Origin of the sequence: Pseudomonas sp. SIMBA_068, from assembly GCF_046534705.1 — a bacterium.
Classification (GTDB): domain Bacteria; phylum Pseudomonadota; class Gammaproteobacteria; order Pseudomonadales; family Pseudomonadaceae; genus Aquipseudomonas; species Aquipseudomonas putida.
Genome location: NZ_JAWRYI010000011.1, coordinates 1 through 56181 on the forward strand (window position 1 = coordinate 1; position 56181 = coordinate 56181).

Here is a 56181-nt window from a genome sequence, read left to right on the forward strand (position 1 = left end):
AGAAGACTCGAACTTCCACGACCTTGCGGTCACTGATACCTGAAACCAGCGCGTCTACCAATTCCGCCACCTGGGCACACATTCGAGATTAAAAGATGCTTTACAGCGCCGTTCATCTCTACTACAACGTCGGGGTTGTCCGTCGTTGTGGTGCGCACTATACGGACGCTCCCCAAGGCTGTAAACCCCCCAATCAAAAAAAATTTCAAAAAATTCAACTTGTTGATTCCACAGGCCTATTACCGTTCTGGATGCACAGCAGTGGGGGCTGTCCAAGGCAGACATTTCCGGTTTCAATAGGCCTATGCCAGAATTCATATCTATATACCCCAAGGTGAACCCCTTCTGATGGCCGATTGGCAATCCCTCGATCCCGAGGCCGCTCGCGAAGCGGAAAAATACGACAACCCCATTCCCAGCCGTGAGCTGATCCTGCAGCGCCTTGCCGACCGCGGCGAGCCCGCCGCGCGCGAGGAGCTGGCGAAAGAGTTTGGTCTGTATGAAGAAGACCAGATCGAAGCCCTGCGCCGCCGCCTGCGTGCCATGGAGCGCGACGGCCAGCTTATCTATACCCGGCGCGGCACTTATGCCCCGGTGGACAAGCTCGACCTGATCTGCGGCCGTATCTCCGGCCACCGCGATGGGTTTGGTTTCCTCATTCCCGATGATGGCAGCGATGACCTGTTCCTCAGCCCGTCGCAGATGCGCCTGGCCTTCGACGGCGACCGCGCGCTGGCGCGTGTTTCCGGTACTGACCGCCGTGGGCGCCGTGAAGGCGTGATCGTCGAGGTCATCTCCCGTGCCCACGAAAGCGTGGTCGGCCGCTACTTTGAAGAAGGCGGCATCGGCTACGTAACCCCGGACAACCCGAAGATCCAGCAGGAAGTGCTGGTGACTGCCGGGCGTAACGGTGGTGCCAAGATCGGCCAGTTCGTCGAGATCAAGATCACTCACTGGCCAACGCCGCGCTTCCAGCCACAAGGCGACGTGGTAGAAGTCATCGGCAACTACATGGCGCCGGGCATGGAAATCGACGTTGCCCTGCGCAGCTACGACATCCCGCACGTCTGGCCCGAAGATGTGGTCAAGGAAGCGCGCAAGTTCCGCTCCGAAGTCGAAGACAAAGACAAAGAGAAGCGCGTCGACCTGCGTCATTTGCCGTTCGTCACTATCGACGGTGAAGACGCCCGCGACTTCGATGACGCTGTCTATTGCGAACCGCTGGGCAAGCTGCGCCTGTTCTCCGGTGGCTGGCGCCTGTATGTGGCCATCGCCGACGTGTCCAGCTACGTGCGCCTTGGCTCGGCCCTGGACGTCGAGGCCCAGCAGCGCGGTAACTCGGTGTACTTCCCCGAGCGTGTGGTGCCGATGCTCCCCGAAGAGCTGTCCAACGGCCTGTGCTCGCTGAACCCGCACGTCGACCGCTTGGCCATGGTCTGTGAAATGACCATGAACAAAGCCGGCCAGATGGTCGACTACCAGTTCTACGAAGGTGTCATCCACTCCCACGCCCGCCTGACCTACAACAAGGTCAGCAGCATGCTCGAGCACGCCCGCACCCGTGAGGGCAAGGCGCTGCGCGAGGAGTACAAGGCGGTCGTGCCTGACCTGAAGAACCTGTACAACCTGTACAAGGTGCTGTTGGATGCCCGCCACACCCGCGGTGCCATCGACTTCGAGACCCAGGAAACTCGCATCATCTTCGGCGATGAGCGCAAGATCGCGGAAATTCGCCCGACCGTGCGCAACGAAGCCCACAAGCTGATCGAGGAATGCATGCTGGCGGCCAACGTGGCCACCGCCGAGTTCCTGCAGAAGCACGGCGTGCCGGCACTGTACCGCGTGCACGACGGCCCGCCGCCGGAGCGCCTGGAAAAACTGCGTGCCTTCCTGGGCGAGCTGGGCCTGAGCCTGCACAAGGGCAAAGACCCGTCGCCGAAGGATTACCAGGCCCTGCTGGCGAGCATCGCCGGGCGCCCGGATTTCCACCTGATCCAGACCGTAATGCTGCGCTCGCTGAGCCAGGCGGTGTACAGCACCGAAAACAACGGCCACTTCGGCTTGAATTACGAGGCGTACACCCACTTCACCTCGCCGATCCGCCGTTACCCGGACCTGCTGGTGCACCGCGCCATCCGCAGCATCATCCGTTCCAAGGTCGACACCCCGCACGTCAAGCGTGCCGGCGCCATGAGCATCCCCAAGGCGCGCATTTACCCGTACGACGAAAACACCCTCGAGCAGCTTGGCGAGCAGTGCTCGATGACCGAGCGCCGGGCTGATGAAGCCACCCGTGACGTGGTCAACTGGCTCAAGTGCGAGTACATGAAGGACCGCGTGGGCGAAACCTTCCCAGGCGTGATCACCGCGGTGACCGGCTTCGGCCTGTTCGTCGAGCTGACCGATATCTATGTAGAAGGCCTGGTGCACGTCAGTGCGCTGCCGGGCGACTACTACCACTTCGACCCGGTCCACCACCGCCTGTCCGGTGAGCGCACCGGGCGCAGCTTCCGCCTGGGCGACACGATTGAAGTCAAGGTCATGCGTGTTGACCTGGACGAGCGCAAGATCGACTTCGAAGTGGCCGACAAGACGCTTGCTGCGCCGATTGGCCGCAAGCAGCGCGGCGCCGCGCCGGCTGCCGACAAAGCCGACAAACCCGAGCCAGCACCGGTCGAGGCCCGGGCCACGCCGAAGCCGCGCAGCCGCAAGAGCGAAACCTCCGAGGCGTATTTCCCGAAAGACGCCGTGCAGCGTAACGCCGAAGTGCGCAAAAGCCGTGAAATGAAAAAGGCGCTGATGAGCGATGCCCGCACCGGCGGCTCGTCCAGCAGCAAGTCGGACAAAGGTGGCAAGGCCGCCGGCAAGCCGACCAAGCACCGTAAAGGCCCGCCGAAGTCCGGCGCGCCACGCAAGAGCAAGAGCAAGTCATGAGTCAGCTGGAAAAGATCTACGGCGTGCACGCCGTGCAGGCGTTGCTGCAGCACCATCCGAAGCGGGTCAAACAGATCTGGCTGTCGGAAGGGCGCAGCGAGCCACGCCTGCAGACCCTGCTGGCGCTGGCTGCAGAAAACCGTGTGCAGGTTGGCCAGGCCGAGCGCCGTGAGATGGACGCCTGGGTTGAAGGCGTGCACCAGGGCGTTGTCGCCGAGGTGAGCCCAAGCCAGGTGTGGGGCGAATTGATGCTCGAAGAGTTGCTCGAGCGCACCGAAACGCCGCCGCTGATCCTGGTGCTGGACGGTGTTACCGACCCGCACAACCTCGGCGCATGCCTGCGCACGGCCGATGCGGCCGGTGCCACGGCGGTGCTGGTGCCCAAGGACAAGTCGGCGACCCTGACGCCTGTGGTGCGCAAGGTGGCGTGCGGCGCGGCAGAGGTGATTCCGCTGGTGGCCGTGACCAACCTGGCGCGCACGCTCGAGAAACTGCAGCAGCGTGGCCTGTGGGTGGTGGGTACCGCCGGCGAGGCCGAGCAGGAGATCTACCAGCAGGACCTGACCGGGCCTCTGGTGATGATCATGGGCGCAGAAGGCAAAGGCATGCGCCGGCTAACCCGTGAACATTGCGACTTCCTGGTGAAGTTGCCGATGGGCGGTAGCGTCAGCAGCCTGAACGTTTCGGTGGCCACCGGGGTTTGCCTGTTCGAAGCCGTGCGTCAACGCCAGGCCAAGCGCTGATCTTCAGCCTGTTCCGGCCCATTCGCGGGCGCGCTCGCTCCCACAGGTTTTTCACTGGCTTTCAAGCAGTGAAGTCCCTGTGAGAGTGGGTTTACCCGCGAAAGGGCCGGTAGCCTGTGAATATGTATCAGGCTGTTCAAATATTCGCCAATTGCCTTGCTTGTGCGCCACGCCTTCTCTACAATTGCGCCCCTTGCCGAGCTGGCAGGCGCTCATGTGCCTCCCCTCCGTGCAAGACATACAGTGTCATTCACTCCTTGTCTGACCAGATACGCTGGCAGACTACTAACCCGTAAGGAGCATTCATGCGTCATTACGAAATCATCTTCCTGGTTCACCCGGACCAGAGCGAGCAAGTCGGCGGCATGGTTGAGCGTTACACCAAGCTGATCGAAGAAGACGGTGGCAAAATCCACCGCCTGGAAGACTGGGGCCGTCGTCAACTGGCCTACGCAATCAACAATGTTCACAAGGCTCACTACGTGATGCTGAACGTTGAGTGCACCGGCAAGGCCCTGGCCGAGCTGGAAGACAACTTCCGCTACAACGATGCCGTTATCCGTAACCTGGTCATCCGTCGCGACGAAGCCGTTACCGGCCAGTCCGAGATGCTGAAGGCTGAAGAAAACCGCAGCGAGCGCCGTGAGCGTCGTGAGCGTCCTGAGCATGCTGACTCCGCCGAAGGCGACGACAGCAATGACAGCGACTCCAGCGATAACGCTGACGAGTAATCCACGGACCTTTAGAGGAGCCTATTAAATGGCACGTTTCTTCCGTCGTCGTAAATTCTGCCGCTTCACTGCTGAAGACGTGAAAGAGATCGACTTCAAAGATCTCAACACCCTGAAAGCTTACGTATCCGAAACCGGCAAGATCGTTCCAAGCCGCATCACCGGTACCAAAGCTCGTTATCAGCGTCAGCTGGCTACCGCTATCAAGCGCGCCCGCTTCCTGGCCCTGCTGCCCTACACCGACAGCCACGGCCGCTGAGACCGGGTCGTCGACAAGCAGTAAGGGATTAGCATGCGAGCGTTAGCAAGTTTCATCATGCGCGGTCGTGTGCAGGCCACCCTCGTGGTGGTCATCAGCGCGGTACTGCCGCTGCTGTTCTGGTTGAGTGCCGCTGCATGCAGCTTTGTGCTGCTGCGGCGTGGTTTCAAGGATGCTACAACGGTCATCGCCGGCGGCCTGCTGGCCGGGTTGGCTGTGTGGGTCATGGGCGATCCCATCACCTTTCTGGTGATTGCAGGAGCCCTGAGCCTGGCCGCCCTGTTGCGAGCCGAGCATCCCTGGAGCCGGGTGTTGGTGGTCAGTGCCGTGTTCGCCGTGGCTTTCAGCCTCGTGCTCGATCTGGCGCTGGCGCAAACCTTCGATGTGCTGGCCAAGGCGTTTGCCGAAGCCATGCCGAAAATCGAGGGGCAACCCGTGCTCTCCGGTGAGCTGATCCGCCCTGTGCTGGTCGCTTCCACAGCAGTGACGGTGCAATTGTTCAGTGTGCTGGCCTTGGTGCTGGCGCGCTACTGGCAGGCAGCGTTGTACAACCCTGGAGGCTTCGGTCGCGAGTTTCGCGCCCTGAAGTTGCCAAAACAGACCATGGCGGTCTTGGTGGCAGTGATGGTGGTGGCTCCGTTTATCGGGCCGCAGTTCATCATCCTGGCATCGGCTTCGAGCCTGGTACTGGTACTGGCCGGCATCGCTTTGATGCACGGGCTGGTGGCACAGGGCCGACTGGCCGGTTTCTGGCTGGTGGGCATGTACGTGACGCTACCGCTGATCATGCAGCTGATTTATCCGTTGCTGGTGGTTTTGGCCATTGTCGACAGCCTGATTGATTTTCGCGGTCGCAAGTCCCCCAAGGGGAATGACTCCGCGAACGGTGAAGGTTAAAAGTTAAGAGGTTTTACCAAATGGAACTGATCCTGCTGGAAAAAGTCGCTAACCTGGGCAACCTGGGCGACAAAGTAAAAGTTAAGGCTGGTTACGGCCGTAACTTCCTGCTGCCATTCGGCAAGGCCACCGTTGCCAACGCCGCCAACCTGGCTGCGTTCGAAGAGCGTCGCGCCGAGCTGGAAAAAGCAGCTGCTGACCGTAAATCGTCGGCTGAAAGCCGCGCTGCCCAACTGGCCGAGCTGGAAGTGACCATCACTGCCACCGCTGGCGACGAAGGCAAGCTGTTCGGTTCGATCGGCACCCACGACATCGCTGACGCCCTGACCGCCTCCGGCGTTGAAGTGGCCAAAGCTGAAGTTCGTCTGCCGAACGGCACCATCCGTCAGGTTGGCGAATACGACGTAGCCGTGCACCTGCACAGCGACGTTGAAGCCACCGTACGCGTGGTTGTCGTAGCTGCCTAAGCTGCGCTAACTGGCTGGCTCCTTGCGGGTCAGGCGGTTAACATCGGGCACGGTCCTGTTTTATGCAGGCCGTGCCCTTTGTCTTTTTCATCCTCCAGAATTCTTTCGTGGCCATGAACGAGATCACCACCTCCGAACAGCTTGACCTGCAAACCGCCGCCCTGAAGGTGCCGCCGCATTCCATCGAGGCCGAACAGGCCGTGCTCGGTGGCCTGATGCTGGACAACGACGCCTGGGAGCGAGTGCTGGACCAGGTGTCGGACGGCGATTTCTACCGGCATGACCACCGGCTGATCTTCCGCGCCGTGCACAAGTTGGCTGATGCCAACCAGCCATTTGACGTGGTGACCCTGCACGAGCAGCTGGACAAGGAAGGCCTGTCCTCGCAGGTAGGCGGCTTGGCGTACCTGGCCGAACTGGCCAAGAACACCCCGTCGGTGGCCAACATCAAGGCCTACGCCGCGATCATTCGCGAACGGGCCACACTGCGCCAGCTGATCAGCATCAGCACCGATATTGCCGACAACGCGTTCAACCCGCAGGGGCGCAACGCTGCAGAGATTCTGGACGATGCCGAGCGGCAGATCTTCCAGATCGCCGAGGCACGGCCAAAGACCGGCGGCCCGGTAGGCGTCAACGAGCTGTTGACCATGGCCATCGACCGTATCGATACGCTGTTCAACTCCGACAGTGATATCACCGGTATTTCTACCGGCTACACCGACCTGGACGAGAAAACCAGCGGCCTGCAGGCAGCCGACTTGATCATCGTCGCCGGCCGTCCGTCGATGGGTAAAACCACCTTCGCTATGAACCTGGTGGAAAACGCCGTGCTGCGCAGCGAAAAGGCGGTGCTGGTGTTTTCCCTCGAGATGCCAGGTGAATCGCTGATCATGCGTATGCTGTCGTCCCTGGGCCGTATCGACCAGACCAAGGTGCGTTCCGGCCAGCTGGACGACGACGACTGGCCGCGGCTTACCTCCGCAGTCAACCTGCTCAACGACCGCAAGCTGTTCATCGACGATACCGCTGGCATCAGCCCGTCGGAAATGCGTGCGCGCACGCGTCGTCTGGCGCGTGAGCACGGTGAAATCGGCATGATCATGGTCGACTACCTGCAGCTGATGCAGATCCCGGGCTCTTCCGGTGACAACCGCACCAACGAAATTTCTGAAATCTCCCGCTCGCTCAAGGCCCTGGCCAAGGAGTTCAACTGCCCGGTCATCGCCCTGTCGCAGCTGAACCGCTCCCTGGAACAGCGCCCCAACAAACGCCCGGTGAACTCCGACTTGCGTGAATCGGGTGCAATCGAGCAGGACGCCGACGTGATCATGTTCGTGTACCGGGACGAGGTTTATCACCCCGAGACCGAGCACAAGGGGATTGCGGAAATCATCATCGGTAAACAGCGTAACGGCCCCATCGGTTTCGTACGCCTGGCATTTATTGGCAAGTACACCCGCTTCGAGAACCTGGCGCCGGGGATGTACAACTTCGATGACGACGAATAAGCCTGACTAAGTATCGCGACACCTTTCGCTCGCCTCGACGGTGACCAAGAACAACTGCCCTATGATTGTTCTTTCGAGACTTAAAAGCCCCTGCGGCGGTGTCCCAAATAGCGGCCGGTCAACTCCGGCCGCAGAAGGGGCAAGGCTCGGTGTAGTTTATTTGGGATCCCTGATCGTACCGATCGTGACTTTGGTTGAAGTGAAGCCGGGTAATAGCTTGAAATGTTTGTATGCGATAAATTCATCGCCGTTCCTAGCTCTGGTTACTGACACACGGGTTGCATAACCGGAGGAAGCTGCTCCAGTCAATTTGCTCATATCCTCGATGAGTGACGTACCGGACTGCGGGGCAGGCGCGCTGGAGTGACAGCTCAGAAAATGAGTTGGCCGACCCGACATATCAATATCACGATCCAGCTGTCGGTAAAGACGCGCAGCGTTGTACCCGTCCTTGCTACTGCCGATCACCGAACCTGGTGCGCCATGGGCGCTGATATACAAGGTCGATGGCCTGTACCCGTTTGGTTGTTGCTCCATAAAGGCGACGACTCCATCGAATTCAACGAAAACCCTCCCACGATAAGCCTTCTGCGATAGCGTTCTGCCTAGTAGGGTGCCAAATTCTGGAGCCTTTCCTGTAGGGTCGCTGCCATTGATCGGGTCATTGAGGGCAAACGCATAGCAGTTCAATCCTCCTGTTTCAAAAGGGCTTTCCCTGTCCGGGCAGGTGAATCGCATCAGGCCAGGGCTGTAGCTACGATAGCCATTACCCAATAGGTACTGATCAGTAAAAGGCTCCTGATATTCGCCTTTGAAACCTATGGCGGTATTGGCTCTGACGCTGCAGCCGTAAGCGCTGAAAGCTCGTTGCGTCAGTCTCGGTGGCGCGGCGGTCAGGCAAGAGGTGGTAGGCGAGATTTTCATGTCCGAGCCTTTGATGATGCCGATGCAGTTGCAATGCTAGCGTTGCCCTGAGCCGGACGAAACTGTCAAATCTGGCAGGTGCAAAGGCTACAGGTAAAACATCCGACCACCATCGTCGGATTTGGTCAAAATTTGTGCTATATTCCGCGCCCGCGATTTCCCTGCACACCAGAACCGGTCACTGACATGCAAGCAGCCAAACCACTCTACGACTATCCCAAGTACTGGGCCGAATGCTTCGGGCCAGCACCTTTCCTGCCAATGAGCAGGCAGGAGATGGATCTGCTCGGCTGGGATTCCTGCGACATCATCATCGTGACCGGTGATGCCTACGTCGACCATCCGTCGTTCGGCATGGCCATCATCGGCCGCCTGCTGGAAGCCCAGGGCTTCCGCGTGGGCATCATCGCCCAGCCGAACTGGCAGTCGAAAGACGACTTCATGAAGCTTGGCGAGCCGAACCTGTTCTTCGGCGTGGCCGCGGGCAACATGGATTCGATGATCAACCGCTACACCGCAGACAAGAAGATCCGTTCCGACGACGCCTACACCCCAGGTGGCCTGGCCGGCAGCCGTCCGGACCGCGCCAGCCTGGTGTACAGCCAGCGCTGCAAGGAAGCCTACAAGCATGTGCCGATCGTACTCGGTGGCATCGAGGCTTCCCTGCGCCGCATCGCCCACTACGACTACTGGCAGGACAAGGTGCGTCACTCGATCCTGATCGACGCCAGCGCCGACATCCTGCTGTTCGGCAACGCCGAGCGTGCGGTGGTCGAGGTGGCCCAGCGCCTGGCCAGTGGCGAGACGATCGAGAGCATCACTGACATCCGCGGCACCGCGTTCGTGCGCCGTGATACCCCGCAGGGCTGGTACGAGATCGACTCCACGCGCATCGACCGCCCGGGCCGCGTCGACAAGATCATCAACCCGTACGTGAACACCCAGGACACCCAGGCCTGCGCCATCGAGCAGGCCAAGGGCGACCAGGAAGACCCGAACGAAGCCAAGGTCGTGCAGATTCTCGACAGCCCGAGCGTGACCCGGGAAAAGTCGGTAATCCGCCTGCCGTCGTTCGAAAAAGTACGTAACGACCCGGTGCTTTATGCCCACGCCAACCGCGTGCTGCACCTGGAGACCAACCCGGGTAACGCCCGCGCCCTGGTGCAGAAGCATGGCGAAGTGGATGTGTGGTTCAACCCGCCACCCATCCCCATGACCACCGAAGAAATGGACTACGTGTTCGGCATGCCCTACGCCCGTGTGCCACACCCGGCCTATGGCAAGGAGCGCATCCCGGCCTACGAGATGATCCGTTTCTCGGTGAACATCATGCGTGGCTGCTTCGGTGGCTGCACCTTCTGCTCGATCACCGAGCACGAAGGCCGCATCATCCAGAACCGCTCGCACGAGTCGATCCTGCACGAGATCGAAGAGATGCGCGACAAGGTGCCGGGCTTCACCGGCGTGGTCTCCGACCTTGGCGGGCCGACCGCCAACATGTACCGCATCGCCTGCAAGAGCCATGAAATCGAGAAGCACTGCCGCAAGCCGTCGTGCGTGTTCCCGGGTATCTGCGAAAACCTCAACACCGACCACAGCTCGCTGATCGAGCTGTACCGCAAGGCCCGTGCCCTGCCAGGTGTGAAGAAGATCCTGATCGCCTCGGGCCTGCGCTACGACCTGGCCGTGGAGTCGCCGGAGTACGTCAAGGAGCTGGTTACCCACCACGTGGGCGGCTACCTGAAGATTGCCCCGGAGCACACCGAGCGTGGCCCGCTGGACAAGATGATGAAGCCGGGTATCGGCTCGTACGATCGCTTCAAGCGTATGTTCGAGAAGTATTCGAAAGAGGCGGGCAAGGAGCAGTACCTGATCCCGTACTTCATCGCCGCGCACCCGGGCACCACCGACGAAGACATGATGAACCTGGCCCTGTGGCTGAAGGGCAACGGCTTCCGCGCTGATCAGGTGCAGGCGTTCTACCCGTCGCCGATGGCCTCGGCCACGGCCATGTACCACTCGGGCAAGAACCCCCTGCGTAAAGTGACCTACAAGAGTGAAGGGGTGGAGATCGTCAAGAGCGACGAGCAACGCCGCCTGCACAAGGCGTTCTTGCGCTACCACGACCCGAAGGGCTGGCCGATGCTGCGTGAAGCGCTGGAGCGTATGGGCCGCGCCGACCTGATCGGGCCGGGCAAGCACCAGCTGATCCCGCTGCACCAGCCGCAGTCCGACACGTACCAGAGCGCGCGCCGCAAGAACTCGACCCCAGCGGGCAGCCACAAGGTGGGCAAGGACCAGAAGATCCTCACCCAGCACACCGGCCTGCCGCCGCGTGGTAGCGATGGCAGCAAGCCGTGGGACAAGCGTGAGAAGGCCAAGGCCGAGGCGTTTGCGCGTAACCAGCAGGCGGCCAAGGAGCGCAAGGAAGCAGCCAAGGGCGGCAAGGGCAACAAGAAGCCGCGTCAGCCCGTTATTCCGCGCTGATTGATCTATTTGGGGCTGCTTTGCAGCCCTTTCGCGGCACAAGGCCGCTCCTACAAGAAACCGCGATTCCCTGTAGGAGCGGCCTTGTGCCGCGAAAGGACCGCAAAACGGTCCCAAAAATCTCAGCTTTAGTCAGGCTGCTTGTCGACCCACTTCGGCACCACCGGCGCCACAAAGCTGTCCATCCCGTCCAGCAGCGCGTCCGGCTGCTGCCCCAGCAGCAACATCGCCCGATGTTGCGGCCGCACAAAGCCTTCTTCGACGATATGGTCCAGGAACCCGCCCAGTTTCGTGTAGAAGCCGTTCACATCCAGCAGCCCCAACGGCTTGGCGTGATAGCCCAGTTGCCCCCAGGTCCATACCTCGAACAATTCTTCCAGCGTACCCAGCCCACCCGGCAGTGCGATGAAGGCATCGCTAAGCTCGGCCATGCGTGCCTTGCGCGCATGCATGCCGTCGACCACTTCCAGGCGGCTGAGGCCCTTGTGGCCGATTTCGGCGTTCATCAGGCTTTCGGGAATGATTCCGATCACTTCGCCACCGGCCGCCATGGCCGCGTCGGCAACGGTGCCCATCAGGCCGACCGCGCCACCGCCATAGACGAGGGTCAGGCCGCGGCGCGCAATGGCCTGGCCAAGTGCGATGGCTGCTTCACGGTAGGCAGGGTTGGCGCCGATGCTGGCGCCGCAGAACACACAAACGGAACGTACGGGCATTGCTCATCTCCTGTCACTCAGGTGGTCAGGGTACGGCGCATGCCCGTCGCTTCCAAGGCCACGTTCATTCCGGGCGGGAGAATTCGCAGATGGCGCCCGTTGCCCCGTGGGCATAGGCGGCGAGCAGGCTGTTGATAAATGCAGAGATGGGCATTTGGTATTGCTCCTAAATGAGAGGTTGTCCCATCGTCTATTAAAAGGGCATGATGTGCTCTTAGATTGGTTGTATACAATCCATTGAACAATTCTACTGGCTGGCCTGTTGACACCCCCTTGACCCATATCAGCAAGGGGCTGAACGGTTTCAGGCAGTCTCGCAATTGATAAAACCCTGCCAAGGAGATTCATGATGTTTGCGAAAGCTGTAGCGGTATCCCTGCTGACCCTCGCCAGCGCCTCTGTCTTTGCAGCCGAATGCTCGGTGACTGTCGAATCGACGGACCAGATGTCCTACACCACCAAAGAATTCACCGTCGACAAGAGCTGCAAGGAATTCACCGTCAAACTGACCCACTCCGGCAACCTGCCGAAGAACGTCATGGGCCACAACCTGGTGATCAGCAAGACTGCCGACATGCAGGGCATTGCCACTGAAGGTATGACCCAGGGCATCGATAAGGGCTACCTGAAGGAAGATAACGCCAACATCATCGCCCACACCGCGATGATCGGTGCACCGGAAAAAGAGACCGAAGTGAAGTTCGACACTTCCAAGCTGGAAGCCGGTGGTGACTACAGCTTCTTCTGCACCTTCCCGGGCCACATCTCGATGATGAAAGGCAAGGTCGTCGTCAAGTAAAGACAGCTGTGTAGGCCTCTCGGGCCTATTCGCGGGCACGCCCGCTCCCACAGGTTAATCACTGTTTTCAAGGGCAGTGAAAATCCTGTGGGAGCGGGCGTGCCCGCGAAGCTTTTACGGGGCGAACGGCAATTCGCGCTTGTGCTGGGTCTTGCGGTAGGTGGCGACGATGATATCGAACGCAGCCTGATCAACCGGCAACCCATGCAGGAAGGCGTCGATCTGCTGGTAGGTCACGCCATGGGATGCTTCGTCCGGCTTGCCCGGCTCCAGGTCTTCAAGGTCCGCCGTCGGCACCTTCTCCACCAGTGACTCCGGTGCGCCAAAGCTGCGCGCAATGGCCCGTACCTGGTTCTTCACCAGCCCGCTCAGGGGCGCCAGGTCGCAGGCACCATCACCAAACTTGGTAAAGAAGCCCATTACCGCCTCGGCGGCGTGGTCGGTACCGATCACCAGGCCCGCGCGGGCCCCGGCGATGGTGTACTGGGCAACCATGCGGGTACGTGCCTTGACGTTGCCCACCACGAAGTCCACCAGCGTCGGCGAGCCGTTCTTCAATTCCACCACTTCAGCGGCCAATGCCCGCACCGCCGGGGCGATATCCACGGTGTGCACTTCATCGGCCTTGATCACGTCCAGGCAGGCCTGGGCGTCATGCTCGTCATGTTGCACCTGGTAGGGCAGGCGCACGGCAATGAAGGTGTATGCCTTGTCGCCGGTTTCGGCCCGCAGTTCATTCACGGCGCGCTGGGCGAGCAAGGCGGCAGTCAGCGAGTCGACACCGCCGCTGATGCCCAGCACCAGGGTCTTGAGCCGGGCGTTGGCCAGGCAATCCTTGATGAACGCCACACGCCGGGCGACTTCGGCCTCGAGCGCTGCAGCGTCGGCGAACGGCGGCTGTACCTTCAGCGCCTGGGCAATCTCTTGCTGAACCGCTTGCATGGGTTACTCCTTGCTGGGGACTTTGAATACGTGGCGCATGTAGGCGACGAAGTTCTCGTCACGGCATTGGGTCTTGGCAGCTTCATCCGAGATCTTGGCCACTGGCGCGCCGTTGCAGTCGGTCATTTTAAGCACGATGTTCATCGGCGCCACACCCGGTATGTCGCAGGTCAGGTTGGTGCCGATGCCAAAGCTGACGTTGATGCGACCGCGCAGGGCACGGAAGATCTCCAGTGAGCGGGTCAGGTTGAGGCCGTCGGAAAACACCAGGGTCTTGGTCATCGGGTCGATACCCAGTTTCTGGTAATGGGCAATGGCCTTCTCCGCCCAGGCCACCGGCTCGCCCGAGTCGTGGCGCAGGCCGTCGAACAGCTTGGCGAAGTACAGGTCGAAATCGCCAAGGAAGGCATCCATGGTGATGCAGTCGGTCAGGGCGATGCCGAGCAGGCCGCGGTACTCGCGCACCCAGCAGTCCAGCGCGGCGATCTGGCTGTCGATCAGGCGCGGGCCGAGTTGCTGGTGGGCCATGATCCACTCATGGGCCATGGTGCCCAGCGGCTTGATATCCAGTTTCCATGCCAGGTCGACGTTGCTGGTGCCGACGAAGCGGGCCGGGAAGTCGTCGCGCAGCACCCGCACCACGTCTTCCTGCACACGGCTGGAAAAGCGCCGGCGGGTGCCGAAGTCGGCTACCTGCAGGTTGGCCAGTTCGTCATCGCTGGCATGCGCGCGCAGCCAGTCGAACTTGCGGTAAAGCTGGTCGCGGGCCTCGGCCAGGCGCATGTGCGGGTGCAGATGGCGGTTGCGCACTTCGCTGATGATGGCCAGCAGTGGCACTTCGAACAGGATCACATGCAGCCACGGGCCTTTCAGGCGTAGGAACAGCTGGTCGTTTTCAATGCCGATACGCACGTAGCGAAGGTTGAAGCGGAACAGGCGCAGAAAGCGCAGGAAGTCGGGCTTGAGGAAGCTGATGCGTTCGAGGAAGGCCAGCTGGCCATCATCCAGGGTGAGGTCGCTGAGCAGGTCGAGCTGGTGGCGGATCTCGCCCAGGTAGGGGCGCAGGTCCTCGCCGTTACGGCAGCGGAATTCCCATTCGACGTCGGCGTCCGGGTAGTTGTGCAACACGCCCTGCATCATCGTGAGTTTGTAGAAGTCGGTGTCGAGCAGGTTGTGCACGATGCGCTCGGCGAATGCGCTCTCGCTCATCAAGGGGGCTCCGGAAGCGGCGAATGGCCGACATTGTGCCAGCCTTTTGGGCCTTGTTGTGTCTGGGCTGGCCTCTTCGCGGGTGAACGCGCTCCCACAGGGCTGCGTATGTGCCAAAACAGAGGTGTTTTTCCGTGCACCGGCTAGCCTTCAAACGGTGCCGCCTGTAGCAGTCGCGCACCAGCGGTGTGCACTTCGGTGACGTCCGCTGTTACAGGGCGGTTGCACGTAAACACTTGCCAGGGTTGCAATGATGGCACATGGCGGTTGCTCCTTGTCTGTACGTGTGGTGGCGCCCGCCGCGCGGCAGACGGTTGCACGCTCAATAAAGAAAAGGCCGTCGGTCGCCTGCAGTGCACCTGCGCAGTGTGTTTTCCCGGAAGACAAAACCTATGGCACGGCCCTTGCTCTGAGCACAGGGTTGAGAAGTTGTAGTGCCAACCAAAAAAAACTCTAGGAGCACCACCTCATGTCGCAGACGTTTTACAAGAAAGGTTTCCTGGCACTGGCCGTCGCTACGGCCCTGGGTGTTTCTTCGTATGTTCAGGCCGACGTCAAGATCGGTGTAGCGGGCCCGATGACCGGGGCTAACGCGGCGTTTGGCGAGCAGTACATGAAAGGTGCGCAGGCAGCGGCCGACAAGATCAACGCCGCCGGTGGCGTGAACGGCGAGAAAATCGTCCTGGTCAAAGGCGATGACGCCTGCGAACCGAAGCAGGCCGTGGCCGTGGCCAACCGCCTGGCCGACCAGGACAAAGTGATCGGCGTAGTGGGCCACTTCTGTTCTTCCAACACCATTCCGGCGTCCGAGGTGTATGACGAAGCGGGCATCATCGCCATTACCCCGGGCTCGACCAACCCACAAGTAACCGAGCGCGGCCTCAGCGCCATGTTCCGCATGTGCGGCCGTGACGACCAGCAGGGCATCGTGGCCGGTGACTACATCGTCGACGTGCTCAAGGGCAAGAAAGTCGCGGTGCTGCACGACAAGGACACCTATGGCCAGGGCCTGGCCGATGCGACCAAGGCGCAGCTTGAGAAGCGCGGCGTCAAGCCGGTGCTGTATGAAGGCCTGACCCGGGGCGAGAAAGACTTCAGCGCCGTGGTTACCAAGATCCGTTCCACCGGTGCCGACGTGGTGTACTTCGGCGGCCTGCACCCAGAGGCCGGCCCGCTGGTCCGCCAGCTGCGCGAGCAGGGCCTGAAGGACGTCAAGTTCATGTCCGATGACGGCATCGTCACCGACGAACTGGTGTCCACCGCCGGCGGCAAGCAGTACGTCGATGGTGTGTACATGACCTTCGGCGCCGACCCACGCCTGTTGCCAGACAGCAAGGCCGTGGTGGAAGAGTTCCGCAAAGGCGGTACCGAGCCCGAAGGCTACACCCTGTATGCCTACGCTTCGGTACAAGCGCTGGCCGCAGCCTTCAATGGCTCCAAATCCAACAAGGGCGAAGACGCCGCCAAGTGGCTCAAGGCCAACCCGGTGCAGACCGTGATGGGCGAGAAGAAGTGGGACAGCAAGGGTGACCTGACCGTGTCCGACTACGTGGTCTACCAGTGGGACAAAGACGGTAAATACCACCAGCTGGAAAAACAAAAATAATAACGGCCCACGGCCCGGGCTGATGCCCGGGCCCAAGCCCCTGCGGTACCTGTCTTTATTCGGAGATCTGCACGGTTCTGCACTGCGGGGGCCGCTTTATCCGTGGCCTGCCGTGGTCGGCGCTCGTGCAATCTCAATCAGGTGAGATTGCGTTATGGATGGTATTTTCCTGCAGCAACTGGTCAACGGCCTGACCCTCGGGTCGGTCTATGGCCTGATCGCCATCGGCTACACAATGGTCTATGGCATCATCGGCATGATCAACTTCGCGCACGGCGAGGTGTATATGATTTCCGCGTACCTCGCGGCAATCAGCCTGGCATTGCTGGCCTATTTCGGCGTCGAGTCGTTCCCGCTACTGATGTTGGGCACGCTGTTGTTCACCGTCGTCGTCACGGGCGTCTATGGGTTCACCATCGAACGCATCGCCTACAAACCCCTGCGTAACTCCACCCGCCTGGCGCCGCTGATCAGTGCCATCGGCATCTCGCTGATCCTGCAGAACTACGCACAGATCAGCCAGGGCGCCCGCCAGCAAGGCGTGCCCACCCTGCTTGAAGGGGCCTTGCGTGTCGAAGTCGGCACCGGCTTCGTGCAACTGACCTACACCAAGATCTTCATCCTGATCGCCGCCTTCGTGGGCATGGGCCTGCTCACCTACGTGATCAAGTACACCAAGCTCGGCCGCATGTGCCGTGCCACACAGCAAGACCGCAAGATGGCCTCGATCCTGGGCATCAACACCGACCGGGTGATTTCGTACGTGTTTGTCATCGGTGCGGTAATGGCCGCCTTGGCCGGTGTGCTGATCACCATGAACTACGGCACCTTCGACTTCTATGCCGGCTTCATCATCGGCATCAAGGCGTTCACCGCCGCAGTGCTCGGTGGTATCGGGTCGCTGCCTGGCGCCATGCTTGGCGGCATCATCCTGGGGATTTCCGAGTCGCTGTTCTCTGGCCTGATCAACTCCGACTACAAGGACGTGTTCAGCTTCTCGCTGCTGGTGATGATCCTTATCTTCCGCCCACAAGGCCTGCTGGGTCGCCCGCTCGTGGCTAAGGTGTGAACATGTCCGTTGCCAAAACTGCCTCTGCTTCCGAAACCAAGGGTTTCGACCTTAAACGCAGCCTGCTGGAGACCCTCGTCGCCGGCCTGCTCGCACTCATTGTGTTTGGCCCGGTCGTCGGCGTGGTGCTCGACGGCTACACCTTCAATGCCGAGCCGCGCCGCGTAGCCTGGCTGGTCGGCGGGGTGATGGTGGGGCGCTTCCTGCTCAGCCTGTACCTGCAGACCGCCGCTGGCGTGCGCATGCTCCAGGGCTTCGATAACGGTGGCTCTGGCGTGCATGTGAACGCGCCGGACTACAAGTCGCGCTTGCGCTACATCATCCCGGCGCTGGTGGTGATTGCCATCGTCTTCCCGATCTTCGCCAACAAGTACCTGCTGACCGTGGTCATCCTCGGGCTGATCTACGTGTTGCTGGGGCTTGGCCTTAACATCGTGGTCGGCCTGGCCGGCCTGCTCGACCTGGGCTACGTGGCGTTCTACGCCATTGGCGCCTACGGCCTGGCACTGGGTTACCAGTACCTCGGCCTGGGTTTCTGGAGCGTGCTGCCCCTGGCGGCCATCGCCGCCGCGTTGGCGGGGTGCATACTGGGCTTTCCGGTGCTACGAATGCACGGTGACTACCTGGCTATCGTGACCCTGGGCTTTGGCGAGATCATCCGCCTGGTGCTGAACAACTGGCTGTCGTTCACCGGAGGCCCCAACGGCATGCCGGCGCCTTCGCCAACCTTCTTCGGCCTGGAATTCGGCCGCCGGGCCAAAGATGGCGGGGTACCGATCCACGAGTTCTTCGGCTTCGATTACAACGCCAACCTCAAGTTCGTGTTCATCTACGCGGTGCTGTTCCTGGTGGTGTTGGCCGTGCTGTACATCAAGCACCGCCTGACCCGCATGCCGGTAGGCCGCGCGTGGGAAGCGCTGCGCGAAGACGAGATCGCCTGCCGCTCGATGGGCCTGAACCACGTGCTGGTCAAGCTTTCGGCGTTTACCCTGGGTGCCTCCACGGCTGGCCTGGCGGGGGTGTTTTTCGCCACCTACCAGGGCTTCGTCAACCCGTCGTCGTTCACCTTCTTCGAGTCGGCGCTGATCCTCGCCATTGTCGTGCTGGGTGGCATGGGCTCGACCGTGGGCGTGGTGATTGCAGCGTTCGTGCTGACCGTGGCGCCCGAACTGCTGCGCAGCTTCTCCGAATACCGGGTGCTGCTGTTCGGCGTGCTGATGGTGCTGATGATGATCTGGCGACCGCGTGGGCTGATCCGCATCAGCCGTACCGGTGTGACCCCGCGTAAAGGAGTGGCGCCATGAGCGACGATATCATTCTCTCTGTCGACAACCTGATGATGCAGTTCGGGGGCATCAAGGCGCTGAGTGATGTCAGCCTGAAGGTCCGGCGCAACCAGATCTTCGCCCTGATCGGCCCCAACGGCGCCGGCAAGACCACTGTGTTCAACTGCCTGACCGGCTTTTACAAGGCCAGTGGCGGGCGCATCGAGTTGAACGTGCGCGGCACCCACACCAACGTCATCCAGTTGCTTGGCGAGCGCTTCCAGGTGGCGGACTTCGTGTCGCCGGCGCGCTTTGCCAACCGCCTGTACTACAAGATGTTCGGCGGCACACACCTGGTCAACCGCGCAGGCCTGGCGCGCACCTTCCAGAACATCCGCCTGTTCAAGGAAATGTCGGTAGTGGAAAACCTGCTGGTGGCCCAGCACATGTGGGTCAACCGCAACCTGCTGGCCGGGGTGCTCAACACCAAGGCCTACCGCAAGGCCGAAAGCGACGCGCTGGACCATGCGTTCTACTGGCTGGAAGTGGTCGACCTGGTCGACTGCGCCAACCGCCTGGCCGGCGAGCTGTCGTACGGCCAGCAGCGCCGCCTGGAAATTGCCCGGGCCATGTGCACGCGGCCGAAGATCATCTGCCTGGACGAACCGGCGGCGGGCCTGAACCCGCAGGAAACCGAAGCCCTAAGCCGCATGATTCGTGTGCTGCGTGACGAGCATGACATCACCGTGGTGCTGATCGAGCACGACATGGGCATGGTCATGAGCATTTCCGACCATATCGTGGTGCTGGACCACGGCAACGTGATTGCCGAAGGCGCGCCGCAGGAAATCCGCCACAACCCGACGGTGATCGCCGCCTACCTGGGTGCAGATGAAGAGGAACTGGTATGAGTGCACCCATTCTCGAACTGAAGGACCTGGACGTGTTCTACGGGCCGATCCAGGCGCTGAAAAAGGTTTCGATGCACATCAACGAAGGCGAGACGGTCAGCCTGATCGGTGCCAACGGTGCCGGCAAGTCCACCCTACTGATGTCGATCTTCGGCCAGCCGCGGGCGGCATCTGGGCATATCGTCTATCGCGGCACCGACATTACCCGCAAGTCGTCGCACTACATTGCTTCCAACGGTATTGCCCAGTCGCCGGAAGGGCGCCGGGTATTCCCCGACATGACCGTCGAGGAAAACCTGATGATGGGCACCATCCCCATCGGCGACAAGCATGCCGCTGAAGACATGCAGCGCATGTACGAACTGTTCCCGCGGCTGAAGGAGCGGCGTACCCAGCGGGCCATGACCATGTCCGGTGGCGAGCAGCAGATGCTGGCGATTGCCCGGGCGCTGATGAGCCGGCCGAAGTTGCTGTTGCTGGATGAGCCCTCGCTGGGGCTGGCACCGATCGTGGTCAAGCAGATCTTCTCGACCCTGCGTGAGCTGGCCAAGACCGGGATGACCATTTTTCTGGTGGAGCAGAACGCCAACCATGCCTTGAAGCTGTCCGACCGGGCTTATGTGATGGTCAACGGGGAGATTCGCATGACCGGCACCGGGCAGGAGCTGCTGGTCAACGAGGAAGTGCGCAACGCCTATCTTGGCGGGCACTGAGTTACATCCGGGGCTGCTTTGCAGCCCCATTCCCATGTGGACAACTTGCCGCGCCTTATTCTCGAGACACGCCAATACTCCCTCGCAAGCCCTTGTTTCCACAGGCGTGATCTTGTCCACGGATAATGTGGAACCGCCTGTGGAAAACATGGTGGCATCTCGCTCCAGCCCTCTGATACCGTGCCCTGCAGCGATGCGATCATTTTTTGATCACATGGTTCCTGTGGATGACTTTTCAGGGTTTTTCACAGACCCGAAAGCACCTGGAAATCAATGACAAAGCTGTGGATAACTCTGTGGGAAAACCTTGGACAGACTGCTGCAGGCTGCATGCTTGAAAGCTTTGCATCCTCAACGAAAAGATATCCACCGACCACCCGACGCTGAAAGGGTTCCGCACTGTGGACGAGTTGCCCCCAATCTGTGGGGAAAGCCTTGTGGATAACATGCGCATAGCTGGCGCCGAGCCTTCTGCCGCAAGGGTTTGCCGGACATGTACAAAAAATGTACAGCGCCCTGAACGGCTTGCTGCCCGCGCGCGGCGCGGGCATGCTGCAAAGCTGCCGATGACAACCTACCGTGAGGAACAGAGCATGACGTCCACCGTATTCATCACTGGCGCCACTTCCGGTTTCGGCGAGGCCACCGCCCGCCGCTTTGCCGAAGCTGGCTGGAAGCTGGTGCTCACTGGCCGCCGCAAGGAGCGCCTGGATGCCCTATGCGCAGAGCTGTCGGCCAAGACCGAGGTCCACGCCCTGGTGCTCGACGTGCGTGACCGCAAGGCCATGGAGCAGGCCATCGCCAGCTTGCCGGCCGGGTTCGAGAAGATTCGCGGCCTGGTCAACAACGCCGGCCTGGCACTGGGTGTGGATGCGGCGCAGAACTGCAGCCTGGACGACTGGGAAACCATGGTCGACACCAATATCAAGGGCTTGATGTACACCACCCGCCTGCTGCTGCCACGCCTGATCGCCCACGGTCGCGGCGCGTCGATCCTCAACGTAGGTTCTGTGGCGGGCAACTACCCGTACCCGGGCAGCAACGTGTATGGCGGCACCAAGGCCTTCGTCGGCCAGTTCTCGCTAAGCCTGCGCTGCGACCTGCGCGGCACTGGTGTGCGCGTGAGCAACATCGAGCCGGGCCTGTGCGAGAGCGAGTTCTCGCTGGTGCGGTTCGGCGGTGACCAGGCCAAGTACGACGCCACTTACGCGGGTGCCGAGCCGATCCAGCCGCAGGACATTGCCGAGACCATCTTCTGGATCCTCAACCAGCCAGCGCACATCAACATCAACAGCCTGGAGCTGATGCCGGTGAGCCAGGATTGGGCAGGGTTCTCCATCGACCGTTCGGTCAAGGGCTGATTCAGGAAAGTGGGGTCGCTTTGCGGCCCATTCGCAGCACAAGGCTGCTCCTACAGGCATTGCGCAGGTTTCGGTAGGAGCAGCCTTGTGCTGCGAAAGCGTCAGCTCAGGCGCTGCAACCCTTCCAGGCAAGTCGCCAGATGGTAGGGCGTAGTAGAAGGCATATCATGTCGGCTGACGTTGCCCTCACCATCTCGGCACTCATACCAGCCCGCTTCGCGCAAGAACCGCGCTTGCAGCGCCTGCAACTGGTCAACCAGCTTCGCCTCACTCCCCGCGCGCAGCACCAGCGCCCGCAGGTACTCCGCCTGGGCCCAGATGCGTTGCGTGGCATCCAGCACCCGGCCATCCACATCCAGCATTGCCAACACTGCCCCATTCTTCACCCCGAACTGCTCGGCAAAGCCGAACGCCCGGTCAATGGATGCATGCAGTGGCGTGTCACGCAGTAGCGGTGAGGTGTGCAGCAGGTAGAACCACTCGAACTGATGCCCCGGCTCGAACCAGTTATCCACAGCCCCGCGTGGCTTTTCCAGCATCAGGCCATGGGCTGGTTCGACGAAGTGCGCCTGCAGCGCTTCACACAACTGCAGCAGCGACTGCTGGGTATGTTCATCACCGCGCACCGCCAGCACTTGCAGGAACGCCTCGGCCAGGTGCATCTGTGGGTTCTGCAGCGGGCCGCTGCCCAGGTCGGCCCAGTCTTCGCCCAGGCTGGCCTCGTACAGGCCGTCGTCACGGGCGAATTGCTGGTCGATGATGCCCAGCGCAGCGTTCAGGGTGGATTCCACCAGGCTTTCGCGCACCTTGCCCCAGTAGTGCGCGCAGGCAAAGACGATGAATGCGTGGGTGTACAGGTCCTTGCGCCGGTCCAGCGGCTTGCCTTGGGCGTCGATGCTGTAGAACCAGCCACCGTGCTCGGCATCGTGGAAGTGCTTTTGCAGCGAGCGGAACAACGCCGCCGCGCGCTCGGCCGCGCCCGGTTGCCCGATACGGCTGCTGAACAGGTACAGCTGGCGGGCGCAGGCCATGGCCCGGTAGCGCTGCGCCGGCAACGGTTGGTGCTTGGCGTCCAGCGCCTCGTAGGGCAGGGCCATGTCGGCATTCCAGCCTGGGCCTTGCCACAACGGCACGATGCATTCGGCGAAGTGCTGGTTGAAGCGGGCCAGTTCAGGCAGGGTGGGGCGGGGGTTGGACATTTCGGCGCTCGTCGCTGTCGGGCAGGGCGCCATGGTAGCAGAACTGGGGTTTTCGGTAGCCTGTGCCGGCCCATCAGCCCGGGTTGCCGAGCCCTTGCCAATGCCGCGCGCCGACGAAGATGAAGCGCAATTGCTGGGTGATCTTTTCCTGCGCCGTCAGCGCCTGTGGATAACCCGATTCGGGGCTGTCGATAAGCTCGGGCAGGGTCGCGAACACAGTCTTCACCACAAGGTCGGCCATCACTGCCAGCGCGGCGTTGTCCAGGTGCTGCCAGCGCTTCATGCGCGCCAGGTCGGTGGCCAGATCGTCGCTGATGTCCTGGCGCAGGCGGGCAATGGCCTGGCGCACGGCCTGTGAGCCACCGTATTGCTCGCGGGCCAGAAACAGGAACTGCGCGCGGTGAGCAGCCACCACGTCGAGGAAAATGCGCACCGAAGCGTCTGTGATGCCGCCCAGTTCGAATTCGTTCTGGCGTACCAGGCGGATGGTCTGGCGGAAGGTGGTGTCGATTTCGGCCACCAGGGCCAGGCCGAGGGCGTCCATGTCGGGAAAATGCCGGTAGAAGCCGGTGGGCACGATGCCGGCCGTCTTCGCCACTTCACGCAGGCTGATACTGCCGAAACCACGGCCACTCTCCATCAGCAGGCAGGCGGCGTCGAGCAGGGCCTGGCGGGTCTGTAGTTTCTGTTCGGCGCGCGGCAGCATGGTGCGGGCTTCTGTGGCGGTAAGGCTGGGCACTCTAGATAAAAAAACAAAGCCCGGTCAATGGACCGGGCCTGGAGGGGAGCACGCGTTGTGACTCAGGTTGTTCTTTTCGGCCATGGCGATCAGCTCACACGGCTGAGTTCAACCAGGCGATCCGAGCCACCTTCAGCGACGCGGCCAGTGCGTTCGATCAGGCGATCCGAGCCACCTTCAGCGACGCGGCCAGTACGTTCGATCAGGCGATCCGAGCCACCTTCAGCGACGCGGCCAGTGCGTTCGATCAGGCGATCCGAGCCACCTTCGGCAACACGGCCACTGCGTTCGATCAGGCGGTCAGAGCCCCCTTCGGCAACGGTTTTCAGCGGCTGGGCGATTTCGGCAGCGCTGGAGCGGGATTCGGCGGTCAGGTGTTGTTCGTCGGCTGGCAGGGCAAAAGCATTGGCTGCCAGGATGGACAGGGTCAGGGTCAGCAGGTGGCGTTTCATGATTTCGGTGCTCCTCTCGGGGGCTGGAAAGTGGGTACGGAGCCAATGCTACGCTCGGTAACGCCAGAGAGAAGTTCATACGGGTAATGGTAACAATCGACCGCATTGATAGAGGTTTGCAAGCGCTCTAGGCAGCGCCATACAGGTCGGCTGATGACGATTTGGTTGGGCTGTTGCCGGGTAGCAGGCATCGCTTGGCGCGACGTATTGCTGAGCAAAAGGCCAGGAAAACTTCGCTATCATGGCGCTCTCGATAAAACCCCACGGGTTTTCCACAGTCCGACATATTGACTGCCATCGCTGCACCCGTTTTGTGCCATACCGCAAGGAGAATCACGCAATGACGCGTCCCGCCAGAATCCTCCTCTGGGCCCTCGCCACCCTGTTAACCCTGCTGGCGATTCTGGTGGTGGTGATCGCCACCTTCGACTGGAACCGCGTAAAACCCCTGCTCAACGAAAAGGTTTCCGAGGCCCTGCACCGGCCCTTCGCAATCAACGGCAACCTGGCCGTTCACTGGCGCACCGAGCCTGAAGAGGGTGGCTGGCGTGCCTGGGTGCCATGGCCGCATTTTATTGCCGAGGACCTGACCCTGGGCAACCCGGACTGGCTCAAGGAACCCAAGATGGTCGGCCTGGAGCGCGTGGAGTTCCGCCTGGCTCCGTTGCCGCTGCTGTTCCAGCAGATCAGCATCCCGCGCATCGACCTGACCAAGCCCACTGCTAGCCTCACCCGCCTGGCCGATGGCCGTGCCAACTGGACGTTCGACTTCGGCCCCAAGGATGAAAACGCAGAACCGTCCAAATGGCAGCTGGATATCGGTGCGATCGGTTTCGACCAAGGGAATGTCAGCTTCGACGACCAGACCCTGAAAACCAGCATGAAGGTGCAGATCGACCCGCTGGGCAAGCCGATCCCGTTCAGCGACATTGTCGGCAAGGCCAGCGCGGAGAAGGCCGGTGGTGCACAGGATTACGCCTTCGGGCTCAAGGCCCAAGGCCGCTACAAAGGCCAGCCGGTGTCCGGCACCGGCAAGATCGGCGGCCTGCTGGCCCTGCAGGACGCCAGCCAGCCTTTTCCGCTGCAAGCCGACGTGCGCATCGCCGACACCCATGTAGTGCTCGCCGGCACCCTGACCGACCCGCGCAACCTCGGCGCGCTCGACCTACGCCTTCGCCTGTCCGGTGCCAGTCTGGGTAACCTCTACCCATTGACCGGGGTAACCCTGCCAGATACCCCGGCCTACTCGACCGACGGCCGCCTCAGCGCCAACCTGCATGCGCCGCAAGGCGCAACGTTCAACTACCAGGGCTTCAACGGCAAGATCGGTGACAGCGACATCCACGGCGACCTGGCCTTCGTCGCCAGCCAGCCACGGCCCAAGCTGTCCGGCAACCTGGTGTCCAACCAGTTGCTGTTCAAGGACCTGGCGCCACTGATCGGCGCCGACTCCAACGCCGAGCAGAAGGCACGTGGTGGTGCCAGCAAGCAGCCGACGGGCAAGGTGCTGCCGGTTGAAGAATTTCGCACAGAGCGCTGGCGCGCGATGGACGCCGACGTCACCTTTGCCGGCAAGCGCATCGTGCACAGCACGCAACTGCCGTTCAACGACCTTTCGGCCCATGTGATGCTTGAGGACGGCCTGCTGCGTCTGGAGCCCCTGCGTTTTGGTGTGGCCGGCGGCAACCTGGCCTCCAAAATCCGTCTGGATGGTCGCAGCGTGCCTTTGCAGGGCCGCGCCCAATTGACTGCCCGGGGCTTTAAGCTCAAGCAGCTGTTCCCCACTTTTGCGCCGATGCAGACCAGCTTTGGCGAGCTGAACGGCGATGCCGACATCAGCGGCCGCGGCAATTCGGTTGCGGCCTTGCTGGGGACGGCCAATGGCGACCTGCGCATGCTGATCAACGATGGCGCGATCAGCCGCAGCCTGATGGAGATCGCCGGCTTGAACGTGGGCAACTATGTGGTCGGCAAGCTGTTTGGTGATGAGGATGTGAAGATCAATTGCGCGGCGGCTGATGTGGGTATCAAGGATGGCCTGGCGACTACGCGGCTGTTCATCTTCGATACCGAGAACGCGATCATCTACATCAACGGCACGGCCAATTTTGCCTCCGAGCAGTTGGACTTGAAGGTGACCCCGGAATCGAAAGGCCTGCGGCTGTTCTCGCTGCGTTCGCCGCTGTATGTGCGCGGGCCGTTTGCCAAACCGAATGCAGGCGTACAGGCGTTGCCGTTGGCACTGCGCGGGGCGGGAATGGTGGCGCTGGGGGTGGTGGCCGGGCCGGCGGCAGGGTTGCTGGCGCTGATTGCGCCCAGCAGCGGGGATGATCCCAACCAGTGCACGCCGCTGTTGCAGCAGATGAAGGCGGGCAAGGCGCCGGCTGCAGTGAAAGGGCGGAAATAGCGGGGGCCGCTCTGCGGCCCATTCGCGGCACAAGGCCGCTCCTGCAGGGGTAAGCGATCCCTTGTAGGAGCGGCCTTGTGCCGCGAATGGGCTGCAAAGCAGCCCTAGCGATTACAGCCCTTGCAGCAGGTCGGACATGTCGTCCGCGTGCTCTTCTTCCTGGGCCAGGATGTCTTCGAAGATGCGTCGGGTGGTCGGGTCCTTGTCGCCGATGTACTGGATGATCTCGCGGTAGCTATCAATGGCAATCCGCTCAGCCACCAGGTCTTCCAGCACCATCTCCTTCAACGAATTACCCGCCACGTACTGGGCATGGGAGTTTTTTGTCAGGTTATCGGGGTTGAAATCCGGCTCGCCGCCCAACTGCACGATGCGCTCGGCCAGCTTGTCGGCATGTTCGGCTTCCTGGTTTGCATGCTCCAGAAATTCCTCGGCAGCCACGCTGGCCTTGATGCCACTGGCCATGAAGTAGTGGCGCTTGTAGCGCAGCACGCAGACCAGCTCGGTGGCCAGCGATTCATTCAGCAGGCGCAGGATTTCCTGACGGTCGGCGTGGTAACCCTCGGTCACCGCGCCTTGCTCCACATGCTGGCGGGCACGTTCGCGCAGGGTTTTCACATCGGTCAGTTCAACGTTGCTCATGTTTATCTCCAGGCGGATCAGGGTCAGGGTGGTGACGCAGGCTTACGCGCCGGGGACGGCGTCGCTGTCCTCTTGGCGTTGTTTACAGGTCTTGAACCCTTTGGCATCGACGTGGCCGGTGGCATCGAAGCGCACGTAGTAGGGCTGTTGCTTGCCGTCACGGTTGAGGATGTAGTCGTTGCAGGTACCCCCGTGCGGCAGGTCGATCACGTTCGACGGGCTGCCGCCGATGGCGATGACCTTCTGCATGGTCATGCCGTGCTCCACCTGCTTGACCAGCGGTTCGTCGCGGTAGGTGACGTAGTCCACCGGGTTTTCCGGGCGGCTGCCGCAGGCGGCCAAGGTGGCGCTTGCCAGAAGGATTGCCAGGGTCTGCTTGTACATGGTCCCGCTCCTTGCAAAGGGTCTGTGTGGTTTGGAACCACAGCGCGCGCCGGGAGTTCGATTGCGATGGTCATGATTGGCGCTGTAGTGTTGGCCGGTCGTCCACGGAAAGGGGCTGGGGCAATGCAGCAGGAATTGGCCACGCGATACCCGTTGGTGCTGGTGCCGGGCATGCTCGGGTTTGTCCGGCTAGTGCTCTACCCCTACTGGTTCGGCATCGTGCCTGCCCTGCGCAAGGGCGGGGCGCAGGTGTTCCCGGTGCAGGTTTCGCCGCTGCATTCCAGCGAGGTGCGCGGCGAGCAGTTGCTGGCGATCATCGAAGACATCTGCCAGCGCACCGGCGCCGACAAGGTCAACCTCATCGGCCACAGCCAGGGCGCCCTGAGCGCCCGTTACGCAGCGGCCAAGCGGCCTGGTCGGGTGGCTTCGGTCACCTCGGTGGCCGGCCCCAATCACGGCTCGGAACTGGCCGACCACCTTGAGCGCACGGCACCGGGCCATTCACCCCAAGGGCGTATCCTGAAGGCCGTGCTGCATGGCTTTGCCGTGTTGCTGGTGTGGCTGGAAACCGGCTGGCGCCGCGACCCGCTGCCGGTCGATGTGCATGCCTCGCACCAGGCGCTGACCAGCGCCGGGGTCGCGCTGTTCAACCAGGCTTATCCACAGGGCCTGCCTAACACTTGGGGCGGGGAAGGGGCCTATGAGGTCAATGGCGTGCGCTACTACTCGTGGTCCGGCACCTTGCAGCCTGGGTTGACTGACCAGGGGCGCAACCGCTTTGACGGCAGCAACCGCTTCTGCCGCCTGTTCGCGCGCAGCTTCGTCAAGGAAAAGGGCCAGTGCGACGGCATGGTCGGGCGTTTCAGTTCGCACCTGGGGCAGGTGATCGGCGATGACTATCCACTTGATCACCTGGATATCGTCAACCAGTCGCTCGGCGCCGTGGGCAAGGGCGCCGAGCCGGTGCGGCTGTTCACCGAGCATGCAGCCCGGCTCAAGGCAGCCGGGCTTTAGCGGCGTATCGGCGTGGTCCAGCGCTCAGCCAGCACCACACCGACCAGGGTCAGCACGCCGCCGACCAAGTGGTAACTGGCCAGTTGCTCGTCCAGCACCACGGCGGCGATCAGTGCGGTGACCAGCGGCAGCAGGTTGAAAAACAGCGTGGTGCGGCTTGGGCCCAGGCGGTGCACGGCCTGCATCCACAGCAGCGGCGCGATCATCGAAGCCAGCACGCAGGCGTACAGCACCAGGCCGATGTTATGGCTGTGCAGGCCCGTCTTTTCCGACAGCAAGTACAGCGGCAGCAGCACCACGATTGCCACCAGCACCTGCAAGTACAGCAACTGCAGCGGTGGCAGGCGCAACTGCCATTTCTTCAGCAGAAAGCTGTACAGCGCGTAGGCCAGGGTGGCCACCAGCATCAACAGGTCGCCGCCGTTCAGGCCCTGTTCAAGCAGGCTGGCGGGGTAGCCGGCACTGACCACTTCCAGCACGCCGAAAAATGACACCACCGCCCCCAGCAGGGCGCCGTAGCTCAGGCGCTGGCCCAGCCAGGCGATGGACAGCGCCAGCGACATCAGCGGCATCAGCGAGAGGATGATGCCCATGTTGGTGGCGCTGGTGATGCCGGCGGCGAAGTAGGCCAGGCTCTGGTACATCGCCATGCCCAGCACGCCCAGCACGAACACTTTGCCCAGGTGCGGGCGAATGGCTGCGCGGTTGCGCCACACGGCGGGCAGCAGGAACGGCGTGAACAGCAAGCCGGCCAGCAGCCAGCGGTAGAAGCCGATTTCGGCAGGGTGGATGGCGCCAGCGGACATCTTGGTGACCACGGTGTTGCCGGCCCAGATGAGGATGGCGGTGAGGGGGAACAGGTAATTCATGTTGCAGGTACTCGGTATGGCGGTTTTGGGGCGAGTCGTACTGCTTGCGCGGTCCCTGCAGGAGCAGCCTTGTGCTGCGAAAGGGCCTGTGTGGGCGAAAGATCTTTCATGACGGTGCCGGCCTCTTCGCAGCACAAGGCTGCTCCTACAGGGGCTCGATGTGGCTGCAGGCCCCGGTACCAGCCATTATCAACTGTCTGTTCATAAGCCTATACTCCTATCCAGACAACCCACCCCGCAAAGCAGACAGCATGCCGCGCAAACTCCTGGATATCCCCCAATTCACCCAACTGCCGGCCCCGGTGTACTTCCGCCACGACGAGTTCGTTGCCGACACCCACAGCGCCGTGCACTGCCACGCCTGGGGCCAGCTCAACTACTCCGCTCACGGCGTGATGCACCTGGATGTGGCCGGCCAGCGTTTTCTGTCACCGCCGCAATACGCTGTTTGGGTACCGCCCGACACCGCCCATGGCTGCTACAACCCGCAGGCCATCGTCTACCGCTCCATCTATCTCGACCGCAGCCTGTGCACAGCCCTGCCGCAGCAACCGTGCAGCCTGATGATCAGCGATATCCTCAAGGCCATCCTTGGCGACTTCGCCCGGCGTGACCTGAAGGTGGCCGAGGACGAGCGCGACCAGCGCCTGGTGCAGGTACTGCTCGACCAGTTGCTGCTGGCGCCCACCCAGGCCTGCTACCTGCCGTTTGCCCACAGCGATGGCCTGCGCCAGGTACTCGATGGCCTCGGTGCCGAGCCCGGTGACAACCGCCCGCTGGCCGATTGGGCCGCCCGCGTGCATGTCAGCGAACGCACCCTGGCCCGCCAGTTCTTGCGCGAACTGGGCATCAGTTTTGGCGAATGGCGCGTGCGCCTGCGTTTTCTGCGTGCCATCGAAGCGCTGGAGGCTGGCCTGCCGATTCAGGCGATTGCTTTCGACCTTGGCTACAGCAGCGCGTCGGCGTTCATCGCCATGTTCCAGCGCCAGGCCCACTGCACACCCGAGCAGTACCGTCGGCAGGCCCGGGCGGGGCGCTGAAATTCTTGGCTACACTCTGCTCGACCCCCGTGCGTCGGGCACGGAGCCAAGGAGACCACTCCATGAAAGTGCTGCAAATTCCATTGCTGGTGTTGGCGGTGTTGTTCAGCGCCCAAGGCTTCGCGGCCAATACCGCGCAGCAGGAAAAAATGAAAACCTGCAACGCCGACGCCACTACCAAAGCCCTGAAGGGCGATGAACGAAAAGCCTTCATGAGCACCTGCCTGAAGAAGGACGTGCCACAAACCCAGCAGGAGAAGATGAAGACCTGCAACGCCGACGCCACCACCAAAGCTCTGAAGGGTGACGAGCGCAAGGCGTACATGAGCGACTGCCTGAAGAAGAAATGACCTGCGCCTATGCCTGCGCCGCCAAGGCTGGCAGACTGCGGGCATTCCCGCTGTCTGCCGTCGAGGCTGTATGACCTTTACCCCCCGTCAGATCACTCTGGCCAGCCTGATCATCGTCATGGCTGGCCTGCTGCTGGCTTTACCCCTGAAGTTGTTGCCCAGCCTGCTGGCCGGCCTGCTGGTGTTCGAACTGGTCAACATGCTGACCCCGCGCCTGCAACCGCTACTGGCCGGCCAACGCGCGCGCTGGCTGGCCGTAGCGCTGCTCGGTACGTTGGTGGTCATTACCTTGACGCTGTTGATTGCCGGTGCCTTCAGCTTCTTGTTGCACGAGGCGGAAAACCCCGGCGCCTCGCTGGACAAGTTCATGGCCCTGGTGGAGCGTGCCCGCGGTCAGCTGCCGCCCTTCATCGAGGGCTACCTGCCCGCCAGTGCCGCTGAGTTCAAGGTGGCCATCGGTGACTGGATCAAGAGCCACCTGAGCGACTTGCAACTGGTGGGCAAGGGCATGGCACACATGTTCGTGACGCTGCTGATCGGCATGATCCTGGGCGCGATCATCGCCTTGCAGCGCATCCCCGATGTTTCCCGGCGCAAGCCTCTGGCGGCAGCGCTGTTCGAACGGCTGAACCTGCTGGTGAAGGCGTTTCGCAACATCGTGTTCGCGCAAATCAAGATCTCGCTGCTCAACACGGCCTTTACCGGCATCTTCCTGGCGGTGGTGATGCCGCTGTTCGGCGTGCACCTGCCGCTGACCAAGACGCTGATCGTGCTGACCTTCCTGCTGGGCTTGCTGCCGGTGATCGGCAACCTGATGTCCAACACCCTGATCACCATTGTCGGCCTGTCGCTGTCGATCTGGGTGGCGGCGGCAGCGCTGGGTTACCTGATCGTCATCCACAAGGTCGAGTACTTCCTCAACGCGCGGATCGTTGGCGGGCAGATCAGTGCCAAGGCCTGGGAACTGCTGCTGGCGATGCTGGTGTTCGAGGCGGCATTCGGGCTGCCCGGCGTGGTGGCGGGGCCGATCTACTATGCCTACCTGAAGAGTGAGCTGAAGCGCGAAGAGCTGGTCTGACAGATTGCCGGGGCTGCAAAGCAGCCCCAAAAATGGCTCAGGCTGCGCCGTAACGCTTGCGGGCTTCGATGGCCAGGCCGCTACCAATGCTGCCAAAGATGTTGCCTTCCACATGCCGCGCATTCGGCAACATCGCCGACACACTGTTGCGCAGCGCCGGAATGCCGCTGGAACCGCCCGTGAAGAACACTGTGTCAACCTGGCTTTCGCTCACGCCAGCCTTGGCCAGCAGCTCGGTCACACTGCCGCGCACGCGCTCCAGCAGGCCTTCGATCGCCTCTTCGAACAGCGCACGGGTCAGCGCTGCGGTCAGTTCGGGCTCGACACGGCGCAGGTCGATGTGGCGGCTGTCTTGCTCGGTCAGCTCGATCTTGCTGGCTTCCACTTCCATCGCCAGCCAGTGCCCGGCGCGCTGCTCGATCAGCTTGAACAGGCGGTCGATGCCGAAACTGTCCTCGATGTCATAGCGCATGCTGCCCAGCGCCAGCTGCGACTTCTGCGAGTACAGGGCGTTGATGGTGTGCCAAGTGGCCAGGTTAAGGTGATAGCTGGTGGGCATCAGCGCGCCGCTTTTCATGCGGCTGCCGTAGCCGAACAGCGGCATCACGCCTTGCAGGCTCAGCTGCTTGTCGAAGTCGGTACCGCCGATGTGCACGCCGCCGGTGGCGAGAATGTCGCTTTGGCGTTCGGCGATCAGGTGGCGCTCGGGCGACAGGCGGATCAACGTGAAGTCCGAAGTACCACCACCGATGTCGACGATCAGCACCAGTTCTTCACGGCTGATGCCCGACTCGTAGTCGAAGGCCGCAGCAATCGGCTCGTACTGGAACGACACATCCTTGAAGCCGATCTTGCGCGCCACGTCGGCCAGGGTGTCCTCGGCCTCCTGGTCGGCAGCCGGGTCTTCGTCGACGAAGAACACCGGGCGGCCCAGCACCACCTGGTCGAATTCGCGGCCAGCGGCGGTTTCGGCGCGCTTTTTCAGCTCACCGATGAACATGCCCAGCAGGTCCTTGAACGGCAGGGCACTGCCCAGCACGCTGGTGTCGTGCTTGATCAGCTTGGAGCCCAACAGGCTCTTCAACGAGCGCATCAGGCGGCCTTCGTAGCCTTCCAGGTATTCGTGCAGTGCCAGGCGGCCATACACCGGGCGCCGCTCTTCGATATTGAAGAACACCACCGAAGGCAAGGTGATCTTGCCGTCTTCCAGGGCAATCAGCGACTCCACGCCAGGGCGGTGCCAGCCGACCGTGGAGTTGGAGGTGCCAAAGTCGATGCCCAGGGCGCGGGCCGGGGATACGTCAGACATGGGAAATCAGCTTCCGGAAGGAAAACGGCCGCGCAGTTTATGCCACTTGGCTACAGAATCAAGACCAGTCGTCTGCCATGGCGCAAACCCAAGGCGGTCTTGAAAGGCTATGCTTGACCCCTATCTTCTGTTGCAACACGCACATTCACATTGGTGATCCACAGATGGACTTCAAAGACTATTACAAGATACTCGGCGTAGAGCCCACGGCGGACGACAAGGCGATCAAGGCCGCGTACCGCAAGCTTGCGCGCAAGTATCACCCCGATGTCAGCAAGGAGCGCGACGCCGAGGACAAGTTCAAGGAGGCCAACGAGGCCTACGAAGTGCTGGGCGACGCGCAAAAACGTGCCGAGTTCGACGAAATTCGCAAGTACGGCGGCCAACATGGCCGGCCGTTCCAGGCACCACCGGGCTGGGAGAGCCGTGGCGGTGGCGGCGGCTTCGAGGGCGGCGACTTCTCCGACTTCTTCAGTTCGGTCTTCGGTGGACGGGGTGGCAACCCCTTCGGTGGTGCCCGGCAGCAGCAACGCAGTGCCGGCAGGCGAGGGCAGGATGTGGAGCTTGAACTGGCTGTGTTCCTTGAAGAGACCCTGAGCAAGGAGTCCAAGCAGATCAGCTTCCAGGTGCCGCAAACCAATGCCTTGGGCCAACGCACCGGCTTCACCACCAAGACCCTGAACGTGAAGATCCCGGCCGGTGTGACCGACGGTGAGCGTATCCGCCTCAAGGGCCAAGGCGCGCCAGGCAGCGGTGGTGGGGCCAATGGTGACCTGTTCCTGACCATCCGCATGGCACCGCACCCGCTGTTCGATGTCGAAGGACATGACCTGATCATCACTGTGCCGCTGGCACCGTGGGAGGCGGCGCTGGGCACCAAGGTTGCGGTGCCGACCCTGGAAGGCAAGATCAACCTGACCATCCGCCCCGACAGCCAGAGCGGCCAGCGCCTGCGTGTACCGGGCAAGGGCCTGGCGAACAAGAGCGGCGAGCGCGGCAACCTTTATGCGCAACTGAAAGTGGTCATGCCGCCGACCTCCGACGAGGCTGCCCGCGAATTGTGGGCCAAGCTTTCCGAGAAAGCGGCGTTCAACCCGAGGACACAATGGAGTAAGTGATCATGAGCAGCACCCTGATCGTTCAACTGGACATGCGTACCTTGTGTCAGGAAGCCGATGTCACGGCGGACTGCGTGATCGAGATCGTCGAACACGGCATTGTCGAACCCTCCGGGCGAACGCCTGAGGACTGGTTGTTCGACGATCAGGCGCCGTTGGTGGCCAAGCGCGCGGCGAAGCTGCACCAGGAGCTGGAACTGGAGTGGGAAGGGGTGGCGCTGGCGCTGGAGCTGTTGCAGGAAGTGCAGCAGTTGCGCAGCGAGAACACCATGCTGCGCCAGCGGCTGGGCAGGTTTACCCAGATGTAAACGCTGCATCGTCCCCTGTAGGAGCGGCACAAGGCCGCTCCTACAGGGATCGCGTCAGGCCTAAGTGCTCAGTTGGGTTCGGCTCCGGGGTTCAGTACCAGCTGCATGAAGGTCAGGTCCAGCCAGCGGCCAAACTTCACCCCCACCTGCGGCATCTGCCCGGTCACCACGAAGCCCAGCCGCTCATGCAGGCGCACCGACGCCGCATTGCCACTCTCGATGGCCGCCACCATCACATGCTTGCCACACCCGCGCGCACGCTCCACCAGCGCTGCCATCAACACCGGCCCCAGCCCTTTGCCACGCTGGTCTGCGCGGATATACACCGAGTGCTCAACGGTGTTACGAAACCCTTCAAACGGCCGCCAGTCGCCAAACGAGGCATACCCCAGTACACCCGTCTCATCCACTGCCACCAAAATGGGATACCCCTGCTGCGCCCGCGCTTCAAACCAGGCCTGACGGTTGCCGAGGTCAACCGGCGTTTCGTTCCAGATCGCCGTGGTGTTGCGCACCGCGTCGTTGTAGATGTCGAGGATGCCCGGCACGTCGGTGGGCAGGGCGTCGCGGATTTCGTAACTCATGACAGCGTCTCGCAGGGTCGTTGCTCGCAGATTAAATGGTTACCAGCCCGCGCACACCTTCGGCTTGCATGTTTTCGCCGCGGCCATGTTGCACGATCTCGCCACGGGCCATGACCAGGTACTGGTCGGCCAGTTCTTCGGCAAAGTCGTAGAACTGCTCCACCAGCAGGATCGCCATGTCGCCACGCTGGGCCAGGCGGCGGATGACCGCGCCGATCTCCTTGATCACCGAGGGCTGGATACCTTCGGTGGGCTCGTCGAGAATCAGCAGCCGTGGGCGGCTGGCCAGGGCGCGGCCGATGGCCAGCTGTTGCTGCTGGCCACCAGACAGGTCGCCGCCGCGGCGCTGCTTCATTTGCTCCAGCACCGGGAACAGTTCGTAGATGAAGGCGGGCACTTCGCGGGCCTCACGGGCCGGGAAGCGTGACAGGCCCATCAGCAGGTTTTCCTCGACGGTAAGGCGCGGGAAGATTTCACGACCCTGGGGCACGTAGGCGATGCCGGCCTGGACCCGTTGCTGGGGCTTGAGGCTGGTGATCGGCTTGCCCTCCCATTCGATGCTGCCGTCACGGGCGGGTACCAGGCCCATCAGGCAGCGCAGCAGGGTGGTCTTGCCCACGCCATTGCGGCCCAGCAGGCAGGTGACTTCGCCGACCTTGGCTTCGAAGGACAGGCCGCGCAGGATGTGGCTGCCGCCGTAGTACTGGTGCAGGGTGTCGATCTTGAGCATGTGAGTGTTCCTGAAAGAGTTACTGTGCCTGTACTGGCCCTTTCGCGGGCTTGTGGGAGCTGGCTTGCCGGCGATAGGGCCGGTACAGGCTTCAATGTCTAGCGGCCCAGATACACCTCGACCACCCGCTCATCCGCCTGCACCTGCTCCAGCGACCCTTCTGCCAGCACACTGCCCTGGTGCAGCACGGTCACATGGTCGGCAATGCTGCCGACAAAGCCCATGTCATGCTCCACCACCATCAGCGAATGCTTGCCAGCCAGGCCCTTGAACAGCTCGGCGGTGAACTCGGTCTCGGCATCGGTCATGCCGGCCACCGGCTCATCTAGCAGCAGCAATTGCGGCTCCTGCACCAGCAGCATGCCAATCTCTAGAAACTGCTTCTGCCCGTGCGACAGCAAGCCGGCCTGGCGCTGGGCCAGGGGCAGCAGGCGCAAGGTGGTCAGCACTTCTTCGATGCGCTGGCGCTGCTCGCCACCCAGGCGCGCGGCCAGGCTGGCCCACACCGACTTGTCGGTCTTCAGCGCCAGCTCCAGGTTTTCGAACACCGTCAGTGCCTCGAACACCGTGGGCTTCTGGAACTTGCGGCCAATGCCGGCCTGGGCGATCTGGTATTCGCTCATGCGGGTCAGGTCGAGGGTGTCGCCAAAGTAGGCGCTGCCAGTGTCGGGGCGGGTCTTGCCGGTGATCACGTCCATCATCGTGGTCTTGCCGGCGCCGTTGGGGCCGATGATGCAGCGCAGTTCGCCCACGCCGATATACAGGTTCAGCCCATTGAGAGCCTTGAAACCGTCGAAGCTGACGCTGATGTCCTCCAGGCTCAGCACCGTGCCGTGGCGGGTGTCGAGGCCGGCCTTGCGGCTTTGGCCCAGGCCGATCGCTTCGCGACCACTGCCGAGGGTGTCGAACACCGGTTCGAGCATGAACTCAGGGTGTACCGGGGGCACGCCTCTCATGGCTGGCTCCTTTTCTTCAACAGGCCGACCACGCCCTTGGGCAGGTACAGGGTGACAAGGATGAACAGCGCGCCGAGGAAGAACAGCCAGAACTCCGGGAAGGCCACGGTGAACCAGCTTTTCATGCCATTGACCAGGCCGGCGCCGAGCAGCGGGCCGATCAGCGTGCCGCGCCCGCCCAAGGCTACCCACACGGCGGCTTCGATGGAGTTGGTCGGCGACATTTCGCTGGGGTTGATGATGCCCACCTGCGGCACATACAGCGCGCCCGCCAGGCCGCACAGCACGGCGCTGAGCACCCACACCAGCAACTTGAAACCGCGTGGGTCGTAGCCGCAGAACATCAGGCGGTTTTCGGCGTCGCGCACGGCGGTGAGCAGGCGGCCGAACTTGCTGCGGGTCAGGCGCCAGCACAGGTACAGGCTGGCCAGCAGCAGGCCGACCGTGAGCAGGAACAGCACCGCGCGGGTACCTTGGGCGGCTATGTCGAAGCCGAGGATGGTGCGGAAGCTGGTGAAGCCGTTGTTACCGCCAAAGCCGGTTTCGTTGCGGAAGAACAGCAACATGCCGGCAAAGGTCAGGGCCTGGGTCATGATCGAGAAGTACACGCCCTTGATCCGCGAGCGGAAGGCGAACCAGCCGAACACCAGTGCCAGCAAGCCGGGCGCCAGCACCACCAGGCACAGGGCCCAGGCGAAATGCTGGGTACCGGCCCAGTACCACGGCAGCTCGGTCCATGACAGGAAAGTCATGAACCCCGGCAGGCCGTCACCCGCCGCCTGGCGCATCAGGTACATGCCCATGGCGTAGCCGCCCAGGGCGAAGAACAGGCCGTGCCCCAGCGACAGCAGGCCGGCATAGCCCCAGACCAGGTCCAGGGCCAGGGCGACGATGGCGTAGCAGAGGATCTTGCCGACCAGGGTCAGGGTGTACGCCGACACCTGCAGCGCGTGATCCGCCGGCAGCAGCGACAACAGCGGCAGGGCCAGCAACAGCAGCACGACGATGGCGCCGATGGCCAGGGTCAGGCGCGGCCCGGCCTTTTGCGTAGCGGTGACAAGCAGTGGCTGGTTCATCAGTCGATTACCCGTCCCTTGAGGGCGAACAGGCCTTGCGGGCGCTTCTGGATAAACAGAATGATCAACGCAAGGATGAGGATCTTGCCGAGCACGGCACCGATCTGCGGCTCCAGCAGCTTGTTGGCGATGCCAAGGCCGAACGCGGCCCAGAGGCTGCCGGCCAGCTGCCCGACACCGCCCAGCACCACCACCAGGAACGAGTCGATGATGTAGCTCTGGCCCAGGTCCGGGCCGACGTTGCCGACCTGGCTCAGGGCCACGCCACCAAGCCCGGCGATGCCAGAACCCAAACCGAAGGCAAGCATGTCGACGCGCCCGGTGGACACGCCGCAGCAGGCGGCCATGTTGCGGTTCTGGGTGACTGCGCGCACGTTCAGGCCCAGCCGTGTGCGGTTGAGCAGCAGCCAGGTGAGCAGCACCACGGCCAGGGCGAAGCCGATGATCACCAGGCGGTTGTACGGCAGCACCAGGTTGGGCAGCAGCTGAATGCCACCCGAGAGCCACGCCGGGTTGCTCACCTCGACGTTCTGCGCGCCAAACAGTAGGCGGATGGCCTGGATCAGCATCAGGCTGATGCCCCAGGTGGCCAGCAGGGTCTCCAGCGGGCGGCCGTACAGGTGGCGGATCACGGTGCGTTCCAGCGCCATGCCGACCCCGGCACTCACTGCGAAGGCCACCGGCAGGGCAATCAGCGGGTAGAACTCGATGGCGCCCGGGGCATAGCGCTGCACCAGCACTTGGACCATATAGGTGCTGTAGGCGCCGAGCATCAGCATCTCGCCGTGGGCCATGTTGATCACCCCGAGCAGGCCGAAGGTGATGGCAAGGCCGAGCGCCGCCAGCAGCAGGATCGAGCCTAGCGACAGGCCGCTGAAGGCCTGGCCGAGCAGTTCGCCCACCAGCAGCTTGCGTTTGACCTGGGCCAGGCTGGTTTCGGCAGCGGTGCGCACGCCCGGGTCGGCTTCAGCGTCGGGTTGCAGCAGCGCTTCGAGGCGGGTGCGGGCCAGCGGGTCACCGGTTTCGCCCAGCAGGCGCACGGCGGCCAGGCGTACTGCCGGTTCGCTGGCGCCCAGTTGCAGGTTGGCCAGGGCCAGGCCGATGGCGGCGTGCACGGCGGCATCCGGCTCGCTGGCGAAGCGCCGGTCGAGGAAGGCCATTTGCGCGGGCTGTGCGCTTTTTTGCAGTTGCTGGGCGGCGGCCAGGCGCGTTTCGCTGTTGTCGCTGAGCAGCTGGTGGCTGGCCAGGGCGTTGTCGATCAGGCCGCGCAGGCGGTTGTTCAGGCGCACCTTGCGGGTGTCGTCAGTGGCAATGCGGCCCTGGCGCAGGTTGTCGAGCAGTGGCAGGCGCGCGGCATCGGGTTGCGCCGCCCAGCTTTCGAGCAGGCGGGCCTGCTCGGCGGGCTTGGCGGTGAGGAAGAATTCGCCCTCGCTGGCCTGGGTGGCCATGGGGAGTAGCAGAAGCAGGGTGAGCAGCATTCTGAGCATGCGGGCAATCCTGGAATACAGTGGTGGATTCTTCGCGGGCTTGCCCGCTCCCACAGGTATTTCACTGGTCCAGAGGGCAGTGGGGACCTGTGGGAGCGGGCAAGCCCGCGAATGGGCCGCATAGCGGCCCCAGTGCACTCAGTTACCTTTCACTGCGTAGTCAGGTCGCTTGTCATTCCCTGGAATGAACGGGCTCCAAGGCTGCGCCCGCAGCGGCTGCTCGGTTTCCCACACCACACTGAACTGCCCGTCATCCTGGATCTCGCCGATCATCACCGGCTTGTGCAGGTGGTGGTTGGTCTTGTCCATGGTCAGGGTGAAGCCCGACGGTGCCTTGAAGCTCTGCCCGGCCAGTGCTTCACGTACCTTGTCGACGTCGGTGGACTTGGCCTTCTCGGCGGCCTGCGCCCACATGTGGATGCCCACGTAGGTGGCTTCCATCGGGTCGTTGGTCACCGCCTTGTCAGCGCCTGGCAGGCCCTTGGCCTTGGCGTAGGCCTTCCAGTCGGCGACGAACTTCTGGTTCACCGGGTTATCCACCGACTCGAAGTAGTTCCACGCTGCCAGGTGCCCCACCAACGGTTTGGTGTCGATGCCGCGCAGCTCTTCTTCGCCCACCGAGAACGCCACCACCGGCACGTCGGTGGCCTTCAGGCCCTGGTTGGCCAGTTCTTTGTAGAACGGTACGTTGGAGTCGCCGTTGACCGTGGAAATCACCGCCGTCTTGCCGCCGGCGGAGAACTTCTTGATGTTGGCAACGATGGTCTGGTAATCGGCGTGGCCGAACGGCGTGTACACCTCTTCGATGTCCTTGTCGGCCACGCCTTTGCTGTGCAGGAAAGCGCGCAGGATCTTGTTGGTGGTGCGCGGGTAGACGTAGTCGGTGCCCAGCAGGAAGAAGCGCTTGGCGCTGCCGCCGTCTTCGCTCATCAGGTATTCGACGGCAGGAATGGCCTGCTGGTTGGGGGCGGCGCCGGTGTAGAACACGTTCGGCGACATCTCTTCACCCTCGTACTGCACCGGGTAGAACAGCAGGCCGTTGAGCTCTTCGAACACTGGCAGCACTGACTTGCGCGACACCGAGGTCCAGCAGCCGAACACCACCGCGACCTTGTCCTGGGTCAGCAGCTGGCGGCTCTTTTCAGCGAACAGCGGCCAGTTGGAGGCCGGGTCGACCACCACCGGTTCGAGCATCTTGCCGTTCACGCCGCCCTTGGCGTTGATCTCGTCGATGGTCATCAGCGCCATGTCCTTGAGCGAGGTCTCGGAAATGGCCATGGTCCCCGACAGCGAATGCAGGATGCCAACCTTGATGGTCTCGGCGGCCTGGATGCTCCAGCTCAGGCCCATCGCCGCAATCGATGCGCTGAGGGTAAAAGCCTTGATCAGACTGCGACGCTTCATGTGCTCTCTCCGCTGAGTTTTTTAGAGTGTTGGGCAAGCGGGGAGGGGCGTTGCAAGGGGTGTGCCTAGTGGCGAAATGGGCGTAATAGAGGGGTTGTGCGAGGTGTTGGGGCGTTTGCGAGGTCCAGGTTGGTGCCTGGGACATTGATGTGCACAGGATTGGGGCTGCAGAGCAGCCCCCGAGGCTATCAGCCGTTGCGCACAGCCGAACGCGGATGGCGCCTGCTGCGTACAAACTGATAGGTCACCGCCAGCAATACGAACCAGATCGGCGTTACCACCAGCGCTGAACGCGTGTCTGCCTCCAGGCTCAGCAACACCAGAATGAAGGCAAAGAACACCAGGCACACGTAGCACATGAAGCGCCCGCCCGGCATCTTGTACTTCGACGCCTGATGCAGCGCCGCGCGGTTTTTGCGGTACTTCAGGTACGACAGCAAAATCAGCGTCCACACGAACATGAACAGCACCGCCGAAACCGTGGTCACCAGGGTGAACGCCTCGACCACGTTCGGCACCAGGTAGATCAGCACTGCACCGAGCAGCAGGCAGGTGCAGGAGAAGTACAGGCCGTTGGCCGGCACCGAGCGGCTCGAAAGCTTCTCGAACGCCTTGGGTGCATCACCCTCCTGGCTCAGGCCGAAGAGCATGCGGCTGGTGGAGAACACGCCGCTGTTGGCCGACGAGGCCGCCGAGGTCAGTACCACGAAGTTGATGATGCTGGCCGCCGCTGGAAGGCCGGCCAGCACGAACAGCTCGACGAACGGGCTCTTGCCCGGGACCACGTCGCGCCATGGGGTGACGGCCATGATCGCGATCAGCGCCAGCACATAGAACACGATGATGCGGATCGGGATCGAGTTGATCGCCCGCGGCAGGGTGCGCTCCGGGTTTTTCGCTTCGGCGGCGGTGGTGCCCACCAGCTCGATACCGACGAAGGCGAACACGGCGATCTGGAAACCGGCGAAGAAACCCATCAGCCCATGGGGGAACATGCCGCCGTCATTCCACAGGTTGGCCAGCTGTGCAGTGCGCCCGCTGGGCGAGGTGAAGCCGGTGATGACCATGTACAGGCCGGTAGCGACCAGGCCGAGGATGGCGATGATCTTGACCAGGGCGAACCAGAACTCCATCTCGCCGAACATTTTTACCGTCACCAGGTTCAGCGACAGCAGCAGCCCTACGCAGGTCAGCGCCGGTATCCACTGCGGCAGGTCGGGGAACCAGAACTGTGTGTAGGCGGCGATGGCGACCACGTCGGCGATACCGGTGACCACCCAGCAGAACCAGTAGGTCCAGCCGGTGAAGTAACCGGCCCAGGGGCCGAGCAGGTCGGCCGAGAAGTCGATGAACGATTTGTAGTTGAGGTTCGACAGCAGCAGTTCGCCCATGGCGCGCATGACGAAAAACAACATGAAGCCGATGATCATGTAGACGAAGATGATCGACGGGCCCGCCAGGCTGATGGTCTTGCCCGAGCCCATGAACAGGCCGGTACCGATCGCGCCGCCGATGGCGATCAGCTGGATGTGGCGGTTGGTCAGGTTGCGTTGCAGGTGCTGCTCTTCTTGTGGTTTTGGTGAAATTGCGGTCATAAGCTGCATTCCCTTGAAAGTCGCCGGCTAGGCTAACACGGGCGTTCCAATTCGAGATCGCGACAGATCGCCACGATTTTCAGATGGCAGCCGTGCTTCAGTAGGAAAAGTTCGACACCTTCGCCGGCCTCTTCGCGGGCAAGCCCGCGAAGAGGCCAGTGCAGGTTATGCAGGGCTCAGGCGCTGGCCAGCTCCCGACGGCGGCGCACCACCAGGCTGTCCACCACCCACATCACCACCATCGATACGCCCACCAACGGGAACATAAGCCCCAGCACCAGCATCACCCCCACCGCCGCCTTCCAGCGCGGCAGGTCATGGCGCAGCGGCGGCACACCCAGCCCGCCTTCAGGCCGGCGCTTCCACCACATCACCAGCCCGCTCACCGACCCCAGCAGAATCATCAGGCACACCAGCAGGATGATGATCTGGTTGAACGCCCCGAACATCTTGCCCTCATGCAGCATCACCCCCAGCTCGGTGGCGCGGGCGACCGGGCTGTAGTCCTGCCAGCGCACATCGGCCAGGACCTTGCCGGTGTACTGGTCGACATGCAGGGTGGCGTCGTTGCGAGGGTCGTCGGCGAACACGGCAATGGTGAACACACCGTCTGCCGTGGTCGGCAGGGTAATGCTGTATCCCGGCTCGACCTGGCGGGAGGTGGCGATGTCTTCGACCTGCTGCACGCTCACCTGGGGCGCTGCGGGCATGTCCGACATCATGTGGTGCCCGGCGTGTTCGGCGTGTGCGCCGGACTGCGGCATCGGCGTGTTTTCCATCGCCCAGGGCACGGTCTGGCGGTGGGCACTATTAAGCTCACCCGCCTGCTGGTCCGACTTGGGCACGTCGTTCCACATGGCTGCCGGGAAACGGTTCCACAAATCGGCGTACTGCTTGCCCCAAAGCCCGGTCCAGGTCATGCCGCTGACCAGCATCAGCAACAGCAAGGCCGAGCCCCAGAAGCCGGTAACCGCGTGCAGGTCGCGCCAGAACAACCGGCCGCGTGCCGACAGCCGTGGCCACAGCACGCCAGCGCCATTGCGCCCGCGTGGCCACCAGAGGTACAGGCCCGACACCACCAGCACGATGCCCCAGCCTGCGGCCAGCTCCACCAGGCGGTCACCGACCGTGCCAACCATCAGCTCGCCATGCAGGGCGCGGGCGATGGCCTGCAGGTTCTGCTTGGCGTCCTGCTCGCCGAGCACCTTGCCGCTGTACGGGTCGACGAACACGTTCAGCTCGCGCCCGCCGTCATGCACCACGAACTGCGCACTGCGCTTGGCGTTGATGGGCGGCAGGTACTGGCCGACGTGGCCTTTGGGGTAAGCCTGGCGCACTTCCGCCAGCATCGCATCGGCGCCCTGTCGGTGGTGGCCGGCTTCGACCACCATCAGGTCGCGGTACAGCAGCGGGTCGAGCTGCGGCTTGAACAGGTAGATGATCCCGGTGATCGCCAACAGGATCATGAACGGGGCCACGAACAGCCCCGCATAAAAGTGCCAACGCCAGGCCAGGTTATAGAAATTGGTGCGTGTTCCTCTCATGGGAACCTCCTGTTTGACCAGCAGAGGGGCGCAACCGAGGCTGCGCCCGTGGTTGTTGTCAGAAGCTGAAGTCGACCTTGGTCCAGAAGGTCCTGCCTGGCTCGTTGACCGGCTGTGGATCGGTAGCCGGGTAGCCGAACCCGGCGTTCCCGGCCAGGTTCAAGTGCTCGGCGTAGGTTTTGTCGAACAGGTTGTCGACCCCTGCGCTGAGCTTGAGGTTTTTGTTCACCTTGTAGGCGCCGTTCAGGGAGAACACGCCGAAGCCGGCGCTCTTGTCGTAGTCCTTGCCGACCACGTTGCCCTGGTTCTCGGCAATGCGGTTTTGCGCCGCCACCAGCCGCCACAGTGCACCGACGCTCCATACATCGCGGCTGTAGGTCAGGCCGAGGCGGCTTTCCAGGGGTGGCATTTGCGGTAGCGCTTTGCCATCACTGCTGCTCTTGCCCCAAGCGTAGGCCAGCGTGCCGTCGGCCTTCCAGTTTTCGGTCAGCTGGTAGGCGGCACCCAGTTCGCCGCCCATGATGCGGGCGTCGATGTTCTGTGCCTGCGAGGTGCTCATGCCCATCATGCCCGTGCGGTAGTCGAACAGGATGTAGTCGCGGATTTGCCCGACATAGCCCGAAGCCCAGGCTTCCAGGCGCTCGGTGCGGTACTGGATGCCGAAGTCGAGCTGGGTGGTCTTCTCTGGCTTGATGCCGTCAAAGGCATTTGCTGCACCGGGCGGTGCCAGCTTGGGCGAGAACAGCTCCCAGTAATCGGGGAAACGCTGGGCATGGCCGAGGCCGATATAGGTGGTGGCCGGGATGGCTGCCAGGTCGTGCTCATAGCGTATGAAACCGCTGGGCAGGGTGTCGGCGCGGCTATCACCTTCTGTGGCGCTGCCTTTACGGAAGTCTCGGGCCGAGGCGCGGTCCAGGCGGGCACCGGTGATCAGCCGGTCTTCACCGCTGACATACCAGGTCAGTTCGCTGAAGGCACCGTAGTTGTGGAAGTCGGCGTCCTTGGTCCAGGCCTGGCCCTTGTGTGCGTCTACGCCCATGCCCCCACGCTGGCGATGTTCGTTGGTTTGCGCGTCGATGCCACTGATCAGCTGCACATCGGCCCAGCGCCAGGTGGCCTTGATGCGTGCGCCCATGGTACGACGGTCGACGTTGCTGACCATCGGCATGCCCATCATGCCGCTGCCCGATGGGGTACGCAGGCTGTAGTTGTCCATCACATGGTCGGCGTAGTTGTAGTAGACCTGCGCCTCGACCTTGTCGAGCACCTCGCCAAGGTTGGACTTTTCAAAGCGCAGGCCCAGGCTTTCACGCTTGAACTGCGAGCCGTCCATGCCGCGCCCGGCATAGCGGGCCTCGCCATCGCCCTTGCCGGCCGTCAGCTCCAGCAGGGTGTCCTGGTCGGGCGTCCAGCCGAGGGCGACATCGCCGTTCCATTTTTCCCAGCGCGACGGCACGGTGTCGTTGTTGCCGTCGTGGTAGTCATCCGAGCGCGACTGGTTGCCGACGAAGCGGGCGTAGGCCTGGCTGTTGCCGGCGGCGGCATCCAGCACCTTGTCGAAGCGGCCGTTGGAGCCGGCCAGCAGGCTGGCGTTTACCCGGCTGCCGAGGGTGCCGAACTTTTCGGGGTCACGTTCGAAAAGAATGGTGCCTGCCGAACCGCCCGGGCCCCAGATCACGCTTTGCGGGCCTTTGATCACGGTCAGGCGGTCGTAGGTTTCCGGCGAAATATAGGACGTGGGCGCGTCCATGCGGTTGGGGCAGGCGCCCAGCATCAGGCCGCCATTGGTGAGGATGTTCAGGCGCGAGCCGAACATGCCGCGCAACACCGGGTCACCGTTGGTGCCGCCGGCACGGATCGCCGAGAAGCCGGGGATGGTCTTCAGGTAGTCGGCGCCGTCGCTGGCCGGCACTGGCTGGCGCGGGTCTTTCGGGTTGGTGACCACGGTCAGCGGCGAGCTCGGGGCCACGGCGGTGATTACCGTCGGGCTCAGCTCGGGTGCGTCGTGCGCATGGCCTTCATGGCCAGTTTCGGCGGCCAGGGCCACGGGCGCGAGCAGCGAGCCGCACACAGCGGCTAGGGCCCCACGCAGGGACAAGGCAAAAACAGGGGTACAGCCGGACATAATGATTCCAGTCGATCAGTCATGAGTTAGCGCGAAGCCTCCTGGCTCCGTGCGCAAAATGTGGGTTCAGACGCTGATCGAGGAGGGTGGGGCGCGGCTGCGCGCACCGGGGAATACAGCCTGCCGGGCATGGCCCTGGTGCGTTGGCGCAAGCAGGTGGGTGGTGGGGACGACGCTGCCGGCGCTGAGCGGGCTGAGGGCCTGGGGCAGGGCCGGGCAGTTGAACAACAGGCTGCAGTAACCGCATTTTTCCCACATCACGTGCAGCTGGCCATCGCCGCCGTGGCCGTGATGGGCGTCGCCGCCATGCTGATGGGCAGCCGCCATCGGCATGTCCATCGGCATGCTCATGCCGGCGTGCTGGTCCATCGGCATCGACTGGGAAATCAGCGGGCCGATGAAGATCATCCACATGGCGAACAGGCTCAGCCATCCGCCACCGGCGCGCCTGCGGTCAGGGCGGGTGGTACGGCTGATGCTGTTGCGCGGCAGGCTCATGGCGAGTGCCTGTCAGCAGGTGTCAGTGCGCGTGTTCGTGGGCTTGCGGCTGGTCCGCTGGCGCCTGCTTCTGCACGGCCACTTCGACGGTGACGTCGCCGGCCTTCTCGAAGTGCAGGGTCAACGGGAAGCGCTTGCCGTCGCTGAGCAGGCTGCGGTCCTTGGGCTGCATCAGCATCACATGGTAGGCGCTGGGGGCGAAGGTCAGGTCCTTGCCGGCAGGCACTACAACGCTGGGTACTTGCTGCATCTTCATGGCACCGCTGGCGCTCATGGCGTGCTCGTGCAGTTGCGCGTCATCGCTGATGGGGCTGTCGACACTCAACAGGCGGTCATCGGCCTGGCCATTGTTGTGAACCACGAAATACGCGGCGACATTGGGGGCGTTGGGCGGCAGCTGCAGCGACCAGGGGTGGGCGATGTGCAGGTCGCCCACGCTGTATTCGTGGGCATTGGCAAAGGCGCCGGGCAGCAGCAGGGCGGCCATGACGAGGGCGTGCTTGAGCATGGTGAATCTCCGTTCTGTTCAGGTTCAGGCAGACAGCGTGATGAACTCAGGCCAGCGGAGAGGCACGGGGGTTTAACGCAGGCCAGAGCTGGCGCGGCGTGGGTTGGTAGTCGGCGGGGGGCGGCAGCAGGCCGGCAAACAGTGTTGGCGGGTTGTGCAGCTGCGGCGGGTAGCCGGGCAGGGCCAGCAGTGGTGCAGCGCCCGAGCAACACCAGCAATTCATCATGCTGGCGCTGTCGTCGCTTTGCGGGCCGAGGTCGATCTTGGCCAGGGCCTGGACGTCGACATTGGCCTTGTTGGCCATGCTGGAACAGAAAGCCCCCCACAGCAGCTGCTCGGCCGGGCCCTTGGGCACGGCAGAGGCCAGCGGCATGGCCAGCAGGTTGAACAGCACTGCAAGGCAGGCTATCCAGGCGATGTGCCGACGTGGGGGCATGGAGAGATCCGGTCAGGAATCGTGGTGGCTATTGTAAGGCGCAGTATAGGTAAAAATGGCGGGGTGCGGTGAAGTGACGCAGGCAGGCAGTTGAATCGGTGTCGCCGGCTTCGCGGGCACGCCCGCTCCCACAGGATTACCAACAACCTTGAGAGCTGCGGGGGTATCTGTGGGAGCGGGCGTGCCCGCGGAGGGTGAAATCAATCTCAAGCCTTGTTTCGGCCCATCAGCCCGCGTACGGTCTCTTGCAGGTCCGCCGGCAGCACCACCACCTTGGCGTTGTTGCTGCTCGCCAGGTTCTCCATGGCCCCGACATAACGCTCACCCAGCAAATACATCGCCGGCACGGTCTCGTTGCCCACCGCTTCCTTGACCAGCGAAATCGCCCGCGCCGAAGCCTCGGCCAGGCTGATCTGTGCTTCGGCATCCAGCCTGGCCGCCTGCAGGCGTGCTTCCGCTTCCAGGATCGCGGCCTGCTTGGCACCTTCGGCGCGGGTTACATCGGCCTTGCGCTCACGCTCGGCCGCCGCCTGGCGCTCCATGGCCAGTTGCATGTTTTCCGAAGGCTTGATGTCCTGGATTTCCACCGAGCGCACGGTCACGCCCCAGTCTTCGGTCTGCTCCGACATCGCCTCGCGCAGGCGTGCCTTGATCTGCTCGCGGCTGGACAGCGCTTCGTCCAGGTCCATGGCACCGACGATGGCGCGCAGCGAAGTCATGGTCAGGCTGGTGACGGCGAACGAGAAGTTCTGCACGCCATAGGAGGCTTTCTGCGGGTCGACCACCTTGGCGAAGCACAGGGCGTTGGCGACGATCACGGCGTTGTCTCTGGTGATGATTTCCTGCTGCTGCACATCGAGGATGATGTCCTTGGTCGGCAGGCGATAGGCGACCACATCCATGTACGGGATGAGGATGTTCAGGCCGGGCTTGAGGGTGCTGTGGTAGCGGCCAAGGCGCTCGACGATCCATTCCTCGCCCTGGGGCACGATACGTACCCCCTTGAACACGGTGATCAGGACGAACAGGGCGATGGCGGCGACAACGATGAGGCTGGTCATGATGCGAAATTCCTTTTAGTGCGGATTCAGGCCCGGATGACACGGGCTGTGTTGCCCTCAATGGCGGTAAGGCGCACCCGTTCGCCAACCGGGATCTCGCTGTCGGCGATGCAGGTCCATTCTTCGCTGCCAAGAATCGGCTTCTGGAAACGCACACGGCCTTTCTGGAACTCCGAAACGCCAGCGGTCAGCAAGCCCACTTCGCCGATCACGCTGTCGGCGGTCCAGCGCACATCCGGCTGCTTGCGCCGGAACACTTTGAACCACAGCGCGGTGGTGACAGACGACAGCAGTACCCACAGCAGCACCTGCATGTCCAGTTGCAGGCTGGGTGCGGCGAGCGAGATGAGCGAGACCAGCACGGCACCGATGCCGAACCAGAGGATGAAGAACGTCGGCAGGACCAGTTCAAGCAGGATCAGCGCGACACCGAAGACCAGCCAGATCCACCATTGCATTTCCATATGGGTGAAACCTTCCGGGGGAGGGGCGTCGAGTTTAAGGCAGCAGAGCGGCAACGGGCCACTGGGTTAGTTGGAAGAAAAGTCTGAAATCGTTGTAGGAGCGCCTTTGTGTCGCGAAAGGGCAGCGTCTAGAGGGCGAGCGCTGTTGCCAGGTCCGCCAGTGAGTCGAATGTTCGGTCCACCTCCGGCAGTGTCGGACGTTTCAGGACAAGCACCGGCACGCCAAGCTCCCGCGCTACCTCCAGCTTCGGCTCGGTCGCCACACTGCCGCTGTTCTTGCTGATCAGCACATCGATGTGGCGGCGCTGGAACAACGCCCGCTCATCTTCGATATGGAACGGCCCACGCGCGCCAATCACTTCGCAGCGCTCGTTACCAGGGCACGCTTCCAGCGCACGCAGCGTCCAGAACTGCTCCGGCGGAATCTCGTCCAGGTGCTGCAGCGGCTCGCGCCCTAGCGTGAACAGTGGCCTGCGGAACGGCTTCAGTGCATCGATCAACCCTGCCCAATCCTCGACTTCTCGCCAGTCGTCCCCTGCTTGCGCCTGCCAGGCGGGACGACGCAAGGCCCAGCACGGGATGCCGGCGTTGCGTGCGGCGCTGGCGGCATTGCGGCTGATCTGCGCGGCATAGGGATGGGTGGCATCGATCAGCAGTGTGATACCCGCCTCGCGCAGGTAGCTGGCCAAGCCCTCGGCACCGCCAAAACCCCCGACCCGCACCTGGCATTGCAGGTCCTGCGGCACGCGGCCGATACCGGCCAGGCTATAAACATGCTGTGGGCCGAGGCGGCGGGCGATGGCCAGGGCTTCAGTGACACCGCCCAGCAGCAGGATGCGCGTGGTCATTGCACACCTGCCTGGCCAACGATGCCGCCTTGGCGGTCGATGGCGAACACTTCCACTTGCACCTGCGCCGGCACGACGCTGCGGGCGAAGGCCAGGGCGTGGGCACACACCGCGTCACCGAGGCCAATGCCGGCCGCATGAGCCAGGGCGAGCGCTTGCTGGCTGGTGTTGGCGCCGATGATGGCCGCCTGCAGCGTCTCGTCAGCGCCAATGTCTGCCGCCCAGCCGGCCAGTTGCGGCAAATCGATGCTGGAATGGCGGCTGTGCAGGTCCATGTGCCCGGCGGCCAGTTTGCTGATCTTGCCGAAGCCACCACACAGGGTCAGGCGTGGCACCGGCACCTTGCGCAGGTGCTTGAGCACTGCGCCGACGAAATCGCCCATTTCGATCAGGGCGATTTCCGGCAGGCCGTAGACCCGTCGCATGGTGTCTTCACTGGCGTTGCCGGTGCAGGCGGCGATGTGCGTGTAGCCGTTGGTGTGGGCCACGTCGATGCCCTGATGGATCGAAGCGATGTAGGCCGCACAGGAGAACGGCCGCACGATGCCGCTGGTGCCGAGGATCGACAGCCCGCCGAGGATGCCCAGGCGCGGGTTCATGGTCTTGAGGGCGAGTTGGTCGCCGCCCTGCACATTGACCGTGACCTCGAAACCACCGAGGTAGCCGCACTCGTCGGCCAAGCGTTGCAGGTGTTCAGTGATCATGCGCCGTGGCACCGGGTTGATGGCCGGCTCACCCACCGCCAGCACCAGCCCCGGGCGGGTCACGGTGCCAACGCCGGCCCCGGCGACAAAGCGGATACCCGGTTCGCCCAGCAGGCGTACCTGGCTGTAGAGCAGGGCGCCGTGGGTCACGTCCGGGTCGTCGCCAGCATCCTTGAGGGTTCCGGCTTCGGCACGCTCGCCAATCAGGCGGCAGAATTCCAGGCGCATCTGCACCACCTTGCCCTTGGGCAGGGTAATGCTGACGGCGTCGCTGCTTTCGCCGTTCAGCAGCAAGCGAGCGGCTGCCAGGCTGGTGGCGGTGGCGCAGCTGCCGGTGGTCAGGCCGCTGCGCAGGGGCGCGGGCTGTTCACGGGTTTCTTCACGCATCGACGGGTTTCACCACTTCCAGCAGGGTGATCGGCAGCGCCTGGCGCCAGGTGTCGAACGCGCCCAGGGGCTGGGCATGGGCGACATGGATGCGGGTCAGCTCACCACCGTGCTGCTCGCGGAAATGCGCCAGGGCCAGTTCGCTTTGCAAGGTCACTGCATTGGCCACCAGCCGCCCGCCTGGGCGCAGGTTGGCCCAGCACAGGTCCAGCACGCCTTCGCGGGTGACGCCGCCGCCGATGAAGATTGCATCGGGCTGCGCCAGGCCTTGCAGTGCCGCAGGCGCCTTGCCGCAGACCAGTTGCAGGCCGGGTACACCCAGCGCGTCACGGTTGTGTTCGATGAAGCCTTGTCGGCCTTCGTCGGCCTCGATGGCCAAGGCGCGGCAGGCCGGGTGGGCGCGCATCCATTCGATGCCGATCGAGCCGCAGCCCGCGCCCACGTCCCACAGCAGTTCGCCGGGCTGAGGCGCCAGGCGCGCCAGGGTGATGGCGCGCACGTCACGCTTGGTCAGTTGGCCGTCGTGCCGGAAGGCGCTGTCGGGCAGCCCGGCCAGCCGGTGCAGGCGTGGCGCATCGGGTGCGGCCAGGCACTCGATGGCCACCAGGTTGAGCGTGGCGATATCGGCGTGCGGCCAGTCCTGGGCGGTACCGGCCAACTCGCGTTCTTCCTGGCCACCCAGGTGCTCGAAAACCCGCAGGCGGCTTGGCCCGAAGCCACATTCGCGCAGCAGTGCGGCAATTGCCGCCGGGCTGTCGCCATCGTTGCTCAGCACCAGCAGGCGCATGCCGCTGTGCAGGTGGGCATTCAGCGCCGCCAGTGGCCGCGCCACCAGCGACACAACCTGCACCTCCTGCAACGGCCAGCCCAGGCGGGCAGCGGCCAGGGCGCAGGAGGAGGGCATCGACAGCACGCGCATTTCATCGGCGGGCACCTGCCGCGCCAGGCTGGCGCCGACGCCGAAGAACATCGGATCGCCGCTGGCCAGCACGCACACCGGTTCGCCGCGCAAGGCTAGCACCGGGGCTAGCGAGAACGGGCTTGGCCAGCCCAGCCGCTCGCCGGGCACGCAGCGCGGCAGCAAGGCCAGCTGGCGCGGGCTGCCGAAGACCCGCGCAGCGCCCAGCAGCGCGCGCCGGGCCTGTTTGCCCAGGCCACTGAAGCCGTCTTCGCCGATGCCTACTACTGTCAGCCAGGGTGCCATGTATTTCATTCCGCCATTTTTTGGGGCCGCTTCGCGCCCCTTCGCGGGCACGCCCGCTCCCACAGGTACAGCGCAGCCATTGAGGGTAGCGATGATCCTGTGGGAGCGGGCGTGCCCGCGAAGAGGGCGAAACAGCCCTGGATTTCTCCTCAATCGCTGAGGATGCTCGACCACCGGCTTTTCATGCCGCCGGACAAAGCAGGCATAATACCGCGCCTTCTACACTCAAGCGCATTTTCACAGATTGCCGGACGCCCCTTTGACGCAGGCCCATGCCCCCAACGTTTCGCCCCGCCCCTCGGCCTGCCCGGGGTTGTGGCGCATTGTCAGTGCCCGTGATGGCGGCATCTGCCGCATCAAGCTGCCGGGCGGCCTGCTGCTGGCCGAACAGGCCGAAGCGGTGGCGACGGCGGCCGAGCGCTTCGCCGGCGGTGTGATCGAGGCCACCAACCGTGGCAATTTGCAGATTCGCGGCATTGGCAACGAGCATCGCGCCCTGGTCGAGACCCTGCTCGCCGCTGGGCTGGGCCCGCGCGACGCGGCCGGTGACGATGTGCGCAACCTGATGCTCAGCCCGCTGGCCGGGCATGACCCGGCGATGCTGCTGGACGCACGGCCTTTGGCGGGGCAGATCCTCGACCTGTTGGAAGGGACCCCGCGCTTTCACCAGTTGTCGGCCAAGTTTGCCGTGCAGCTGGATGCCGGCGAGCGCCTGACCATGCTCGAACACCCCCACGACCTGTGGCTATCGGCCCTGCGTCTGGAGCAGCAGACCTGGCTGGCGTTTGGCCTGGCGGGCTGCCCGGCGGACGGCCAGGTGCTCGGCGCCGTGCCACTGGCGCAGGGCCTGGCGCTGGTGCGTGCGGTGCTGGAGCGCTTCCTCGACCTGGCAACCCCGATGCAATCGCGCATGCGCCAGCTGCTCGAGGTGTGCCCGGCAAGCGATTTCGTCGATGGGCTCGGCCTGGGCATCCGCCGCGATGCCGCCGTGCTCGCCTGGCGCCGTGAACATCACCGCGCCTCCTGGCTGGGCACGCTGCCGCAGGCAGATGGCGTTGCCCTTGGCGTCGCCCCGCCGCAAGGCCGCCTGACCCCGGCCATGCTGCGCGGCGCCGCGCAGGTTGCCCGTGAGCGGGGCGATGGCAGCTTGCATCTCAGCCCATGGCAAAGCCTGGTGCTGACCAACCTGCAAGCCGACTTCATCGACCAGGCCCAGGCTGAACTCTCGGCCCTGGGCCTGCTGTGCCACGACCACGAGCCGCTGGCGCGTATCAGCGCCTGCACGGGTGCCAGCGGCTGCGCCAAGGCCCTTGGCGAAACCAAGGCCGACGCCGTTGCCCTTGCCGCGCTGCTGGGCCCTGGCGTGCCTGCCAGCGTGCACTTGTCCGGCTGCCCCCGTTCCTGCGCCGTGGCCCATGTTGCCCCGGCCACCCTGCTGGCCCGCTCGCCGGGCCGATATGACCTCTATCTGCGTGACGCGCGCCAGCCGGGCTTCGGCGCCCTGCGCGCCACCGACCTTACCTTGAATGAAGCAGGCGCCATGCTCGACCTGCCGACGGAGCACCTTGATGATTGACTACATCCGCGATGGTCAGGAGATCTATCGCAATTCCTTCCGGATCATCCGTGAGGAAGCCCGACTCGAGCGGATCCCCGCAGACCTCGAAAAGCTCGCCGTACGCGTTATCCACGCCTGTGGCATGGTCGATGCCATCGATGGCCTGCAGTTCTCCGAAGGCGCCGGCCGGGCCGGGCGCGAGGCGCTGCTTAACGGCGCGCCAATCCTGTGCGATGCGCACATGGTCGCCGAAGGCATCACCCGGGCCCGCCTGCCAGCCGACAACAAAGTCATCTGCACCCTGCGCGACCCAAGCGTACCGGGCCTTGCCAAGGACGCCGGCAACACCCGTTCTGCCGTAGCCCTTGAACTGTGGCGCCCGTACCTGGAAGGCAGTGTGGTGGTGATCGGCAATGCGCCCACCGCCCTGTTCTACCTGCTGGAGATGATTGACGCCGGTGCACCCAAGCCGGCGCTGATCCTCGGCTTCCCGGTCGGTTTCGTCGGTGCTGCCGAGTCCAAGGCGATGCTCGCCGCCGACAGCCGTGGTGTGCCATTCGTGATCATGCAAGGCCGCCTGGGCGGCAGCGCGATGGCCGCCGCCGCGGTCAACGCCCTGGCCACGGAGGTGGAGTGATGGCGCCGCGTGGACGTCTGCTTGGCCTGGGCGTGGGCCCGGGCGACCCTGAACTCATCACCCTCAAGGCCCTGCGCCTGCTGCGCGAATCGCCAGTGGTCGGCTACTTCGTGGCCAAGGGCAAGCGTGGCAATGCCTTCGGCATCATCGAGGCACACTTGCAACCGCAGCAGACGCTGTTGCCGCTGGTGTACCCGGTCACCACCGAAGCCCTGCCGGCGCCGCTGTCCTACGAGCAGGTGATCAGCGACTTCTACGACGAAGCCAGCGTGCAGGTGGCCGAGCACCTGGATGCCGGTCGCGACGTGGCGGTGATCTGCGAAGGTGACCCGTTCTTCTACGGGTCCTACATGTACCTGCACGACCGCCTGGCCCAGCGCTATGAGGCTGAAGTGATCCCTGGCGTGTGCTCGATGCTCGGTGGCGCCTCGGTGCTGGGTGCGCCGCTGGTGTACCGTAACCAGAGCCTCTCGGTCTTGTCTGGCGTGTTGCCCGCCGAGGAGCTCAAGCGTCGCCTGGCCGACGCCGATGCGGCAGTGATCATGAAGCTTGGGCGCAACTTCCCGAAAGTACGCGAAGTACTGACCGAACTGGGCCTGGACGGGCGCGCGCTGTATGTGGAGCGGGCCACCATGGCCAACCAGAAGATCGTGCCGCTCGATCAGGTTGATCCACAGTCGTCGCCGTACTTCTCGCTGATCATCGTGCCGGGGGAAAAATGGCAGGGCTGAACATCCACAAGGCGCCGGCGATCATCATTCTTGGCCCGGGCAGCCTGGCGACAGCGCAGCGTATCCAGCACTGTTATCCACAGGCCACGATCCATGGCCTGGAGGGGCGTGTCGAGGGTGCAGACCAATCGTACAGCACGTTCGGCGACACCCTGCGCGGGTTGTATCAGCAGGATACGCCGATCATCGCCCTGTGCGCTGCGGGAATTGTCATCCGTAGCCTGGCTAGCCTGCTCAGCGAGAAGGGCAGCGAGCCGCCGGTTCTGGCCGTGGCCGAAGATGGCAGTGCGGTGGTGCCGCTGCTCGGTGGCCTGGGTGGCGTGAACGTGATGGCACGCGAAATCGCAGAGGTCCTGGGCGTTGCTGCTGCGATTACCACCAGTGGCGAGCTGCGTTTCGGCACTTGCCTGCTGAACCCGCCGCAGGGTTATGCACTGGCGGATATCGAGCAAGGCAAGCGCTTTGTCTCTGATTTGCTGGCCGGCGAGGCGGTGCGTGTCGAAGGCGATGCACCTTGGCTGGAGCAGGCGCAGCTCCCCGCCAGCGAGAGCGCCCGGCGCACCATCCATGTCGGCCATCAGGCACGCCCGAGCAGCCGTGATGAGCTGCTGATCCACCCGCGTTCGGTGGTGGTGGGCGTCGATACCGCTGACCTGCAAAGCATCCGCGCCGCGCTGCAGGCGGCGGGTATCGCCGAACAATCGCTGGCTTGCCTGCTGGCTGGCGAGCACGCCATGGCTGATGCAGCCTTGCACGAGGCCGCGCAGGCCCTTGGCGTGGCGCTGCGTTTTGCGGCCAAGCCTGGCGACCTGCGAAGCATGCTGGCCCAGGCGCTGCCCGGCGCCGAGCTGATCGAGCAGGCGGATACCGTCATCGCCGTGGCCCCGGCGCCGGTGGATGCCGCGCAGGTCGGCCGCCGTCGTGGCCGGCTGGCGGTGATCGGCCTCGGCCCCGGCGCTGCCGAGCTAATGGTGCCGGCGGTCAAGGCAGAACTTGCACGCGCCGAGGACATCCTCGGCTACGAAACCTACGTGCGCATGGCCGGGCCGTTCCGTGACGACCAGGTGCTGCACTGCACCGACAACCGTGAAGAGATGCAGCGCGCCCGGCATGCCTTCGAGCTGGCGGCACAAGGCCGTTCGGTGGTGGTGGTCTCGTCGGGCGACCCAGGCGTGTTCGCCATGGCCGCTG

The 56181-nt window shown here is 63.3% G+C and carries 54 protein-coding genes (1 of these 54 only partly in view); 26 read left to right on the forward strand and 28 right to left on the reverse strand.

The window, feature by feature from the left end; all coding sequences use genetic code 11:
* Positions 1–348 precede the first annotated feature (348 nt).
* The 7 genes from rnr to dnaB all read left to right on the forward strand — a co-directional run bounded on the left by rnr (position 349) and on the right by dnaB (position 7542).
* A complete protein-coding gene (rnr, locus tag SB756_RS22600; RefSeq protein ID WP_341796904.1) occupies positions 349–2934 on the forward strand; it encodes a ribonuclease R in 2586 nt (861 codons plus the stop codon).
* The gene (rlmB, locus tag SB756_RS22605) at positions 2931–3677 is read left to right on the forward strand and encodes a 23S rRNA (guanosine(2251)-2'-O)-methyltransferase RlmB (protein ID WP_016489436.1); all 747 of its coding nucleotides are present in this window, start codon (positions 2931–2933) and stop codon (positions 3675–3677) included. The genes rnr and rlmB overlap by 4 nt, the downstream gene beginning before the upstream one ends.
* A gap of 305 nt (positions 3678–3982) precedes the next feature.
* Entirely contained in the window at positions 3983–4408 is a 426-nt protein-coding gene (gene rpsF, locus SB756_RS22610; RefSeq protein ID WP_003249557.1) for a 30S ribosomal protein S6, read from the forward strand.
* Between the two features lie 28 nt (positions 4409–4436).
* Complete coding sequence (gene rpsR, locus SB756_RS22615; protein WP_003249563.1) at positions 4437–4667, forward strand: 30S ribosomal protein S18; 231 nt, start codon at positions 4437–4439, stop codon at positions 4665–4667.
* Between the two features lie 33 nt (positions 4668–4700).
* On the forward strand, positions 4701–5564 hold the full coding sequence (locus tag SB756_RS22620) for a hypothetical protein (protein WP_043198105.1): 864 nt from the start codon (positions 4701–4703) through the stop codon (positions 5562–5564).
* Positions 5565–5584: 20 nt separating this feature from the next.
* Positions 5585–6031 (forward strand): 50S ribosomal protein L9, encoded by a 447-nt coding sequence (gene rplI / locus SB756_RS22625; RefSeq protein WP_012316464.1) that lies wholly within the window; start codon positions 5585–5587, stop codon positions 6029–6031.
* A 113-nt stretch (positions 6032–6144) separates the two neighbouring features.
* A complete protein-coding gene (gene dnaB, locus SB756_RS22630; RefSeq protein ID WP_341796903.1) occupies positions 6145–7542 on the forward strand; it encodes a replicative DNA helicase in 1398 nt (465 codons plus the stop codon).
* Positions 7543–7698: 156 nt separating this feature from the next.
* Here dnaB and SB756_RS22635 read toward each other — a convergent pair whose 3' ends face one another.
* Positions 7699–8466, reverse strand: a complete 768-nt coding sequence (locus SB756_RS22635; RefSeq protein WP_341796902.1) for an RHS repeat-associated core domain-containing protein — start codon at positions 8464–8466, stop codon at positions 7699–7701.
* 186 nt (positions 8467–8652) lie between these two features.
* Here SB756_RS22635 and SB756_RS22640 point away from each other — a divergent pair, with 186 nt between their 5' ends.
* Positions 8653–10953 (forward strand): YgiQ family radical SAM protein, encoded by a 2301-nt coding sequence (locus SB756_RS22640; RefSeq protein ID WP_341796901.1) that lies wholly within the window; start codon positions 8653–8655, stop codon positions 10951–10953.
* A gap of 128 nt (positions 10954–11081) precedes the next feature.
* Here the strand turns inward: SB756_RS22640 and SB756_RS22645 are convergent, their stop codons facing one another.
* Complete coding sequence (locus SB756_RS22645; protein ID WP_341796900.1) at positions 11082–11669, reverse strand: TIGR00730 family Rossman fold protein; 588 nt, start codon at positions 11667–11669, stop codon at positions 11082–11084.
* A gap of 349 nt (positions 11670–12018) precedes the next feature.
* On the opposite strand from SB756_RS22645, the gene azu reads away from it, so the two are divergent.
* The gene (gene azu / locus SB756_RS22650) at positions 12019–12468 is read left to right on the forward strand and encodes an azurin (RefSeq protein ID WP_016501867.1); all 450 of its coding nucleotides are present in this window, start codon (positions 12019–12021) and stop codon (positions 12466–12468) included.
* 114 nt (positions 12469–12582) lie between these two features.
* Here the strand turns inward: azu and nadE are convergent, their stop codons facing one another.
* A complete protein-coding gene (gene nadE / locus SB756_RS22655) occupies positions 12583–13410 on the reverse strand; it encodes an ammonia-dependent NAD(+) synthetase (RefSeq protein ID WP_016501866.1) in 828 nt (275 codons plus the stop codon).
* 3 nt (positions 13411–13413) lie between these two features.
* Positions 13414–14619, reverse strand: a complete 1206-nt coding sequence (pncB, locus tag SB756_RS22660) for a nicotinate phosphoribosyltransferase (RefSeq protein WP_410911934.1) — start codon at positions 14617–14619, stop codon at positions 13414–13416.
* Between the two features lie 469 nt (positions 14620–15088).
* On the opposite strand from pncB, the gene SB756_RS22665 reads away from it, so the two are divergent.
* The 6 genes from SB756_RS22665 (at position 15089) to SB756_RS22690 (ending at position 21544) form a co-directional block, all read left to right on the forward strand.
* Positions 15089–16225 carry a branched-chain amino acid ABC transporter substrate-binding protein gene (locus SB756_RS22665; protein WP_174370709.1) on the forward strand — a complete coding sequence of 379 codons (1137 nt, stop codon included), beginning with the start codon at positions 15089–15091 and terminating at the stop codon, positions 16223–16225.
* Between the two features lie 154 nt (positions 16226–16379).
* On the forward strand, positions 16380–17294 hold the full coding sequence (locus SB756_RS22670) for an ABC transporter permease subunit (protein ID WP_016489422.1): 915 nt from the start codon (positions 16380–16382) through the stop codon (positions 17292–17294).
* Between the two features lie 2 nt (positions 17295–17296).
* Complete coding sequence (gene livM / locus SB756_RS22675; RefSeq protein WP_016501862.1) at positions 17297–18598, forward strand: high-affinity branched-chain amino acid ABC transporter permease LivM; 1302 nt, start codon at positions 17297–17299, stop codon at positions 18596–18598.
* Positions 18595–19470, forward strand: coding sequence for an ATP-binding cassette domain-containing protein (locus SB756_RS22680; RefSeq protein ID WP_410911936.1), 876 nt, complete (start codon positions 18595–18597; stop codon positions 19468–19470). Before livM ends, SB756_RS22680 begins: the two co-directional genes overlap by 4 nt.
* Positions 19467–20183, forward strand: a complete 717-nt coding sequence (locus SB756_RS22685) for an ABC transporter ATP-binding protein (RefSeq protein ID WP_043198088.1) — start codon at positions 19467–19469, stop codon at positions 20181–20183. Before SB756_RS22680 ends, SB756_RS22685 begins: the two co-directional genes overlap by 4 nt.
* A 593-nt stretch (positions 20184–20776) precedes the next feature.
* The gene (locus SB756_RS22690; protein WP_341796898.1) at positions 20777–21544 is read left to right on the forward strand and encodes an SDR family oxidoreductase; all 768 of its coding nucleotides are present in this window, start codon (positions 20777–20779) and stop codon (positions 21542–21544) included.
* Between the two features lie 101 nt (positions 21545–21645).
* Here the strand turns inward: SB756_RS22690 and SB756_RS22695 are convergent, their stop codons facing one another.
* The 3 genes from SB756_RS22695 to SB756_RS22705 form a co-directional block, all read right to left on the reverse strand.
* Positions 21646–22743: an AGE family epimerase/isomerase gene (locus SB756_RS22695; RefSeq protein WP_410911938.1), complete on the reverse strand. Its 1098-nt coding sequence runs from the start codon at positions 22741–22743 to the stop codon at positions 21646–21648.
* Positions 22744–22816: 73 nt separating this feature from the next.
* A complete protein-coding gene (locus tag SB756_RS22700) occupies positions 22817–23449 on the reverse strand; it encodes a TetR family transcriptional regulator (protein WP_016501858.1) in 633 nt (210 codons plus the stop codon).
* 122 nt (positions 23450–23571) lie between these two features.
* On the reverse strand, positions 23572–23934 hold the full coding sequence (locus SB756_RS22705; protein ID WP_410911941.1) for a hypothetical protein: 363 nt from the start codon (positions 23932–23934) through the stop codon (positions 23572–23574).
* 340 nt (positions 23935–24274) lie between these two features.
* Here SB756_RS22705 and SB756_RS22710 point away from each other — a divergent pair, with 340 nt between their 5' ends.
* Complete coding sequence (locus SB756_RS22710; protein ID WP_410911943.1) at positions 24275–26341, forward strand: AsmA family protein; 2067 nt, start codon at positions 24275–24277, stop codon at positions 26339–26341.
* A gap of 111 nt (positions 26342–26452) precedes the next feature.
* On the opposite strand, the gene SB756_RS22715 is transcribed toward SB756_RS22710, so the two are convergent.
* Together SB756_RS22715 and osmE are read right to left on the reverse strand one after the other, a co-directional pair.
* The gene (locus SB756_RS22715; RefSeq protein ID WP_049274600.1) at positions 26453–26983 is read right to left on the reverse strand and encodes a bacterioferritin; all 531 of its coding nucleotides are present in this window, start codon (positions 26981–26983) and stop codon (positions 26453–26455) included.
* Positions 26984–27025: 42 nt separating this feature from the next.
* Complete coding sequence (gene osmE / locus SB756_RS22720) at positions 27026–27367, reverse strand: osmotically-inducible lipoprotein OsmE (RefSeq protein WP_016501854.1); 342 nt, start codon at positions 27365–27367, stop codon at positions 27026–27028.
* Positions 27368–27490: 123 nt separating this feature from the next.
* Here osmE and SB756_RS22725 point away from each other — a divergent pair, with 123 nt between their 5' ends.
* Positions 27491–28381, forward strand: coding sequence for an esterase/lipase family protein (locus SB756_RS22725; RefSeq protein ID WP_016501853.1), 891 nt, complete (start codon positions 27491–27493; stop codon positions 28379–28381).
* Here SB756_RS22725 and SB756_RS22730 read toward each other — a convergent pair.
* A complete protein-coding gene (locus SB756_RS22730; protein WP_341796893.1) occupies positions 28378–29250 on the reverse strand; it encodes a DMT family transporter in 873 nt (290 codons plus the stop codon). The genes SB756_RS22725 and SB756_RS22730 overlap by 4 nt on opposite strands.
* Before the next feature lie 251 nt (positions 29251–29501).
* Here SB756_RS22730 and SB756_RS22735 point away from each other — a divergent pair, with 251 nt between their 5' ends.
* The 3 genes from SB756_RS22735 (at position 29502) to SB756_RS22745 (ending at position 31718) form a co-directional block, all read left to right on the forward strand.
* Positions 29502–30290: an AraC family transcriptional regulator gene (locus SB756_RS22735; RefSeq protein WP_410911946.1), complete on the forward strand. Its 789-nt coding sequence runs from the start codon at positions 29502–29504 to the stop codon at positions 30288–30290.
* A gap of 62 nt (positions 30291–30352) precedes the next feature.
* A complete protein-coding gene (locus SB756_RS22740) occupies positions 30353–30640 on the forward strand; it encodes a PsiF family protein (protein ID WP_341796891.1) in 288 nt (95 codons plus the stop codon).
* 70 nt (positions 30641–30710) lie between these two features.
* A complete protein-coding gene (locus SB756_RS22745) occupies positions 30711–31718 on the forward strand; it encodes an AI-2E family transporter (RefSeq protein WP_016501849.1) in 1008 nt (335 codons plus the stop codon).
* A gap of 37 nt (positions 31719–31755) precedes the next feature.
* Here SB756_RS22745 and SB756_RS22750 read toward each other — a convergent pair whose 3' ends face one another.
* Positions 31756–33027, reverse strand: coding sequence for an Hsp70 family protein (locus tag SB756_RS22750; RefSeq protein ID WP_016501848.1), 1272 nt, complete (start codon positions 33025–33027; stop codon positions 31756–31758).
* A 164-nt stretch (positions 33028–33191) separates the two neighbouring features.
* Here SB756_RS22750 and cbpA point away from each other — a divergent pair, with 164 nt between their 5' ends.
* Both cbpA and SB756_RS22760 read left to right on the forward strand, forming a co-directional pair.
* Positions 33192–34145, forward strand: coding sequence for a curved DNA-binding protein (gene cbpA / locus SB756_RS22755; protein ID WP_410911948.1), 954 nt, complete (start codon positions 33192–33194; stop codon positions 34143–34145).
* Between the two features lie 2 nt (positions 34146–34147).
* On the forward strand, positions 34148–34453 hold the full coding sequence (locus SB756_RS22760; protein ID WP_016501846.1) for a chaperone modulator CbpM: 306 nt from the start codon (positions 34148–34150) through the stop codon (positions 34451–34453).
* Positions 34454–34521: 68 nt separating this feature from the next.
* Here SB756_RS22760 and SB756_RS22765 read toward each other — a convergent pair whose 3' ends face one another.
* The 17 genes from SB756_RS22765 to cbiE all read right to left on the reverse strand — a co-directional run bounded on the left by SB756_RS22765 (position 34522) and on the right by cbiE (position 52064).
* Positions 34522–35037, reverse strand: coding sequence for a GNAT family N-acetyltransferase (locus SB756_RS22765; RefSeq protein ID WP_410911950.1), 516 nt, complete (start codon positions 35035–35037; stop codon positions 34522–34524).
* Positions 35038–35068: 31 nt separating this feature from the next.
* The gene (gene urtE, locus SB756_RS22770; protein WP_043200837.1) at positions 35069–35767 is read right to left on the reverse strand and encodes an urea ABC transporter ATP-binding subunit UrtE; all 699 of its coding nucleotides are present in this window, start codon (positions 35765–35767) and stop codon (positions 35069–35071) included.
* Between the two features lie 98 nt (positions 35768–35865).
* On the reverse strand, positions 35866–36723 hold the full coding sequence (gene urtD, locus SB756_RS22775) for an urea ABC transporter ATP-binding protein UrtD (protein ID WP_338745388.1): 858 nt from the start codon (positions 36721–36723) through the stop codon (positions 35866–35868).
* Entirely contained in the window at positions 36720–37799 is a 1080-nt protein-coding gene (gene urtC, locus SB756_RS22780; RefSeq protein WP_258654149.1) for an urea ABC transporter permease subunit UrtC, read from the reverse strand. The genes urtD and urtC overlap by 4 nt, the downstream gene beginning before the upstream one ends.
* On the reverse strand, positions 37799–39286 hold the full coding sequence (urtB, locus tag SB756_RS22785; RefSeq protein ID WP_084966625.1) for an urea ABC transporter permease subunit UrtB: 1488 nt from the start codon (positions 39284–39286) through the stop codon (positions 37799–37801). Before urtB ends, urtC begins: the two co-directional genes overlap by 1 nt.
* A 138-nt stretch (positions 39287–39424) precedes the next feature.
* A complete protein-coding gene (gene urtA / locus SB756_RS22790) occupies positions 39425–40690 on the reverse strand; it encodes an urea ABC transporter substrate-binding protein (protein WP_016395201.1) in 1266 nt (421 codons plus the stop codon).
* A gap of 188 nt (positions 40691–40878) precedes the next feature.
* Entirely contained in the window at positions 40879–42285 is a 1407-nt protein-coding gene (cycA, locus tag SB756_RS22795) for a D-serine/D-alanine/glycine transporter (protein ID WP_016501840.1), read from the reverse strand.
* Between the two features lie 176 nt (positions 42286–42461).
* The gene (locus SB756_RS22800; RefSeq protein WP_410911954.1) at positions 42462–43829 is read right to left on the reverse strand and encodes a PepSY-associated TM helix domain-containing protein; all 1368 of its coding nucleotides are present in this window, start codon (positions 43827–43829) and stop codon (positions 42462–42464) included.
* A 58-nt stretch (positions 43830–43887) separates the two neighbouring features.
* Positions 43888–45954 carry a TonB-dependent copper receptor gene (locus tag SB756_RS22805; protein ID WP_410911956.1) on the reverse strand — a complete coding sequence of 689 codons (2067 nt, stop codon included), beginning with the start codon at positions 45952–45954 and terminating at the stop codon, positions 43888–43890.
* A 66-nt stretch (positions 45955–46020) separates the two neighbouring features.
* Positions 46021–46452, reverse strand: a complete 432-nt coding sequence (locus tag SB756_RS22810; protein WP_341796886.1) for a DUF2946 domain-containing protein — start codon at positions 46450–46452, stop codon at positions 46021–46023.
* Positions 46453–46474: 22 nt separating this feature from the next.
* Positions 46475–46960 (reverse strand): copper chaperone PCu(A)C, encoded by a 486-nt coding sequence (locus SB756_RS22815; protein ID WP_063422750.1) that lies wholly within the window; start codon positions 46958–46960, stop codon positions 46475–46477.
* 46 nt (positions 46961–47006) lie between these two features.
* Positions 47007–47396: a DUF2946 domain-containing protein gene (locus SB756_RS22820; RefSeq protein ID WP_341796885.1), complete on the reverse strand. Its 390-nt coding sequence runs from the start codon at positions 47394–47396 to the stop codon at positions 47007–47009.
* Positions 47397–47602: 206 nt separating this feature from the next.
* On the reverse strand, positions 47603–48457 hold the full coding sequence (locus tag SB756_RS22825) for an SPFH domain-containing protein (RefSeq protein WP_016501834.1): 855 nt from the start codon (positions 48455–48457) through the stop codon (positions 47603–47605).
* Between the two features lie 26 nt (positions 48458–48483).
* Positions 48484–48921: an NfeD family protein gene (locus SB756_RS22830; RefSeq protein WP_341796884.1), complete on the reverse strand. Its 438-nt coding sequence runs from the start codon at positions 48919–48921 to the stop codon at positions 48484–48486.
* A gap of 128 nt (positions 48922–49049) precedes the next feature.
* Positions 49050–49769 carry a cobalt-precorrin-6A reductase gene (locus SB756_RS22835; protein ID WP_410911959.1) on the reverse strand — a complete coding sequence of 240 codons (720 nt, stop codon included), beginning with the start codon at positions 49767–49769 and terminating at the stop codon, positions 49050–49052.
* On the reverse strand, positions 49766–50860 hold the full coding sequence (locus SB756_RS22840; protein WP_341796882.1) for a cobalt-precorrin-5B (C(1))-methyltransferase: 1095 nt from the start codon (positions 50858–50860) through the stop codon (positions 49766–49768). The genes SB756_RS22835 and SB756_RS22840 overlap by 4 nt, the downstream gene beginning before the upstream one ends.
* Positions 50853–52064: a precorrin-6y C5,15-methyltransferase (decarboxylating) subunit CbiE gene (gene cbiE, locus SB756_RS22845; protein WP_341796881.1), complete on the reverse strand. Its 1212-nt coding sequence runs from the start codon at positions 52062–52064 to the stop codon at positions 50853–50855. Before cbiE ends, SB756_RS22840 begins: the two co-directional genes overlap by 8 nt.
* Before the next feature lie 244 nt (positions 52065–52308).
* On the opposite strand from cbiE, the gene cobG reads away from it, so the two are divergent.
* The 4 genes in view from cobG to cobJ are tightly spaced (each overlapping or abutting the next) and all read left to right on the forward strand, a layout consistent with a single transcriptional unit that may run on beyond the window.
* Positions 52309–53640, forward strand: coding sequence for a precorrin-3B synthase (gene cobG / locus SB756_RS22850; protein ID WP_410911961.1), 1332 nt, complete (start codon positions 52309–52311; stop codon positions 53638–53640).
* Positions 53633–54259, forward strand: coding sequence for a precorrin-8X methylmutase (locus SB756_RS22855; protein ID WP_016489386.1), 627 nt, complete (start codon positions 53633–53635; stop codon positions 54257–54259). The genes cobG and SB756_RS22855 overlap by 8 nt, the downstream gene beginning before the upstream one ends.
* Positions 54259–54990, forward strand: coding sequence for a precorrin-2 C(20)-methyltransferase (locus SB756_RS22860; RefSeq protein WP_410911963.1), 732 nt, complete (start codon positions 54259–54261; stop codon positions 54988–54990). The genes SB756_RS22855 and SB756_RS22860 overlap by 1 nt, the downstream gene beginning before the upstream one ends.
* Positions 54978–56181, forward strand: partial view of a precorrin-3B C(17)-methyltransferase gene (gene cobJ / locus SB756_RS22865; RefSeq protein ID WP_410911965.1) — the 5' portion only. Its footprint extends 494 nt past the window's final position; the window shows 1204 of its 1698 coding nt (coding positions 1–1204); the start codon lies at positions 54978–54980; the stop codon falls past the right edge of the window. Before SB756_RS22860 ends, cobJ begins: the two co-directional genes overlap by 13 nt.

Coding starts and splice junctions, on each gene's coding strand:
- urtE (WP_043200837.1), bottom strand. CDS start 35,767: ATGCTCAAGATCGACACCCTGCACCAGTACTACGGCGGCAGCCACATC.
- urtC (WP_258654149.1), bottom strand. CDS start 37,799: ATGAACCAGCCACTGCTTGTCACCGCTACGCAAAAGGCCGGGCCGCGC.
- SB756_RS22765 (WP_410911950.1), bottom strand. CDS start 35,037: ATGAGTTACGAAATCCGCGACGCCCTGCCCACCGACGTGCCGGGCATC.
- SB756_RS22725 (WP_016501853.1), top strand. CDS start 27,491: ATGCAGCAGGAATTGGCCACGCGATACCCGTTGGTGCTGGTGCCGGGC.
- SB756_RS22695 (WP_410911938.1), bottom strand. CDS start 22,743: ATGTCCAACCCCCGCCCCACCCTGCCTGAACTGGCCCGCTTCAACCAG.
- SB756_RS22860 (WP_410911963.1), top strand. CDS start 54,259: ATGGCGCCGCGTGGACGTCTGCTTGGCCTGGGCGTGGGCCCGGGCGAC.
- cycA (WP_016501840.1), bottom strand. CDS start 42,285: ATGACCGCAATTTCACCAAAACCACAAGAAGAGCAGCACCTGCAACGC.
- SB756_RS22835 (WP_410911959.1), bottom strand. CDS start 49,769: ATGACCACGCGCATCCTGCTGCTGGGCGGTGTCACTGAAGCCCTGGCC.
- SB756_RS22680 (WP_410911936.1), top strand. CDS start 18,595: ATGAGCGACGATATCATTCTCTCTGTCGACAACCTGATGATGCAGTTC.
- SB756_RS22830 (WP_341796884.1), bottom strand. CDS start 48,921: ATGGAAATGCAATGGTGGATCTGGCTGGTCTTCGGTGTCGCGCTGATC.
- livM (WP_016501862.1), top strand. CDS start 17,297: ATGTCCGTTGCCAAAACTGCCTCTGCTTCCGAAACCAAGGGTTTCGAC.
- cbpA (WP_410911948.1), top strand. CDS start 33,192: ATGGACTTCAAAGACTATTACAAGATACTCGGCGTAGAGCCCACGGCG.
- SB756_RS22760 (WP_016501846.1), top strand. CDS start 34,148: ATGAGCAGCACCCTGATCGTTCAACTGGACATGCGTACCTTGTGTCAG.
- SB756_RS22750 (WP_016501848.1), bottom strand. CDS start 33,027: ATGTCTGACGTATCCCCGGCCCGCGCCCTGGGCATCGACTTTGGCACC.
- azu (WP_016501867.1), top strand. CDS start 12,019: ATGTTTGCGAAAGCTGTAGCGGTATCCCTGCTGACCCTCGCCAGCGCC.
- dnaB (WP_341796903.1), top strand. CDS start 6,145: ATGAACGAGATCACCACCTCCGAACAGCTTGACCTGCAAACCGCCGCC.
- SB756_RS22805 (WP_410911956.1), bottom strand. CDS start 45,954: ATGTCCGGCTGTACCCCTGTTTTTGCCTTGTCCCTGCGTGGGGCCCTA.
- SB756_RS22700 (WP_016501858.1), bottom strand. CDS start 23,449: ATGCTGCCGCGCGCCGAACAGAAACTACAGACCCGCCAGGCCCTGCTC.
- urtD (WP_338745388.1), bottom strand. CDS start 36,723: ATGAGAGGCGTGCCCCCGGTACACCCTGAGTTCATGCTCGAACCGGTG.
- SB756_RS22840 (WP_341796882.1), bottom strand. CDS start 50,860: ATGCGTGAAGAAACCCGTGAACAGCCCGCGCCCCTGCGCAGCGGCCTG.
- SB756_RS22815 (WP_063422750.1), bottom strand. CDS start 46,960: ATGCTCAAGCACGCCCTCGTCATGGCCGCCCTGCTGCTGCCCGGCGCC.
- SB756_RS22810 (WP_341796886.1), bottom strand. CDS start 46,452: ATGAGCCTGCCGCGCAACAGCATCAGCCGTACCACCCGCCCTGACCGC.
- SB756_RS22735 (WP_410911946.1), top strand. CDS start 29,502: ATGCCGCGCAAACTCCTGGATATCCCCCAATTCACCCAACTGCCGGCC.
- cbiE (WP_341796881.1), bottom strand. CDS start 52,064: ATGGCACCCTGGCTGACAGTAGTAGGCATCGGCGAAGACGGCTTCAGT.
- SB756_RS22665 (WP_174370709.1), top strand. CDS start 15,089: ATGTCGCAGACGTTTTACAAGAAAGGTTTCCTGGCACTGGCCGTCGCT.
- SB756_RS22620 (WP_043198105.1), top strand. CDS start 4,701: ATGCGAGCGTTAGCAAGTTTCATCATGCGCGGTCGTGTGCAGGCCACC.
- rlmB (WP_016489436.1), top strand. CDS start 2,931: ATGAGTCAGCTGGAAAAGATCTACGGCGTGCACGCCGTGCAGGCGTTG.
- nadE (WP_016501866.1), bottom strand. CDS start 13,410: ATGCAAGCGGTTCAGCAAGAGATTGCCCAGGCGCTGAAGGTACAGCCG.
- SB756_RS22635 (WP_341796902.1), bottom strand. CDS start 8,466: ATGAAAATCTCGCCTACCACCTCTTGCCTGACCGCCGCGCCACCGAGA.
- SB756_RS22825 (WP_016501834.1), bottom strand. CDS start 48,457: ATGACCAGCCTCATCGTTGTCGCCGCCATCGCCCTGTTCGTCCTGATC.
- pncB (WP_410911934.1), bottom strand. CDS start 14,619: ATGAGCGAGAGCGCATTCGCCGAGCGCATCGTGCACAACCTGCTCGAC.
- SB756_RS22855 (WP_016489386.1), top strand. CDS start 53,633: ATGATTGACTACATCCGCGATGGTCAGGAGATCTATCGCAATTCCTTC.
- SB756_RS22670 (WP_016489422.1), top strand. CDS start 16,380: ATGGATGGTATTTTCCTGCAGCAACTGGTCAACGGCCTGACCCTCGGG.
- SB756_RS22730 (WP_341796893.1), bottom strand. CDS start 29,250: ATGAATTACCTGTTCCCCCTCACCGCCATCCTCATCTGGGCCGGCAAC.
- rpsR (WP_003249563.1), top strand. CDS start 4,437: ATGGCACGTTTCTTCCGTCGTCGTAAATTCTGCCGCTTCACTGCTGAA.
- SB756_RS22710 (WP_410911943.1), top strand. CDS start 24,275: ATGACGCGTCCCGCCAGAATCCTCCTCTGGGCCCTCGCCACCCTGTTA.
- SB756_RS22705 (WP_410911941.1), bottom strand. CDS start 23,934: ATGAAACGCCACCTGCTGACCCTGACCCTGTCCATCCTGGCAGCCAAT.
- SB756_RS22715 (WP_049274600.1), bottom strand. CDS start 26,983: ATGAGCAACGTTGAACTGACCGATGTGAAAACCCTGCGCGAACGTGCC.
- rpsF (WP_003249557.1), top strand. CDS start 3,983: ATGCGTCATTACGAAATCATCTTCCTGGTTCACCCGGACCAGAGCGAG.
- SB756_RS22690 (WP_341796898.1), top strand. CDS start 20,777: ATGACGTCCACCGTATTCATCACTGGCGCCACTTCCGGTTTCGGCGAG.
- rnr (WP_341796904.1), top strand. CDS start 349: ATGGCCGATTGGCAATCCCTCGATCCCGAGGCCGCTCGCGAAGCGGAA.
- SB756_RS22740 (WP_341796891.1), top strand. CDS start 30,353: ATGAAAGTGCTGCAAATTCCATTGCTGGTGTTGGCGGTGTTGTTCAGC.
- urtB (WP_084966625.1), bottom strand. CDS start 39,286: ATGCTCAGAATGCTGCTCACCCTGCTTCTGCTACTCCCCATGGCCACC.
- rplI (WP_012316464.1), top strand. CDS start 5,585: ATGGAACTGATCCTGCTGGAAAAAGTCGCTAACCTGGGCAACCTGGGC.
- SB756_RS22640 (WP_341796901.1), top strand. CDS start 8,653: ATGCAAGCAGCCAAACCACTCTACGACTATCCCAAGTACTGGGCCGAA.
- SB756_RS22685 (WP_043198088.1), top strand. CDS start 19,467: ATGAGTGCACCCATTCTCGAACTGAAGGACCTGGACGTGTTCTACGGG.
- SB756_RS22800 (WP_410911954.1), bottom strand. CDS start 43,829: ATGAGAGGAACACGCACCAATTTCTATAACCTGGCCTGGCGTTGGCAC.
- SB756_RS22745 (WP_016501849.1), top strand. CDS start 30,711: ATGACCTTTACCCCCCGTCAGATCACTCTGGCCAGCCTGATCATCGTC.
- urtA (WP_016395201.1), bottom strand. CDS start 40,690: ATGAAGCGTCGCAGTCTGATCAAGGCTTTTACCCTCAGCGCATCGATT.
- SB756_RS22645 (WP_341796900.1), bottom strand. CDS start 11,669: ATGCCCGTACGTTCCGTTTGTGTGTTCTGCGGCGCCAGCATCGGCGCC.
- SB756_RS22820 (WP_341796885.1), bottom strand. CDS start 47,396: ATGCCCCCACGTCGGCACATCGCCTGGATAGCCTGCCTTGCAGTGCTG.
- osmE (WP_016501854.1), bottom strand. CDS start 27,367: ATGTACAAGCAGACCCTGGCAATCCTTCTGGCAAGCGCCACCTTGGCC.